Annotated in this window: 52 protein-coding genes, 2 tRNA genes and 1 pseudogene (1 of these 55 running past the window's edge); 29 read left to right on the forward strand and 26 right to left on the reverse strand. The window is 50.7% G+C overall.

All coding sequences use genetic code 11. From position 1 onward, the window contains the following. Positions 1-590 precede the first annotated feature (590 nt). Positions 591-1,091 carry a hypothetical protein gene (locus tag MRY86_RS11785; RefSeq protein WP_293571484.1) on the forward strand — a complete coding sequence of 167 codons (501 nt, stop codon included), beginning with the start codon at positions 591-593 and terminating at the stop codon, positions 1,089-1,091. Then, positions 1,088-1,909: a hypothetical protein gene (locus tag MRY86_RS11790; RefSeq protein ID WP_293571486.1), complete on the forward strand. Its 822-nt coding sequence runs from the start codon at positions 1,088-1,090 to the stop codon at positions 1,907-1,909. The genes MRY86_RS11785 and MRY86_RS11790 overlap by 4 nt, the downstream gene beginning before the upstream one ends. Before the next feature lie 115 nt (positions 1,910-2,024). Here the strand turns inward: MRY86_RS11790 and MRY86_RS11795 are convergent, their stop codons facing one another. Further along, positions 2,025-2,831, reverse strand: a complete 807-nt coding sequence (locus MRY86_RS11795) for a hypothetical protein (protein WP_293571487.1) — start codon at positions 2,829-2,831, stop codon at positions 2,025-2,027. Positions 2,832-2,909: 78 nt separating this feature from the next. Here MRY86_RS11795 and MRY86_RS11800 point away from each other — a divergent pair, with 78 nt between their 5' ends. Then, positions 2,910-3,536, forward strand: a complete 627-nt coding sequence (locus MRY86_RS11800; RefSeq protein WP_293571489.1) for a TetR/AcrR family transcriptional regulator — start codon at positions 2,910-2,912, stop codon at positions 3,534-3,536. Positions 3,537-3,588: 52 nt separating this feature from the next. On the opposite strand, the gene MRY86_RS11805 is transcribed toward MRY86_RS11800, so the two are convergent. Further along, complete coding sequence (locus MRY86_RS11805) at positions 3,589-4,920, reverse strand: phosphatase PAP2 family protein (RefSeq protein ID WP_293571491.1); 1,332 nt, start codon at positions 4,918-4,920, stop codon at positions 3,589-3,591. Positions 4,921-5,247: 327 nt separating this feature from the next. On the opposite strand from MRY86_RS11805, the gene MRY86_RS11810 reads away from it, so the two are divergent. Continuing rightward, the gene (locus tag MRY86_RS11810; RefSeq protein WP_293571493.1) at positions 5,248-5,634 is read left to right on the forward strand and encodes a GxxExxY protein; all 387 of its coding nucleotides are present in this window, start codon (positions 5,248-5,250) and stop codon (positions 5,632-5,634) included. A gap of 492 nt (positions 5,635-6,126) precedes the next feature. On the opposite strand, the pseudogene MRY86_RS11815 reads toward MRY86_RS11810, so the two are convergent. After that, positions 6,127-6,459: pseudogene (locus tag MRY86_RS11815) on the reverse strand (sulfatase-like hydrolase/transferase); the annotation flags it as partial. A gap of 260 nt (positions 6,460-6,719) precedes the next feature. Here MRY86_RS11815 and MRY86_RS11820 point away from each other — a divergent pair. From MRY86_RS11820 to MRY86_RS11860, 9 genes are all read left to right on the forward strand, one after another. Beyond that, positions 6,720-8,048, forward strand: a complete 1,329-nt coding sequence (locus MRY86_RS11820; RefSeq protein ID WP_293569263.1) for a pitrilysin family protein — start codon at positions 6,720-6,722, stop codon at positions 8,046-8,048. Positions 8,049-8,093: 45 nt separating this feature from the next. Beyond that, the gene (locus MRY86_RS11825) at positions 8,094-10,184 is read left to right on the forward strand and encodes an insulinase family protein (protein ID WP_293571495.1); all 2,091 of its coding nucleotides are present in this window, start codon (positions 8,094-8,096) and stop codon (positions 10,182-10,184) included. A gap of 180 nt (positions 10,185-10,364) precedes the next feature. After that, the gene (locus MRY86_RS11830; RefSeq protein WP_293563668.1) at positions 10,365-10,859 is read left to right on the forward strand and encodes an asparaginase domain-containing protein; all 495 of its coding nucleotides are present in this window, start codon (positions 10,365-10,367) and stop codon (positions 10,857-10,859) included. Between the two features lie 3 nt (positions 10,860-10,862). Next, positions 10,863-11,087, forward strand: a complete 225-nt coding sequence (locus MRY86_RS11835) for a hypothetical protein (protein WP_293563666.1) — start codon at positions 10,863-10,865, stop codon at positions 11,085-11,087. Positions 11,088-11,252: 165 nt separating this feature from the next. Next, positions 11,253-12,875: a CotH kinase family protein gene (locus MRY86_RS11840; RefSeq protein ID WP_293563664.1), complete on the forward strand. Its 1,623-nt coding sequence runs from the start codon at positions 11,253-11,255 to the stop codon at positions 12,873-12,875. 120 nt (positions 12,876-12,995) lie between these two features. Then, on the forward strand, positions 12,996-14,630 hold the full coding sequence (locus MRY86_RS11845; protein ID WP_293571497.1) for a CotH kinase family protein: 1,635 nt from the start codon (positions 12,996-12,998) through the stop codon (positions 14,628-14,630). Then, complete coding sequence (locus MRY86_RS11850) at positions 14,617-15,585, forward strand: alpha/beta fold hydrolase (protein ID WP_293565663.1); 969 nt, start codon at positions 14,617-14,619, stop codon at positions 15,583-15,585. The genes MRY86_RS11845 and MRY86_RS11850 overlap by 14 nt, the downstream gene beginning before the upstream one ends. Before the next feature lie 72 nt (positions 15,586-15,657). Beyond that, on the forward strand, positions 15,658-16,815 hold the full coding sequence (gene galK, locus MRY86_RS11855) for a galactokinase (protein WP_293565665.1): 1,158 nt from the start codon (positions 15,658-15,660) through the stop codon (positions 16,813-16,815). 5 nt (positions 16,816-16,820) lie between these two features. Next, complete coding sequence (locus tag MRY86_RS11860; RefSeq protein WP_293565667.1) at positions 16,821-18,254, forward strand: pyridoxal-dependent decarboxylase; 1,434 nt, start codon at positions 16,821-16,823, stop codon at positions 18,252-18,254. 38 nt (positions 18,255-18,292) lie between these two features. Here the strand turns inward: MRY86_RS11860 and MRY86_RS11865 are convergent, their stop codons facing one another. The 5 genes from MRY86_RS11865 to panB all read right to left on the reverse strand — a co-directional run bounded on the left by MRY86_RS11865 (position 18,293) and on the right by panB (position 23,903). Next, entirely contained in the window at positions 18,293-19,276 is a 984-nt protein-coding gene (locus MRY86_RS11865) for an aldo/keto reductase (protein WP_363325391.1), read from the reverse strand. Positions 19,277-19,352: 76 nt separating this feature from the next. Next, the gene (locus tag MRY86_RS11870) at positions 19,353-20,051 is read right to left on the reverse strand and encodes an outer membrane beta-barrel protein (RefSeq protein ID WP_293565671.1); all 699 of its coding nucleotides are present in this window, start codon (positions 20,049-20,051) and stop codon (positions 19,353-19,355) included. A 36-nt stretch (positions 20,052-20,087) separates the two neighbouring features. Next, on the reverse strand, positions 20,088-21,938 hold the full coding sequence (locus tag MRY86_RS11875; RefSeq protein WP_293571499.1) for a patatin-like phospholipase family protein: 1,851 nt from the start codon (positions 21,936-21,938) through the stop codon (positions 20,088-20,090). A gap of 80 nt (positions 21,939-22,018) precedes the next feature. Next, positions 22,019-23,053: an endolytic transglycosylase MltG gene (gene mltG / locus MRY86_RS11880; RefSeq protein ID WP_293571501.1), complete on the reverse strand. Its 1,035-nt coding sequence runs from the start codon at positions 23,051-23,053 to the stop codon at positions 22,019-22,021. A 34-nt stretch (positions 23,054-23,087) separates the two neighbouring features. Continuing rightward, positions 23,088-23,903, reverse strand: coding sequence for a 3-methyl-2-oxobutanoate hydroxymethyltransferase (panB, locus tag MRY86_RS11885; RefSeq protein ID WP_293566003.1), 816 nt, complete (start codon positions 23,901-23,903; stop codon positions 23,088-23,090). A gap of 206 nt (positions 23,904-24,109) precedes the next feature. Here panB and MRY86_RS11890 point away from each other — a divergent pair, with 206 nt between their 5' ends. From MRY86_RS11890 to MRY86_RS11905, 4 genes are all read left to right on the forward strand, one after another. Then, the gene (locus MRY86_RS11890) at positions 24,110-25,120 is read left to right on the forward strand and encodes a hypothetical protein (protein ID WP_293566001.1); all 1,011 of its coding nucleotides are present in this window, start codon (positions 24,110-24,112) and stop codon (positions 25,118-25,120) included. Between the two features lie 158 nt (positions 25,121-25,278). Then, positions 25,279-27,444 (forward strand): hypothetical protein, encoded by a 2,166-nt coding sequence (locus MRY86_RS11895; protein WP_293571503.1) that lies wholly within the window; start codon positions 25,279-25,281, stop codon positions 27,442-27,444. 112 nt (positions 27,445-27,556) lie between these two features. Further along, on the forward strand, positions 27,557-28,123 hold the full coding sequence (locus tag MRY86_RS11900) for a hypothetical protein (RefSeq protein WP_293571505.1): 567 nt from the start codon (positions 27,557-27,559) through the stop codon (positions 28,121-28,123). A 22-nt stretch (positions 28,124-28,145) separates the two neighbouring features. Further along, complete coding sequence (locus MRY86_RS11905; protein WP_293571507.1) at positions 28,146-28,316, forward strand: YqaE/Pmp3 family membrane protein; 171 nt, start codon at positions 28,146-28,148, stop codon at positions 28,314-28,316. 64 nt (positions 28,317-28,380) lie between these two features. Here MRY86_RS11905 and pgm read toward each other — a convergent pair whose 3' ends face one another. The 4 genes from pgm to rseP form a co-directional block, all read right to left on the reverse strand. Continuing rightward, on the reverse strand, positions 28,381-30,021 hold the full coding sequence (pgm, locus tag MRY86_RS11910) for a phosphoglucomutase (alpha-D-glucose-1,6-bisphosphate-dependent) (RefSeq protein ID WP_293563292.1): 1,641 nt from the start codon (positions 30,019-30,021) through the stop codon (positions 28,381-28,383). A 104-nt stretch (positions 30,022-30,125) separates the two neighbouring features. Continuing rightward, positions 30,126-30,207: transfer RNA gene (locus tag MRY86_RS11915), tRNA-Leu, on the reverse strand. Positions 30,208-30,355: 148 nt separating this feature from the next. Beyond that, positions 30,356-30,439, reverse strand: a tRNA-Leu gene (locus MRY86_RS11920). 145 nt (positions 30,440-30,584) lie between these two features. Further along, on the reverse strand, positions 30,585-31,925 hold the full coding sequence (rseP, locus tag MRY86_RS11925) for an RIP metalloprotease RseP (protein ID WP_293563291.1): 1,341 nt from the start codon (positions 31,923-31,925) through the stop codon (positions 30,585-30,587). A 153-nt stretch (positions 31,926-32,078) separates the two neighbouring features. Between rseP and MRY86_RS11930 the strand changes: the two genes are divergently transcribed. Next, positions 32,079-32,783, forward strand: coding sequence for a 16S rRNA (uracil(1498)-N(3))-methyltransferase (locus tag MRY86_RS11930; RefSeq protein ID WP_293563290.1), 705 nt, complete (start codon positions 32,079-32,081; stop codon positions 32,781-32,783). 18 nt (positions 32,784-32,801) lie between these two features. Next, the gene (locus MRY86_RS11935; protein WP_363325364.1) at positions 32,802-33,452 is read left to right on the forward strand and encodes a DUF4159 domain-containing protein; all 651 of its coding nucleotides are present in this window, start codon (positions 32,802-32,804) and stop codon (positions 33,450-33,452) included. Between the two features lie 3 nt (positions 33,453-33,455). On the opposite strand, the gene MRY86_RS11940 is transcribed toward MRY86_RS11935, so the two are convergent. The 9 genes from MRY86_RS11940 to MRY86_RS11980 all read right to left on the reverse strand — a co-directional run bounded on the left by MRY86_RS11940 (position 33,456) and on the right by MRY86_RS11980 (position 41,603). Beyond that, entirely contained in the window at positions 33,456-33,671 is a 216-nt protein-coding gene (locus MRY86_RS11940) for a PspC family transcriptional regulator (protein ID WP_293563288.1), read from the reverse strand. A gap of 229 nt (positions 33,672-33,900) precedes the next feature. Next, positions 33,901-34,092 (reverse strand): hypothetical protein, encoded by a 192-nt coding sequence (locus MRY86_RS11945; RefSeq protein ID WP_293563287.1) that lies wholly within the window; start codon positions 34,090-34,092, stop codon positions 33,901-33,903. 731 nt (positions 34,093-34,823) lie between these two features. After that, positions 34,824-36,017: a murein transglycosylase A gene (gene mltA, locus MRY86_RS11950; RefSeq protein WP_293571509.1), complete on the reverse strand. Its 1,194-nt coding sequence runs from the start codon at positions 36,015-36,017 to the stop codon at positions 34,824-34,826. A gap of 41 nt (positions 36,018-36,058) precedes the next feature. Continuing rightward, positions 36,059-36,937 (reverse strand): methyltransferase domain-containing protein, encoded by an 879-nt coding sequence (locus MRY86_RS11955; RefSeq protein WP_293568347.1) that lies wholly within the window; start codon positions 36,935-36,937, stop codon positions 36,059-36,061. 121 nt (positions 36,938-37,058) lie between these two features. Beyond that, the gene (locus MRY86_RS11960) at positions 37,059-38,321 is read right to left on the reverse strand and encodes an FAD/NAD(P)-binding oxidoreductase (protein ID WP_293568349.1); all 1,263 of its coding nucleotides are present in this window, start codon (positions 38,319-38,321) and stop codon (positions 37,059-37,061) included. Between the two features lie 270 nt (positions 38,322-38,591). Beyond that, positions 38,592-39,599 (reverse strand): hypothetical protein, encoded by a 1,008-nt coding sequence (locus MRY86_RS11965; RefSeq protein ID WP_293571510.1) that lies wholly within the window; start codon positions 39,597-39,599, stop codon positions 38,592-38,594. 33 nt (positions 39,600-39,632) lie between these two features. Next, positions 39,633-40,340, reverse strand: coding sequence for a hypothetical protein (locus MRY86_RS11970; RefSeq protein ID WP_293570470.1), 708 nt, complete (start codon positions 40,338-40,340; stop codon positions 39,633-39,635). 3 nt (positions 40,341-40,343) lie between these two features. Continuing rightward, the gene (locus MRY86_RS11975) at positions 40,344-40,859 is read right to left on the reverse strand and encodes an RNA polymerase sigma factor (RefSeq protein ID WP_293570471.1); all 516 of its coding nucleotides are present in this window, start codon (positions 40,857-40,859) and stop codon (positions 40,344-40,346) included. Positions 40,860-40,958: 99 nt separating this feature from the next. Next, positions 40,959-41,603: a porin family protein gene (locus MRY86_RS11980; RefSeq protein ID WP_293570472.1), complete on the reverse strand. Its 645-nt coding sequence runs from the start codon at positions 41,601-41,603 to the stop codon at positions 40,959-40,961. 293 nt (positions 41,604-41,896) lie between these two features. On the opposite strand from MRY86_RS11980, the gene yihA reads away from it, so the two are divergent. Genes yihA through MRY86_RS12000 form a run of 4 tightly spaced genes read left to right on the forward strand, consistent with a single transcriptional unit; the run spans position 41,897 to position 45,615 of the window. Then, positions 41,897-42,514, forward strand: a complete 618-nt coding sequence (gene yihA, locus MRY86_RS11985; RefSeq protein WP_293571512.1) for a ribosome biogenesis GTP-binding protein YihA/YsxC — start codon at positions 41,897-41,899, stop codon at positions 42,512-42,514. Between the two features lie 28 nt (positions 42,515-42,542). Next, positions 42,543-44,249, forward strand: coding sequence for a 1-acyl-sn-glycerol-3-phosphate acyltransferase (locus MRY86_RS11990; protein WP_293570474.1), 1,707 nt, complete (start codon positions 42,543-42,545; stop codon positions 44,247-44,249). A gap of 5 nt (positions 44,250-44,254) precedes the next feature. Then, positions 44,255-45,076, forward strand: coding sequence for an ion transporter (locus tag MRY86_RS11995; protein ID WP_293570475.1), 822 nt, complete (start codon positions 44,255-44,257; stop codon positions 45,074-45,076). Then, positions 45,073-45,615 (forward strand): 3'-5' exonuclease, encoded by a 543-nt coding sequence (locus MRY86_RS12000; protein WP_044226084.1) that lies wholly within the window; start codon positions 45,073-45,075, stop codon positions 45,613-45,615. Before MRY86_RS11995 ends, MRY86_RS12000 begins: the two co-directional genes overlap by 4 nt. A 56-nt stretch (positions 45,616-45,671) precedes the next feature. Here the strand turns inward: MRY86_RS12000 and MRY86_RS12005 are convergent, their stop codons facing one another. The 4 genes from MRY86_RS12005 to MRY86_RS12020 all read right to left on the reverse strand — a co-directional run bounded on the left by MRY86_RS12005 (position 45,672) and on the right by MRY86_RS12020 (position 49,623). Further along, positions 45,672-46,388 (reverse strand): DUF6733 family protein, encoded by a 717-nt coding sequence (locus MRY86_RS12005; RefSeq protein WP_293570476.1) that lies wholly within the window; start codon positions 46,386-46,388, stop codon positions 45,672-45,674. A gap of 497 nt (positions 46,389-46,885) precedes the next feature. After that, positions 46,886-47,473: a DUF1080 domain-containing protein gene (locus tag MRY86_RS12010; protein WP_293570477.1), complete on the reverse strand. Its 588-nt coding sequence runs from the start codon at positions 47,471-47,473 to the stop codon at positions 46,886-46,888. Next, entirely contained in the window at positions 47,470-48,219 is a 750-nt protein-coding gene (locus MRY86_RS12015) for a DUF1080 domain-containing protein (protein ID WP_293571514.1), read from the reverse strand. Before MRY86_RS12015 ends, MRY86_RS12010 begins: the two co-directional genes overlap by 4 nt. Positions 48,220-48,276: 57 nt before the next feature. Continuing rightward, positions 48,277-49,623 carry a Gfo/Idh/MocA family oxidoreductase gene (locus MRY86_RS12020; RefSeq protein WP_293563094.1) on the reverse strand — a complete coding sequence of 449 codons (1,347 nt, stop codon included), beginning with the start codon at positions 49,621-49,623 and terminating at the stop codon, positions 48,277-48,279. Positions 49,624-49,787: 164 nt separating this feature from the next. Between MRY86_RS12020 and MRY86_RS12025 the strand changes: the two genes are divergently transcribed. Further along, positions 49,788-50,450 carry a Uma2 family endonuclease gene (locus tag MRY86_RS12025; protein ID WP_293563093.1) on the forward strand — a complete coding sequence of 221 codons (663 nt, stop codon included), beginning with the start codon at positions 49,788-49,790 and terminating at the stop codon, positions 50,448-50,450. Here the strand turns inward: MRY86_RS12025 and MRY86_RS12030 are convergent. Then, entirely contained in the window at positions 50,435-50,953 is a 519-nt protein-coding gene (locus tag MRY86_RS12030; RefSeq protein ID WP_293571515.1) for a hypothetical protein, read from the reverse strand. The genes MRY86_RS12025 and MRY86_RS12030 overlap by 16 nt on opposite strands. Positions 50,954-51,169: 216 nt before the next feature. Between MRY86_RS12030 and MRY86_RS12035 the strand changes: the two genes are divergently transcribed. The 5 genes from MRY86_RS12035 to trpD all read left to right on the forward strand — a co-directional run. Further along, positions 51,170-52,927 (forward strand): family 16 glycoside hydrolase, encoded by a 1,758-nt coding sequence (locus MRY86_RS12035; protein ID WP_293563091.1) that lies wholly within the window; start codon positions 51,170-51,172, stop codon positions 52,925-52,927. 2 nt (positions 52,928-52,929) lie between these two features. Continuing rightward, entirely contained in the window at positions 52,930-54,891 is a 1,962-nt protein-coding gene (locus MRY86_RS12040) for a hypothetical protein (protein WP_293563090.1), read from the forward strand. 255 nt (positions 54,892-55,146) lie between these two features. After that, positions 55,147-56,565, forward strand: a complete 1,419-nt coding sequence (locus MRY86_RS12045; protein WP_293563089.1) for an anthranilate synthase component I family protein — start codon at positions 55,147-55,149, stop codon at positions 56,563-56,565. Positions 56,566-56,568: 3 nt separating this feature from the next. Beyond that, the gene (locus MRY86_RS12050) at positions 56,569-57,165 is read left to right on the forward strand and encodes an aminodeoxychorismate/anthranilate synthase component II (protein ID WP_293563088.1); all 597 of its coding nucleotides are present in this window, start codon (positions 56,569-56,571) and stop codon (positions 57,163-57,165) included. A gap of 2 nt (positions 57,166-57,167) precedes the next feature. Continuing rightward, positions 57,168-57,671 carry the 5' portion of an anthranilate phosphoribosyltransferase gene (trpD, locus tag MRY86_RS12055; RefSeq protein WP_293563087.1) on the forward strand. Its footprint extends 489 nt past the window's final position, so the window shows 504 of its 993 coding nt (coding positions 1-504); its start codon is at positions 57,168-57,170; its stop codon lies beyond the right edge, outside the window.

The following is a 57,671-nucleotide window of genomic DNA, read 5'->3' on the forward strand; positions in this document are numbered from 1 at the left end:
AAAATACTTATTTGACCCGCCAAACGCGCATTTTTCCATTTAGTCATAACCACAACTCTTTGATTATCAACTCTCGTTTGCTCCAAACATACACTTAGAGAAAATGCCAGATGCCAGGTCACCAGTAAAGGAGTCAATAAAGCCTGATAAGCCAATTACCTTGAGACAGATATTGGCTAAGAAAGTATACCGGATAATTTATCGGGTCGAAGAAAAAGCAAAGGACGTAGTTGTAATTAGAGTAATTCATATTAAGCGAGGAGCTAAGTTCGTCAAAACAGCAATCGGCGAGATAGAATAGTCAAATTGTATAAAACATTAGGTTCACCACCAGATTTTCGATTTTCAGGGTTTTGGTAACATTTAAGGTCATTGATTGAAAACTTTGACGTAATGAAATTTAAGCCAGCGTACTTTTAGTTCGCCATTTTCGCGCTTTGTTCTATCGCATTTCAAGAGGTCATACCCTAAGAATGACAAGTAGTAGAATTGAACCAGAGCCTAAATCGAGGTTATCATAAGATACTTGATCAACCGAACGCTTAATTTCATGAGCAAATAAAAAACGCTGGTGATGAACCTACAGTAAAATGAAAAGAATAGCCATCATTGCAATCGTACTTCTGGCGGGGTGTACTCAATACGACCAGGATTCTAAATACTTAAGATGGGTCGGCGACGCTGAGTTCGACCCTGAAATGGATGCCAGCGATTTCCAGTTGTGTGGCAGTGAAAAATTGGTCCAACAGTACTTCCATTTCGGGCAGGGGCTTCAGTATGAAGGGGAGAAGACAGCGCTGCGCAAACGATTTAAAGAAGCGTACCGGCCAGTAGAAACAGCTCAAAGTGGTTGGATAAGAATCCGTTTTATTGTCAACTGCCAGGGACAGGCCGGAAGATATAGAATGATAGGCTCCGATTTAGATTACCAGGAACAAATTTTTGATGAACGGATCACCGACCAGTTATTAAAGATTGCCAAATCATTGGATGGTTGGGCCGTGCTTTCCAAAGATGGCAAGCGCCGGGATTATTACCAATATTTAATCTTTAAGATCAACAACGGAGACCTAACTGATATTTTGCCATGAGAATCCTTCTGATTTTTGTTTTAGCCGTCATGTCCTCTCTTTTAGCTGCTCAGCCAAACTGTAATGCCTATAAGTATAGCGGAGACGAATTAAAGTATACGGCTTGTAAGGCTGCTGAAAAAAGAGGGGGGCACTATCAGTTCAGCAGAGCTTACCAGGAAGCACTCGATGAGGCGCTTGCGATCGATTCTACTTTCGCTTACGCATACAGAGTTAAATCTACTGCATATCTGAAAAGCGGTGATTTTATCACCTGGAAAAAGCTAATGGACAAAGCCGTGAAATACGATCCGGAAGGGGAACTATTCTATCGGGCTTCATGCCGCTATCAGTTTTTTAGAGATTATGCGGGAGCTATAAAAGATATTGAACTGTTAGATAGCCTGATCGACTATGACATTGGGTATTCCCAAAATGGCGATTATCACCTCAATATTATCAAAGCGTTGTCTTACAAGGCCATCGGGAAACCGGATGAGTCCTTACAGATATTTGAACGACAATTGAGTGACAGCACGCATAACGTTGGTATATATGATTATTTGCATTTGGGTGTTCTTTACCTGGAAATGGGGAAATTTACATTGGCTCTGCGTGCTTTAAAGCAGCAGGCATTAGAAAATGATATCGCGGAAAACAGGTACTATACGGCTTTGGTATATAAGGCACTGGGGGACGAGAAGCGTTACCTGGAAAACATAAAACTTGCAAAAGAAAAATATGAAAATGGAGTAAAAATGTTTGACCCTTACGTCGAAAAAATGGATCAAATATTTCTAATCGACATCATAGATGCTATGAAAACCGAGGGCTTTTGAAAAGGTCTGTGGTATCCTCCAACGTGCTGTAATCTTTCGGCCCTGCGTACCCTGTAGTATTGCTGAAAAAAACATTACCCTACCTAACTTTCTAAAAAAAATCCTTAGCGATTACTCAAATTCTTTTCGGATACCCCAGTATATAGTACCCTGAATGCTTCCCATTCCGCTTCTTTCCAGGGCCAACTTCCCAGCAATAGTCGCTATCTGGTATGTCTTCTAGCATGGTATGCACATCATTGTACGAATAGGTTCTTGGATAAGAAGCCTGACCATCCCATGCATAGCATAGCGGGACGATAGGGATGAGGTAAGTGAATATGATTTGCTGCCAGGTAAGAGGCCTGACAAAGAGAGTCATGAATAAACTCATTATTACGAGAACACATAAAGAAACAGGAAGCAACATCCACCATATTACAAGCGGCATTTTGTTCTCAGCAAGTTCGAAAATCAAAAGCGGCTGCTTGCTTTCTGAAGCTGAATGAAGAATTTTTTTGGCTTTATCGGGAGGCATGTGATGAAAGCTGTTGATCATCGTTTTTAAACCCTTGGGCGACTGAGCTAGCGAAACTGCATCAACGGGAATTTCGCAATACGAAACTCTATCTTTTTTTTCATTGAATCGGCGCGCTATCGTCGGATTGGGGTACAAATCTGTGAGTAAAAGATCAAGAGGTTTTTCTGTATATGCTGCATTCAAAAATTTGACGGTCTCCGGCATAGCTCCTCCTGAGCCAGAGCCAAGATCCACAATCCTATTAAAGCTGTGTTTATTCCGGGCCTGTAAAATGAGCTCGCCAAGCACTTCCCTGGTATTCATCATTTTCATCAAAATCATAATCAAGTTAGTCACGCTATTACGAATGGAACTCGGGAGCCACTCAAAATCCTCTATTTCAAATAACTGTATCCTCTTCATCCTATTTTGTTTCGGTACTAAAAGTCAAATTAGTTAACTTAGACCAAATGTACTACTTTTTTAGACCAACTGGACTAAATGAACAAAACAAAACAAAAAATTCTCAACGTAGCACTTGACCTATACAACAGGGATGGGGTAAGTAACGTATCTATCCGGCAACTTGCAAAAGAGGTGGGGATTAGCCATAGCAATCTGATCTATCATTATCCAGCACAGGAGGATATCATTTTGGGGCTTCATGACCAATTGCTCCGGAAGGCGGTAGAACATAATAAGAAGATCAAACTTGACACATCACCCCTGACAACACTATACCGCTCCACCAAAACGGGATTCTCTGTTGTCTACGATTTCCGGTTTCTTTTTAAAGACTTGCAGTACATCTGCTCTTCATTTCCAAAGATGAGTGCAACCATTAAATCTGTTGAACGAGTGCGTTCGGAGATGTATAGAAGTGTCATAAACCAAATGGTTACCCTCAAATTGATCAGGCCTGAAGCGCACGAAAAGGAATTTGACCATTTAATTACCCTAATTAAAATATTTAGTGATCATTGGCTGGTGTCTTCTTCGATTTATGACGACTTGTCGAAAGAAGAAAGACTGGAAAAATATTCCTATCTGCTCATGTGTCATTTCCGCCCCTATTTGACTAAAAAAGGAGTGAAGGAGTTCAACTCAATGCCAATAATGGTACCCTAGTTAGTCAATATGAAAAGAGTAGGGACTACAACAAGAAACTAGACTTTTATAATTAATCCCCCTTTGCAGTAAATGCTTTGAGCACCTGCCGCCCAACCCGATCGCCGACTTCCAGCCCCACCTCATTATCCGTACGGAAATGCACGCCTCCTTCAAATCGGGACTCTGAGCACTCCCTTGCGAGCGCTGTAAACAAAGTTTCATCTCCGGGGAACAGGAACGAGAGCACTCTGGCTATGGACCCGGCAACGGTCGTATGCCCGGCAGGATAGCCCGGGAAGTTCGGCGTATCAATCAGAATAGGTTTAAAGGAAGGGTCGTACTGAAACGGGCGGATGCCCCAGTAGTGGTATTTCCCATCCCATGCCGCAATGATGGCATCGAATCGGGCGGTGTGGAAAACGGCATTCGCAAAAGCAGCTTCCAGAGGATTCAGGTTGTATTCTAAAATTTTGCGTTCGACCAACAAGTCCCATACCGGTTCGCTTTTCCACTTCCAGGCTATGGTGCTGCTTTGGTGGGCAGCGTTGAATTGCCGGAGCTCCTCCATGTCAGCAGTCCAGTCGGTGGGCGGTGGTCCGGGCCGGAACTGATCCGCTTGTTCCAAGGTGAGCGGCTTCCATTGTTTCTTCATCGGGTCCCAGGGGCTGGGGTTGCCTGACCACAGGCTATCCGCCTGAGGCACCTGCCCTTCCCAGCGGCGGTCTGTACGGTCGGTTTTGGCATACTCGATGTACTGTTGAGCTATCTTCCGGCCAATTTCCAATCCTTGTTCAATATCAAAGGGGAATACCAGCCCTGTAGCCAGTCGGGCTGATTTGAAAGCCACCAGATGGCTGTCTAACATCGCCTGTTGCTCCGGAAAGTAATATCCGATGACCTGATGCGCTGCGCCGGCTGCCGCACTCCATTCGCAAAGGGAGGAGGAATACTCCGGTTCTGCCCCAAGCTTTTTCACCCTTTGATCGTAATGGTAGGCTGCTTTACGTAAATATGCCTGTTTGTGCTTCCAAACTTCCACGGTAGCATCATAGACCGCAAGATGTAGAATGGCCACCCGGCCTCCATTTTTATGCCCTTTATGGTTCCGGCTGGCTTGCATAAGTAATTGGTGCCAGCGGTAAGCGGGATAGGCGTTGTTCCAGTACCGTACCGCCCATAAACCCTCCGCTTTCATCTGCTGCTGAGCTGCTGTGATATCTGGGATTTCCCTCTGCAGCGCTTCCTCGTGGACTGTAGGAATTGATTCCTGTAGTTCAAACTTGAAGGGCGAATATCCGGAAGCTCCCATTTGACCGTGCCCTGGGGATGGAGCAATCAGTATGGCGATTAGGCAAAATATGGGTGCGAAGAGTAGGGTAGAGCAATGAGTAGAGATGTACATGAATCGTTTTTTTTTGAGAAAGGGGATACTTCATATTAACCAATACTGGGTGGAATGGCTTAAAAGTCTTTTGGGAATTTTGGATATTTAGGATTGGAAATGGGGGGGGGTAACCACGGAACACGCGGAAAACACGGAAGTGGGGTTGGTAACCACGGAATACGGGGAAAACACGGAAATGGGGGATGGGTAACCACGGAATACGGGGAAAACACGGAAATGGGGATGGGTAACCACGGAATATGGGGAAAACACGGAAGTGGGGGATGGGTAACCACGGGATACGCAGAAAATACTGAAATTAGGGAGGTTTAAAAAATATAGAATATGGACAATCAGGAAGGATTATTGTACAAGGAAGAGAGTTACCGGATACGGGGGGCTGTGTTTGAGGTCTATAGGGAAATGGGTGCTGGTTTTTTGGAAGCGGTTTATCAAGAGTGTTTGGAAAGGGAGTTGCGTAGTCAGCAAATCCCCTTTGTTTCACAGCCTGCACTCGACCTTTTTTACAAACAGGAAAAGCTGAATACTATGTACAGGCCAGACTTGATTTGTTACGGCAAGATTATCATAGAGCTGAAAGCGGTAAAAGAAATCGCGGATGAGCATCGGGCCCAGTTGCACAACTATTTGAAGGCTACTGGTTTTCGGCTAGGGTTTTTGGTAAATTTTGGGCACTACCCCAAGGCGAGAATAGAAAGAATTATAAAATAGCATACAGCCCGAATAGCCCAGTCCTTCCATGTCCTCCGTGTATTCTTTGGTAGAAAGAAAACTCCATATCTTCCGTGTATTCCGCGTCTTCCGTGGTAAAAAAGAAACTCACCAACCTACAGTATCCCCATCACCTCCACCGCCGCCAGCAGAAAAGCACCCAGCCCAAAAGGCTTTGTATGATCAGGATCAATTTGTTTGGGGACGTGCCTGTGTACCGGAAATGTCCCACTTGGCCTGTGCGCTCAGTGCGCCTGTAAAAAGCAAAATGCTGCCCATTACCAGCAGCAGCTTCCAATCCTTGATCATAGCTTGGTTTTTGGGTAAATGAGGCTTTGCTTGTTTAGTTGTAACGGTGAAAAGGATCAGGAAGAAGACAAAATTCACGGTTGGTCTACGGGCTATTGTAAGTCTTTACTCGATCCAGCTGCAGCAGCCGGAAATCAAAGCCCTGAGTACCGGGAATATCCTTCGCGGAAAGGGCGAGCCGGTGTTGGGGTGATAGGGCGGTTGCATGCCGTTGTGCCATTTGCCGAAAGCACCGGTGGCATAGCCGGCAGCTTTGAAATACTCTGGCAGGGTCTTTTCATCAAGGTCGAGCCGCTCGCCACCGGCAGAAGTCGCGTAAACACCGCCCCGTACTGCATACCGCCCGGTAAGCATTGCCGCCCGGGTGGGCGAACAGACCGGATCAACATAAATCCGGTCGAACTGAACCCCATTTACCGCTAAGCTGTCAATAGTTGGAGTGCTGAGATTGGCATTCCCGTGCAGGCTTAAGTCACCCCAACCCTGATCACCTGCCATAATGATGATGAGATTGGGCCTCCAACATCGGGGCTAAGCAGCATGACCAGGCCATCAAAAAGAGAAAACCAGTGATTGTTCGGGACATCTTTAAAGGGTCTTTGCAAAGATTTAATATAGAAGAAAAGCCATAAAATTGAGCATTGTTCTTCCTGTATGTAATCAAAAGCAGGGGTTTAGTCGTTGGATATCTAAGACTTCTCTATAGCACTTCGTGAAGTGCAATACGTTTTGCAAATTGCACCTTATTGAAAAAATATATCAAACCAAATATCAATATGACGCTCAGAAAACTGTTTTTTCTACTTAGCGGCGTACTTCTCGGGACCGGACTGCTGGCCCAGGACCGCGCCATTGAATTCGAACAGCTCACACTGGATAACGGGTTGGATGTTATCCTGCACCAGGACAAGACTACGCCCATTGTCGCCATTGCGGTGATGTACCACGTTGGGAGCAAAAACGAAAACCCTGACCGCACCGGATTTGCCCACTTCTTTGAGCATCTTTTGTTTGAGGGCTCGGAGAACATCGAGCGCGGCCAGTTTGACAAGTACATTCAGGACGCGGGCGGTACGCTAAATGCTTACACGACCTCGGATGTCACCTGTTACTTCGAAATCCTGCCTTCCAATCAGTTGGAGCTGGGCATGTGGCTGGAATCCGAGCGCATGCTGCACGCCAAAGTAGAGGATAAGGGTATTGAAACCCAGCGGGAGGTGGTCAAGGAAGAGATGCGGCAGCGCTACGATAACCGCCCCTACGGTACGTTCCGGATGGAAGCACTGAAGCGGGCGTTCAAAAAACACCCCTATCAGTGGCCGACGATCGGCTCTATGGACCACCTGAATGCAGCAACGGAATCGGACTACGTCAACTTTTACAAAGATTTCTACGTGCCCAACAACGCTGTGCTGGTCATCGCCGGAGACTTTGAGACCAAGCAGGCCAAAAAGTGGGTAAACCAGTATTTTGGCACCATACCTGCTAAAAAAGGCAGCTTTTACCGCCCGGAAATTAAGGAGCCGGCTCTAAATGGCGAAGTGCGGGACACGGTCTACGACCAAATCCAGTTGCCGGCCGTTATCCATGCTTACCGCATTCCATCCATAACTGAAGATGATGCCTACGCCATTCAGATGCTCAACCGGCTGTTATCACAGGGGGAGAGCTCCCGTATGCGCCGTGCGCTGGTGGACGAGCAGGAAAAAGCCCTGGCGGTTTACAACTTTGCAGATGGCACAGAAGACCCAGGCTTGTCCATGACCTTTGCGATAGCGAGCGCCGGCACAGATGCCAAAGACCTGGAAGCAGCCATGGATGCTGAAACAGCGAAGGTCCGGGAGGAACTGATTTCAGAGCAGGAATACCAAAAGCTGCAGAATCAAATCGAAGCCAGCTTCTTTACTGATAATGCCTCCATGTTTGGCATCGCTAATAGCCTGGCTACCTATCATACCATTTATGATGATGCCAACCTGATCAACACCGAGCTGGAGAAATACAAGGCCGTTACCCGGGAAGACCTGCAGCGGGTCGCACAACAGTACCTGGTGCCTGATAACCGGGTGGCGCTGTACTACTTGCCTAAGCCTGCTCAGCCGTAAGCAGACTCCAAAACCTAATTTTTAAGCAAAAACCTGAATCAAGATATGAATTTCAAATCCCTATTATACCTCGTTGTCGCGCTATTGGCCACGACCGCTCTGCAGGCGCAAGACGAAGATTTTCGTAAGAAAGCACCGGAAGGCGGCCCACCGCCCCGCATTGAGTTTGGCGAATACCAGCAATTTAAGCTCGACAACGGCTTGGAAGTTATTGTAGTGGAAAACCATAAATTGCCCAAGGTGACTTTCCAACTCCTGGTCGACGTGCCCCCAAAAGCTGAGGGTGATAAGGTGGGCATGGCAGGCATGGCCGGCGAAATGCTGAGCCGCGGCACAGAAAACCGTACCAAAAATGAAATCGATGAAGCCGTTGACTTCATGGGCGCAAGCCTCTCCACAAGCAGCGGCGGTGCCTATGCCACAGCGCTGAGCAAACATAAGGAAACCCTCATTGAGCTGATGGCTGATGCCGTGCTCAACCCAAGTTTCCCGGAAGAAGAATTTGAAAAACTGCTGCAGCAGCAGCTTTCCGCTCTGGCGCTTCAGGCTTCAGACCCCAGCTATATTTCTTCCACCGTCTCTGATGTGCTGACCTACGGCGAAGACCATCCCTACGGCGAAATAGAAACGAAGGAATCACTGGAGAATATTAAGCTGGAGGACCTGAAGGAATACTATAACAAAAACTTCAAGCCGAACGTCAGCTACCTGGCTTTCATTGGTGACATCGAAGTAGACGAAGCCCGCAGCTTGGCAGAAAAGTACTTTGGGGACTGGGAAAAAGGGAACGTGGCCCGCGAGTTTTACCCCCGCCCGAAGGCGCCCGAAGCTGCACAGGTGGCTTTGGTGAACAAAGACGGCGCAACCCAGTCCATCCTCAATATCACTTACCCGGTCAACCTGAAGCCCGGCTCGGATGATGCGATTGTAGCCAACGTATTGAACACCATCCTCGGCGGTGGGCTCTTGTCCAGCCGCTTGAACCAAAATATTCGTGAAGACAAAGGCTATTCTTACGGCGTCCGGTCTACCCTTCAGTACGACAAAGTCATTGGTTACTTCGCCGCAGGTGGCAATGTCAGAAATGAGGTGACCGACAGCGCAGTAGTGGAAATGCTGGGCGAGCTGAAGCGCCTTCGCACCGAGCCTGTTTCGGAAAAAGAACTGAACAGTGTAAAGAGCTTTATCTTCGGTAGTTTCGCCCGGAGTACAGAGCGCCCGGAAACAGTTGCCCGCTTTGCCCTGAATATTGCCCGGTACAAATTGCCGAAGGACTATTATGCGACCTACCTGGAACAGGTTGAAGCCGTAACGCCGGAGCGCATTCAGGAAGCTGCACAGAAGTACTTGCTGCCAGACCAGGCCTATATCGTTGTGGTGGGCAATGCCGGTGAAGTGGCAGAACCCCTGGAGCGCGTAGCTCCCGTGATGATGTACGACAAGCAGGGGCGCCCACTTGACAAAGCTGGCCTGACCGTTCCGGAAGGGCTGACCGCTATGGATGTGATTGAAAACTATATTGAAGCGATCGGTGGCCGTGAAAAGCTCGAAAGTGTGGAAGATATGAGCATGACCATGGGGGCTACCATCCAAGGCATGGCATTGACCATGAAAATGAAGCAGAAAGCAACTGGCAAAATGGCCATGACCGTGGAGATGAATGGCTCTGTGGTGAACGAAACCCGCTACGATGGCGAAAAAGCTATGGTGAGCGCCATGGGTCAGAAGCAAGTCCTGGAAGGCGAAGACGCTGATGCTTTCAAATCGCAGGCGATGATCCACCCGGAACTGTCTTATGACAAAAAAGACTATGAGCTTAAGCTTACCGGTGCTGAAAAAGTGAACGGCGAGCCAGCTTATAAAATTGAAATCACCAGCCCTGATGGAAGCAAGAGTACCGAGTATTTCGGCATCGAAAGCGGACTGAAGCTGAAAGCTGTGACCGTACAGGATGGCCCTCAGGGCTCGGTTACCGTCACCAACAGCTTTAGTGATTATCAGGAAGTGGATGGGATGATGGTCCCGTTCCAGACCGAAACAGAAGGTATGGCACCGGTACCCCTGACGATGAAAGTGGAGGAGGTGCAAATCAATACCGGTCTTGAAGACGCAATCTTCGTGGTAGAAAAAGAATAGCTTGCTTCTTTTTGAGACGGCATAACCCTGGTTGCCCGCTCTGTGGCAGTCAGGGTTATTTTTATTGTAACCAACCACAAAACCTGCATTCTGATAAAGAAGCGGTATTAATCCCAGGCTGGTACTTTGTGGCAGTAGCCAATTGTCGTATTATTGCCGCAAAGTGCAAAAACAGCAATAATGATTCAGGTCTACGTCACCGGCGGTACTTTCGACAAGGAGTACAACTACATATCAGGGAGCCTTTTTTTTCGGGATACCCATCTGCCAAGCATGTTTGAGCGAGGCCGGTGCACGCTGGAAGTCAATGTTAAAACCCTGATGATGGTGGATAGCATGGATATGATGGAAGAGGACCGGGAAATTATTGCGTACAATTGTCAGCGGTGCCCTTACGATAAAATCCTCATCACACACGGTACCGATAAGCTCGTTGAAACAGCACAATTCCTGGCCAGGCGAAATATTGAGGATAAGACCATCGTACTTACCGGGGCAATGATTCCCTATGCTTTCGGGACCTCTTCGGATGGCTTTTTCAACCTGGGCAGTGCGCTGGCGTTCGTGCAAACGCTGCAGCCAGGCGTTTATGTCTCCATGAACGGGCGTTATTTCCACTGGGATAATGTGGTGAAGAACAAAAAGACTGGTTTTTTTGAGGAACTAAACAACTAGCGAATGGAATATTTGGGCTTGCTGATGGAACTGATTTTCCTGGTCTTTGGGGTCTACCTGTACCTGTTTAGCATAGGCCGGGTACAAGCCGGTGACCCGGAATCCAGAAAAAAGGCAGAGGCCTTCCGGCAGCGTAATGCCGGGTGGATGCGCATAGGTGCACTTGCCATCATCGCTATTATGGTGGTTAATCTATACCTGCATTTTGTGCAGCTGAGTGGCAAATGAGTGAAAAATTAGGTTTGTTGCGGGATGGGTTTGCCCGTATATAGCCTTCTATCGTCAGCATAATTTCTTAATATTGCAATGAAAAAAGTATAATTTGTCAGCGCTCAGGAGCCGTTGGTGATTATACCCAAAACAAAATCCTGAAAATCACATCACACCTTCAATATGAAAAAAACAACGCTGATCCTACTAAGCCTTTTTTGCTTCGGGGCTTACTCAACACTATGGGCTCAAGATGATACTTCTGATTTTTACGATACTGGTACGATTCAGGAAATCAAAATCAGGTTTGAGCAGGAAAACTGGCGCTATGTACTGGACTCCCTGCGCTTTAACGGTGATGGGCTGCTTTTCGGCACCGTGGAAATCAACGGCCAGAAGTTTGATGATATTGGGGTGCGTTACCGCGAAAGCCGCTCCTTTCAGCCGGGCAATAAGCGCAATAGCCTGTATTTGAAGCTCAACTACATCGATAAGGAACAAAACTACCAGGGGCGCGGCACGGTCAAACTCTCCAGTGCGCTGCGTGATCCGAGTATGGTACGCGAGGTGTTTGGGTACGAAATTGCCCGCCGCTATATGCCTGCCCCCCTTGCCAACTATGCGCGTGTGATGGTCAATGGCGAATACTATGGCTTATTTGTGAATGTGGAGCCCATCGACGATGCCTTCCTGAAGCGCAACTACGGTACGGATGAGGGGACGTTCATCCGCTGTGCGCCTAACCTTGTGGAAAATGAGCCCAGCGGTTGCAAGGCAGACGTGTTCGGCAGCCTGCAGTTTGACGAAAGCGCCAAGTGCTACCTCCACAACTTCCAGCTGCTTTCTGAAAGTGGCTGGGACGACCTCATTGAGCTGACCTACCTGCTCAACAAAAAGCCGGATGAAGTGCACCGCGTCCTCAATGTGGATCAGGCCCTGTGGATGCTGGCGTACAACAACGTACTGGCCAATCTCAGCAGCTACACCGGGCGCTACAGCGAAAATTATTACCTCTACCGGGACAATCAGGGGAAGTTCAACCCCATCGTGTTTGATCTCAACCTTTGCTTTGGCAGCTACAAGAATACGGGCGTAGGCTCTGACCTTAAGCTCAAGGATTTACAGGAAATGGACCCGCTGCTGCATGTCAACAACGCAGAAAAGCCACTCATCAGCCAGCTGCTTAAGGATGAGCACTACAAGAAAATGTACCTGGACCACATCCGCACCATCGTGAATGAGGTCTTCCGTAAGGATCAGTACCTGGAGCGGGTGAAGGAGCTACAGGCCCTCATCCGTGAGGATTTTCAGGCAGATGAGAACCGCTATTACGCCATGGAGGACTTCGACAACAGCCTTACCGAGACCATTGGTAAGCGCAGCCGTATCCCCGGGCTGCAGGAGCTCATGACACCGCGTACGGACTTCCTAAAGCAGGATGTAGTGCTGGCGGTTATACCACCCAATATCGGTGACGTAACGGTGAGTTCACGAGAGCAATTCTCCGCCGAGCGGGTCAGGGAGTTCAAGATTCAGGCTAAAGTTGAGAAGTTCCCTACTGAAGTAGCCTTATTTTATCGGCACGACAATACCAAGCCCTTTAAGCGGGTAGAAATGGCCGATGATGGCCGGCATAACGATGGTGAAGCGGAAGATGGCGTCTTCGGTGCAATTGTCAAACCGGAGGGGGGCGCGACGCAGATTGAGTACTACATCTACGCTGAGAACGCCCGCGCTGCCAGTTTCAGCCCGTCGCGTTATATGTTCGAACAGCATACGGCTACTCTGGAAGAACTGAATAACTAGGAAAACAAATAATTTGGTGCATGCCTGTAGGTTTTGCCGCCAGAATTCCTGAATTTGCGAAGCAAGCAGCTAATGTTTGCTTCGCAATTTTCTTTTGATAGGGTTCAATTGACCAAACCTATGCAACGACTTTTCTTGTTCTTTTTGTTGGCTTCGGTATTGTCCCTCCCGGCTATCGGGCAGGATACCGAAATTGATATTTACAACCCCGACTCCATCCGGGAAGTCCGTATCTACTTCGAGGAAGAAAACTGGGACGATATTCTGGACTCCCTAAAGCAAGCCGGCCTTGATCAGCGGCTGATCGCAACGGTGAAGTTTGCAGGAGAAACCTACGAAGGAGCGGGGGTCCGATACAAAGGCAACAGCTCTTACTTTAACGTCCGGAAAAACGACTACGCCAAGTTGCCATTCAACATCGACGTGAATGAGACGCATAAAGACCACAAGATGCCAGGCGGCTACGATAAGCTCAAACTGAGCAACGTTTTCAGGGACCCTTCTTTCCTCCGGGAAGCGCTTTCCTATAAAATAGCCAACCGTTACATGGTCTCTCCGAGGGCCAATTTCGTCCGCGTCTTTATAAACGATGAGTACTTCGGGCTATACAATAATACAGAGTCCATCGATGAAGAGTTGCTGGAACGCTTCTTTGGCGGTGATTACGAAGACGAGACTGGTGTGCTCTTCAAGTGCGACCCGGTTTGGAGCTATGAAGCGCCCGAAGGCTGTGCAAAAGGGGAGAAGTCTTCCCTGGAATACCTTGGCCCCGATCCGGATTGCTACAAAGGCAACTATGAAATGAAGTCGGATTCCGGATGGGCGCAACTGGTAGCACTGACAGATATACTGAATAACCACCCTGATAAAATCGACTCCGTACTCGCCGTGGATGAAGCACTCTGGATGCTGGCGTTCAATATCACGCTGGTTAACCTGGACAGCTATACCGGGCGTTTTTGCCACAACTATTATTTGTATCAGGATGAAGACGGTGTCTTTCATCCCATTATCTGGGACCTCAACCTGTCGTTTGGCGGCTTCCGCTACGACGGGCTGGGTAAGCCATTGGGACTGGAGGATATGCAGACCCTAAGTCCGTTTATCCATTACAAGCAAAAGAACAAGAAGCGGCCTCTGATTACGGAGTTACTGGGCAACGACCTGTACCGCAAAATGTATGCTGCCCATATCCGGACCATCGTTCAGGATTTCTTCGCTGACAGCACTTACCTGTACGAAGGCATGCGCATGCAGGAACGGATCCGCCCCTTCGTGGAAGCAGACTCCAATAAGCTCTACGATGCCAAAGCTTTCGAGAAAAACCTTTACGAATCAGCTCGGGCCAATAAAGTCAATATTGTGGGGATCACAGAGCTCATGGAGCCCCGGGCTGAGTATTTGCAAAACCACCCTTTGGTTGGTCATGAGCCCCCAAAAATTGATACCATTGAATATATCGATGTAGGCGGAGAGGCGATTTTTGCCGCTCGTTTGGAAGGGGCAACTCGAGCCTGGCTGTTTTATAGAAACGGTACCCGGGGCAACTTCAGGGCGGTTGAAATGTTAGACGATGGTGCGAGCGGGGATGAAATGGCAGAGGACCAGGTTTTCGGCGTCATTGTCCCGCATAAGGACAAGGAGCAACCCATTCAGTACTTTGTGGTGGCCGAAAACGACCGGACGGCTGCCCTTTCGCCTGAGCGCGCTTCATTCGAATACCATACAACGGCTACCACAGATGCCTCTGATTAAAGAATCGACCTATAAGCGAGCACCCCGTTATCAGTTCAACGGGCACCTTCAGACCGTACTCCCTGCCATTTTACGCAAGGTGCAGACCACCTATGAGCGGGAGCGCCTGACCCTGTCAGATGGCGATTTTGTAGACCTGGACTGGGTAGACAACCGCAGCCGCAATTTAGTGCTCCTGTCCCACGGGCTGGAAGGCAACAGCGAACGCCACTACATGATGGGCATGGCCAATCGCTTTTCGGAGGCAGGCTGGGATGTGCTGGCCTGGAACTGCCGCTCCTGCTCCGGAGAGATGAACCGGCGCTTCCGGCTTTACAACCACGGTGAGATTGGGGATATTGGCGAAGTAATCGGACATGCGCTCCAAACCAAAGACTACGAAAAAGTACTGCTCATTGGCTTCAGCATGGGAGGGAGCATTCTTATGAAATACCTTGGCGTTCAGGGGAAAGCAGTTCCGGAAGCCGTAATTGGCGGGATTGCCTTTTCTTCCCCCTGTGACCTTAAAGCCAGCGTAGATGCTTTGGAATTGCCCGGGAACGGCTTTTACAAGCGCCGCTTCTTCAAAAGCCTGAGTAAAAAAGTGGCCGATAAAGCAGCAGATTTCCCCGGTCGCCTGGATTTGTCAAAACTAGGCGAAGTCGGGCATTGGCGCGACTTTGACGAGCACTATTCCGCACCCCTAGGCGGCTACAAAGACGCAGCAGATTTCTACCGGCAGGCTTCCGCCAAAAACTTCATGGGCGGTACCGACCGTCCCATCTTGCTGGTCAATGCCGATAATGATCCGATTTTGCCACCTGCCTGCTCACCGGTAGAGCTTTGCAAAGACCACCCCAAGCTCTTCCTGGAGCGACCGAGTAGTGGCGGCCATGTTGGGTTTACGCTGCCCCGGAAACCTTATGCCTGGTCTGAGTACCGGGCGATACAGTTCCTGGAAGATTACTTAAACTAACGGGGAGCTAAATTTCAGTTATTTCTTTCAGGTCAATGACCGGGAGTTCTCTATCTTGCGCAAAAAATTGGGATGAACACCCTCGAAAATATAGCTTCTGCATTTCGTGATAAATTCTCTTCACAGCCTCTCCTGGTGCAGGGCTGCGGGCGCATCAATATCATTGGTGAGCATACCGACTACAACGAAGGCTTCGTGCTGCCCGCTTCAATCAATAAATACATTTACTTTGCCATTGCCGAGAACGGAACCAACGAGTGCCATTTTCATGCCCTCGATATCAACGATTCCTATCAGTTTTCGCTAGACAACATTAAAAAATCCGACAAAGGCTGGGCAAATTACCTCATGGGCATCTTGGATCAGCTTCAGCAGGAAGACATCTTGCTGGAAGGCGTGGACGTCGTCTTTGGCGGCGATCTCCCCATTGGCTCCGGCATGAGCTCCTCCGCAGCGCTTGAAGCCGGTTTCGCATTAGGCATTTGCAGCCTTTTCAATCTTCAGAAAAGCCGTCAGGAACTGGCACAGCTGGCCCACCGGTCTTCGAACAATTTCCTTGGCATTCCTTCCGGCATTATGGATCAGTTTGCCAGCTTGCTGGGGCAACGCGGGCAGGCCATTAAGCTGGATTGCCGCTCCCTGCAGTATGAGTATGTACAACTGGACCTCAAGGATTATGAATTGCTGCTCATTAATACGGGCGTATCACATGCGCTGGCCAATTCTGCTTACAAAGACCGGGTACGCGAGTGCCGCGAAGGGGCGGAAGCCGTAGCCCAAAAGTTTGAAGGCATTCAATCCCTGCGCGATGTGTCTCTCGAACAGCTGGAGGCCTGCCGGGAAGACCTTACGGCAGTCGTTTACCAGCGCTGCCGTTACGTCATCGAGGAAAACGAACGCTTGCATCAGGCGCTGCACCTGCTGACCAACGGTGAAATGGAAGCCCTTGGCGAGCTGTTGCTCCGCACCCACGAAGGATTGAGTAAAGCGTATGAGGTCAGTTGCCGCGAGCTCGACTTTCTGGTGGAACTTGCCAAAGGCCACGAAGGCGTTGCCGGAGCCCGCATGATGGGCGGAGGCTTTGGTGGCTGTACCTTAAACCTGGTGAAAAAATCAGCCAAAGAGGACTTCCTGAAGTATGTCAAAAAGGAATACTACCGGGCCTTTTCCATACAGGCGGAGCACTACGAGCTTGAAATTGTGGATGGCACCGATATCGTCAGAGGTTAAAAGCTATGAGCTCAAAAACAGACATTTTACAGTCGGCCTACGACCCGGAGAATTTTAGGGCCATGGGGCATGAGCTGATTGATATGCTCGCCGATCACTTGAAATCCGTTCAGGGCCGGGAGAAGCAAGCCATTGCTTATTTGCCTCCTGGAGAACAAGCCACTTACTGGCAGGATGATCTGATCAACGGTTCGGGCAGCCCCATTTCTTTTTTTCAGGAAATTTTATCACGCAGCGTGCAGGTACAGCACCCTCGGTATATGGGGCATCAGGTTTGCCCGCCGGCTCCGCTTGCTGCCCTGAGCAGCTTATTGGATGGCCTGCTCAACAATGGGATGGCCGTTTACGAAATGGGTATGTCTGCTACCGCTGTTGAGCAACAGGTGATAGCCGCTGTGTCCGAAAGAATGGGCTTTGGCCCAAATGCCGGTGGCGTGCTGACTTCAGGGGGCACTTTGGCTAACCTAACTGCACTGCTTGCTGCCAGAGCAGTGAAAAGCAAACGGGCAATATGGACGGAGGGTGGTCATAAAACGCGTCTTGCCCTCATGGTGTCAGAAGAAGCGCATTATTGCGTAGACCGGGCTGTTCGGATAATGGGCTGGGGCGAAGCGGGCATCATCAAAATCCCTGTGGACGGCCACTACCGGATGCGGTACGAATGCCTGCCTGAGTACCTGGCGCAGGCCAAAGAAGAGGGGCTGGAAGTTATCGCCGTTGTAGGCAGCGCCTGTTCCACTTCCACTGGTTCTTTCGACAACCTGAATGCACTGGCTGATTTTTGCGAGGCGGAAGGGCTGTGGCTGCATGTCGATGGGGCACACGGTGCGGCACTATCGCTTTCGCCCCGGTACAGGCCTGTTGTGGACGGATTGGAACGCGCCGATTCCGTGGCCATGGACTTTCACAAAATGCTGCTTACGCCAGTCCTTGCTACAGCTTTGATTTTTAGAAACGGGTCGGACAGCTACCGGACATTTAGTCAGCGGGCACAATACCTCTGGTCCGGACAAACCAAACAGGAATGGTACAATTTGGCCAAGCGCACCTTCGAGTGCACCAAGCTGATGATGGGCATGAAGGTGTATGCTTTGCTGCGGACCTACGGTTTTGAATTGTGGGAAGCTTACCTGGACAAAGTCATGCAAAATGGCGCCCTGTTTGCGAGCCTGGTCCGCGCCCATCCTGACTTCGAACTGGCGGTTGACCCGGCTTGCAATATTGTTTGTTTTCGCTACGTGAAGCCTGGCGTAGACCTTGATGGCTTAAACGCTCGTATCCGGCAGTTCCTGCTGGAAGATGGCCGCTTTTACATTGTGCAGACCCAGCTCAAAACCGGGCTTTTTCTTCGGGTCACCCTTACCAATCCACACACGGGCAGGGAAGATATAGAAGCCTTGCTGACGCTGATTGCCAGCAAGGCTTCGGAATTAGGGTGACCAACCGTTGCTTGCGGGGCTAGCTCCTTTAGGCCTGTTTAGAAAGTCGGATGAGCAGGCTTATTGCCCAGGACTTCTTCAATGCTGTTTAGAATCTCCTCATTGAGTTGAGGGACAAGCTCCAGCGCATCAATATTCTCTTCCAGGTGGTTGACTTTTGAGCCACCGAGGATTACAGTGCTTACATTAGGGTTGGTCAGGCACCAGGCAATAGCGAGTTTAGGCATAGAGGTGCCCAGGTCATTAGCAATTTTGCTAAGATTCCGGACTTTTTCGAGACGCTCTTCCGTAAGGCTAAGATCTTTGAGCCACTCAAGGCCTTCCATGCCCAATCGGGTGCCTTCTGGAAATTTATCCAGATACTTGCCAGTCAAGACACCGGAAGCCAGTGGTGACCAGATAGTGGTGCCCAGCCCAACGGTTTTATAAATTTGACTGAACTCCACTTCTACTTTTTCCCGGTGAAACATATTGTACTGCGGCTGCTCCATCGTAGGGCCTATAAGGTTGAGGCGCTGCGCTGCCATGTGGGCTTCCATGATTTCCTGAGCAGACCACTCGGAGGTACCCCAGTACAGTATTTTTCCCTGCTGGATGAGGTGGTTCATAGCCCATACAGTTTCCTCAATGGGTGTGTTTTTATCCGGGCGGTGGCAGAAAAACAGGTCGAGGTAGTCGACTTGTAACCGCTTCAGGGCGGCATGGCAGGCTTCGAAGATGTGCTTGCGGCTGAGCCCGGTCTGATTGGGCTTTTGGCCACCGTCTCCGAAGAATACTTTGCTGGAGACCACGTAGGAGCTGCGGTCCCAGTTCTGCTTAGCGAGGATGTTGCCCATCACAATTTCGGACTTGCCCCGGGCGTAAGCCTCTGCATTATCGAAGAAGTTAACGCCCCTTTCGTAAGCCGCTACCATGAGCGATTCTGCTGTCTCATCACTGATTTGTTTGCCAAATGTCAGCCAGGAGCCCAGCGAAAGTGCGCTCACCTGTAGTCCGGACCGGCCGAGCCGGCGGTATTGCATTTCCATAGATTGAATTTGGTTGGTTATTCTTCCAAAGCAACCCGTGCCGGAAAGAGATTGTTTAGAGCAGTGCTGCTTAAAACTTCACAGCGGTTCTCACCCCAACGGAGTAGAGATTGCGGTTGTACTGTTCAAGTGGATCGTTGAGCAGCCCGCTGAGCCAAAACTGGAAGGTTGGCTGTATCATAGTGGTGAAACCGTTGAAATGGTGCTCCCAGCCCAGCCCGGAAATGAAGCTATAGCCCAACCCGGAGAAGTTATCGCCCTCGGGCTCTTGCGTTATCCGTTCTGAAATGTCATCAGTGTAGTATGTGATGCGCTCCCGGTTCGCAATATTGACAGCCATGGAAATTCCCATGGAAAATAGAAAGTCGTTTTTGTCATTAAGCGTTTGGTAGAAGAGGAGTTCAGCCGGGATCTCTATAAAGTAGTGGACGTAGTTGGTGCGTTGATCTTCGGCACCGTCAGGTATATCATCGCGCAGGTCGACTTCCGTACGCCGGGTTTGGTAGCCGCTTTCCACAAAATAGGCGCCGGTTTTGAAGGCAATGCGTTCGTTGCGCCACTGTGCCATTAAGCCCGCAGAATAGGAAAACCGGGATACTTCGAGGTTCTCCAGGCGTTGGGTTTCAGCCGGATCTACGTCATTGAGTTGGGCAACCAGCCTGCGGTGGCTGATATTTGGGAACAGCTCGACACCGACTTTAAGTTCTGACTGTGCAATAAGGCTGCCGGCCAGGCAGCATGCGGCAAGAAGCAATCCGGTTTTCTGCATAAACAACTTTTATGGAAAAACTCAATTCTCCCGGGATTATTGCCCGTCACGGTCCAGAAGGTTGCGTTTTTGAAAATCGGTTAGGATGGCCTTCAGCACTGCGTTGGTGGCCCGGTTGGCAGCGATGCCCGCTCCCCATTGTTTCCAAACTCCCTTCAGCACCCAGGTAATGAAGCTACCGAATAGGCTGGGCTTTACCGATTTGTGATTGTGGTGTTGCAGGATTTGGTGTACCTCTGCCTTTAGTTTTTCCTGCTCAGGTACTGGCTCCGGCTTTTCGTACTTATCGGCATTCAGGAAGACCTCCCGCAAGCGGTGGCGGATATTGCCCTCAATGCTGATGAGCTCTGAAGGCTTGAGGCGCTGACGCTCCGGAAGAGGAATTTCCGGGTTATCTTTTTTTCGTTGGTCAAAGTTCATATCCGGTACAATAGGGTACCCATCTACGGATTCGCTGTAGAACCGCTTGTGGCGCTCGTCGCTTGCATCCCAGTCCCGGAAGACACTATCTTGCTCCGCTGCCTTAGAGGTCGGAATGCAGAAGTAATTGCGTAGGAAACTCTGGCAATTCCGGCGGCCCAGCTCAAAATCATGTTCCCGGAAGCCCCGGCTAAAAAAACCACCGAAACCATCAAGCGAACCGCAGGAAATAGGGTAGGGGTCCTTCTGATCGCCTTCCCGGCGGGAGGGGAATATCATGCGCAGGGTATGGTCAGAAGACAAGCCGCCGACCAAGTCGCTTTCTTTCATCATGGCCTGCCCCCGGATTGCGCCCAGGACTTTGGGGACCAGCTCAATCAACTTTGGAGTTTCCTCCCGGTCCTGCTGCGTTTCCCCTTCAAAGTTGGGGAAAGGGTCAATCATGAGTACCGCGTAATTCTGACCGGGGTCGTTCTGGCTTTTTTCCTCCAGTGCCCGGATCACTTCCCCAAAAGGTTCATTATTCACGGTGCCGCCGTCAACAGCGTAAAAGTCAAACGTATCTTCCTCTATTTGGATGCGCAGCCCCTGTGTAGGCAGCTCCCCTTCCTCGTGCCGCTTGGGCGAAAACATGCGGTCTACCATCGCCCGGATATAGGGGGTCTGCGTATTGGTCAGATGTCTTGGAGCAAGCCCCAGGGGAAAGGCGCCTGTGGCCTTGGCACATTGCAATAGCGTAGCCCGGTCTATCTCCTGTTCCGGATTGAAAGGCAGGGTGTGACTGTGGTGTTCGGCTCCGGTCGTATTCACTTTAAAATGCGCAATACCTTTGTGAAGGTACATGCGGTGGGCCGGCTTTGGGGGTTCGCTGAATGCCCGCTGCTTTTTGACTTCGTCGAAAAAGTTTACAGCCAGGGGAATGCCTCTCAGGCTTGTAATGGTGAGAATGACCTCCAAATCCGGAGCGATATAATCTGGTAACTTCGTGATCCTTTTGAGCTCAGCAGCCCGGTCGGCGATCTGGTCTATGGGCTTGGAATTGAGCAGAGAAATAACCCCACCGTGCTCTTCAATGTCTTCAGTTTGAAGCATCTGTAGCAGGGTAGACATTTTGCCGTCTCCCTTATCGTTAAGGTTGACCCAAGCTTCGTACAGTTTGTTTTGTTCCTTATTCGGGTTGTCATCGTTGATGGGGCGCAACCCTTCAAATAAGCCAAGCGCAGTAATTGCCGCTGTCATCCCACCGGCAGAAGAGCCCCCCATCACCTCAATGACTACATCGTGCATAGGCACGCTGTGGTCGTACTCCGGGTGGTCTTTTCCCAATTGTTTGTTGCGCTCTTTAGCGCCTTCCCATTTAGACAGGGTCTCCAATAAGTAGTCAATGACACCAGCTGTGTAAGCACCTGCGGAGACAGCCCCCGCCATTGCAATTCCAATTTTAAAGACTTTCTGTTGTTCAGCCATGATTGTATTTGAGGTTTAGGAGGCAGATCACCAACCCGCCTCATCAAAGCTAGGGCTTTTTTGGAAATGCAACAACTGAATTATCGCAGCCCCCGCTTCCGCAGGTTTTCCCGGTAAATTGCGGCATTACGGTTGTGAGCTGACAGGGTCCTGGCAAACGAGTGCAAGCCAGAGCCATCGCCCTTGGCGCAGAAGTAAAGGTATTCGTGGTCCTCAGCATTAAGCACCGCATCAATACTTGAAATGGACGCCATGGAGATAGGGCCCGGAGGCAGCCCTGCGTAAAGGTAGGTGTTGTAGGGCGAGTCGAATTTCGTGTGATAGTCGGTTACCCTGGGCGTACTAAAATCGCGCCGGGCAAAAACGGCGGTGGGGTCGGCCTGAAGGGGCATTCCAATACGAAGACGGTTGAGGTAGACGCCAGCCATTCGGGGTTTTTCGGTGCTGACCAGGGTCTCGCGCTCCACGATGGAAGCCAGGGTGTAGACCTCGGCGGGCGTCATTTCCTTCTTGGCGGCTTTCGCCCGGCGGTCCTTTTGTTTCCAAAACCGGTCATGTTCTTTGATCATGCGGTCCATAAAGGCTTCCGGAACGGTATTCCAATAGAATTCATAGGTGTTAGGGATGAACAGGCTCATCAGGGTTTCCGGAGTATAGCCGATGGAGTCGAGGTAAGCCTCATTTTGCATCAGGTTTAGGAAAGCCATGGAATCCTGTTCTAAAAAACCAGCGACTTTCCCTGCTACTTCTTCAATGAGCCGCTCATTGTGCAGTACGACATTCAAAGGGGCTTGCGGACCATTGCGCAAATGCCGGATAAGCTCAATGTGGTTCCAGCCAGGCTGCAGTTCAAACCGGCCGGGGCGCATGAGCGCGCGCTCGTAGGCCATGCGGTCTGCCAGTACCCGGAATACCTGCTCATCCTGAATAAAATCCTGTGCCTTCAGCAAATCAACAACTTCTTCAAAAGTAGATTGGGTGGGTATTTTTACAATATAACTGTCCAGCCCTTCTGGCACTGCTACTTTCGCCAGAAAGGCATTATAAAGATACAGCCCCGTTCCTATGATGGCTACTGTCAGGAGCAGCAGCGTGGTCTTCACAGCTCTTTTCATAGTGTTCGTCTTTTAATATTGGCCCGTTCTTCTTCTAATACTGCTCTTTTTCATTAGGGAAATCCCCGGAGCGTACATCATCGCCGTACTGCTCAGCTGCACGTTTGATCTCATCGAAAAGGTCGAGGTAACGCCGCAGGAAACGTGGTTTGAAATCTTTAGTGATGCCTAGAAGATCATGGGAGACCAGGACTTGACCGCTGACATCAGGGCCGGCGCCGATGCCGATGGTGGGGATGTCGATGCTGTCTGTCACCCGCTTAGCGAGGGAGGCTGGGATTTTTTCCAGTACGATGGCAAAGCAGCCCAGTTCCTGCAACAACTTTGCATCCTCGATAAGCTTATTGGCTTCGGCTTCTTCCTTGGCCCGCACGGTATAAGTGCCGAATTTATAGATGGACTGCGGGGTAAGACCAAGGTGCCCCATTACCGGCACGCCTGCCGACAGGATACGCTTGATGGACTCCTGAATTTCGGCACCGCCCTCCAGCTTGACGGCGTGGGCCCCGGATTCCTTCATAATGCGGATGGTGGATTCCAGCGCGATGCGGGAGTTGCCCTGATAGGAACCAAAGGGCAGGTCGACGACTACCAGCGCCCGTTTGACCGCCCGGACCACCGAGGAAGCGTGGTAGATCATTTGATCAAGCGTAATAGGCAGCGTGGTTTCGTGGCCAGCCATAACATTTGATGCAGAATCGCCTACCAGCAGTACATCAATATTGGCAGCATCGAGGATGCGCGCCATTGAAAAGTCATAAGCTGTGAGCATGGTGATTTTCTCATCCCGCTCTTTCATTTCCTGAATGACGTGAGTGGTCATTCGTTTGATATCTTTGTTGACGGACATGCGTTCCAGTTTTTTTTGGAGCCACAATATAGGCTCAATTCCGTTTGACAAACAAATATTGGGCGGCCTTTGGTTGAATCAGGTTAGCGGCAGCAAAAAACAATTCCGTCTTTTAAACGTCAATGCCTGTTTATGTCGTTTGTGTTATTGAAGGTAATTAGATTACCTTTGCGTTTGCTTTAACGATTACTGCATAATTTTTTAGAATGAAATTACTCAAGCCTACTATTTTACTGCTGGTTCTGGTGATGGGCTGGAGCGCATGCTCTACTGAAGTGAACCTGGAAGCAGAGTGGAAAGATATTCCCATTGTATACGGTTTTCTCAATATTCAGGACACGGCACATTATGTCCGGGTCCAGAAAGCCTTCCTTGAACCCGGAGGAGATGCATTGGAAATTGCCCAAAATAGTGACTCCATTTACTATGATGAGGTTACCGTAGTATTGGAAAACCTTACACAGGGGACCTCCTTTGTGCTGGAACGGGTCAATGGAGAAAACGAAGGCTACGCCAAGGAGGACGGCTTATTTGCCAATTCTCCAAACGTCCTTTATAAAATAAGCGCTGAAGAGGCTAATCTGGAGGGTGGTGATGAGGTTTCCATCCGTGTAGAGCGGGGCGATGAGGTTTCTCCTGCAACAGCAGAGACAATTGTGTTGAACGAGATCGATTCCGTAGGCTCGTCTCCCTCTCCCAATATCAACAGATGGCGCTATAATCAGTTGCTGTCGGTAGCTTGGAGGCCAGGCCCGGAAGCAAGGATTTTTGATGTACGGTTTATCATCCACTACCGGGAAGTTACGCCTGGGGAAATGATGGAACCGGTCCCGAAAACGGTGGAGTGGGTAGTGAATAAATCCGTTCTACGGGAAGATGCTGACAGTGAAAGGGAAAAAGTAGATATCTCAGGTCAGAGTTTTTATTCCTTCCTGGGTAGTGCCATCCCGCCAAGCCAGGGCGAGATCCGGTTGTTTGACTACATAGATATCGTAATTACCGGGGCCGGTGAAGAGTTTAGGGACTATGTTTTGGTAGAACAGGCCAATACAGGAATTACTTCGGCACAGAACATTCCCGTATACACCAATATTGAGGGCGGTTTGGGGGTTTTTACCTCTCGCTACCAGTTGAGGCGCCGTGGTTTGCGCTTAGGTGGAGAAGCACGAGATTCCCTGGAGAATGGTATATTCACAAGAGATATTAATTTTAACTAAAAGGATTATTTCTTTTCCGCTACAAGAGGCTTGTCACCGAAACAGGGGGCAAGCCTCTTGTAATTGAATTAAAAAGTGGTGCCTGCTGTAACATTTGGGTTTTCGGATTGATCAATGGGTGAAAATCCCATTAATCAATTTCCCAAAAAACCAGAATCATGGCAAAGCACCTTGAAAAACAACCGGAAGACAGGCAGCCATTGGTGGCGTTGGCTTTCCGAAAGGATGGCCGCCTGCTCTGCAAAGGAGCTTTTAAAGACGGCAACACCGTATATTTTGATGTAGAAACCAGGGCGCTTCGGCAATCTCGTATTTTTATTCTTCCCGAGCCCGAAGCAGGTGTCGAGCTGACGTCCCTCAGTGTAGAACAGTTGGAACGGCGGCTGGCTTTTGAGCCCCGGCTACGCTTTAATGAGGAGGGAGGGCTGATTTTTGAGCGCATTCCCGACCGAATCCGCGAAATTTGGTGGTGGCGCCGTTGCTGTATTCGGGGCCGTATCACCAACCGGGCATCTGTAGAAGGGCAGCTGGAAACCTACCCGGTCTGTAATGCCATCGTGCACATTTGCGAAGTAGACCGTATCCGATGGTGGATTGACCGGATCGACTCTGATTTACTGGAACAGCTGCGGGGCGATTTGCTCGAGCGCATTCCTATCCCCATTCCGGAGCCGCCCCGGCCACTGCCTGACCCACCGCCATTCCGGCCTGAAATCGGGCTGGAGCTGTTGCAAAATGCCAGTTCAAACATTTCTGTGAACCGGGAGCCACAAGCAACCCTGGAAAGCACCGCTCAGCTTCAGCTACTGCATCAGCAAATTCAGCGGGTGGACGGAGTGCAGTTCCGGAATATCCTGGCAGATCATTTTACCCGATTTTTTCCATACTTCTGCAATTTTCCCTACCTCTGGCCCTGGCTGTACCGCTGCGATGAAGTAGCGGTTGTGGAAACCGATCAGAACGGGCGGTTTGAAGCCTGCATCTGGCATCAGAGCGATCAGCCGGATGTCTATGTGTGGGTGGAATATCCTTTGGATGGTGGAAACGCCACGGTGCACCGCCCTCGCGTACCCTGTGCTACGTACTGGGACTACGAGTGCGGAGAAGACATTAATATTCAGCTTGCAGATAGCCGCATTCCGCCGGTATGTGGAGGGATTCTGGAAGGGACCTCAGTGGCCATTCGGAGTATTGGTACGCATGTTTCTCCTTTGCACATTGACCAAAGATTTACTAATACCATTGCTTTGCCCGGGGACAGTAATTTCCGGACCGTTGGGCTTACCAATTATGCGACAAAGGAGCTGAAGCATTACAGCCCTAGCCTGGAGCATCAGTACGTGCGCCCGTTCACTGGCGATTTTGGTCTCTATGCACAGTTTGGTGACGGGCTTCCGGCCAGCAATATTCATTACTTCCAGGTGCAGTACCGCCGGACACATGACGCTATCCTTGGCTCCAATAGTTCAGACTGGAAAGTTCTGGACAGTGGTTCGCTCAAACGCCGCTACGTTTTGCAGGATGGGCTGGATTTCAGATATGAGGATTACGACCTTGGCCCTATGACGGTCAACGGGAAAGCAGCCTATCGCATTCCACCACTTGATCCGCAGTTGCCTGGAATTGACGGGCAGCCGGCTTCTTCAGACCCAACTGCCCGGTGGACCCGCTACGACCGGGTGGCTATTGGCCGGGTCAATACCGAACTCCTGGCGGAAGGGCTCTACGAATTCCGGGTCCGCTTCCTGGATCAAAATGGCAATTTGGCTAATGTCAACGCTGACTTTTTCCGGGTGCCCGACCCTGAGAATCCAAACTCCACTATGGCTGCACCGGAAGCCTACATTCGGCAGGTCGGAGGCAATGCTGTTTTCCAGTTCAGAATGCGAGTGGACAATCAGGGGCCAAGCCTGGGCATTATGGGCGTGTCACTTGATGGTGACGCTGATGCGATGACCAATTGTGGCTTTTTAGCTTATGATTCTTTGAGCCAGCAGGTAGGGCTTTCCTTTAGGGCCCGCCATCCTCAGGGTTTCGGGCTCTTTAACTTCAATTTAGAACGTGGGCGGCGAAACAGCCTGGTCAACCACTTCAATCTGGGAGATGCCAGAGGAGTCGTCACAGGCAGCAAAGCGCCTTATACCCTGGGGTCAGATGGCATTTACCGGGCTTCCTTTTCGGTTGCGGCATTACTGGCTGGTTGTGGAGACAAAGCTGCTTTTTCGGAAAGCTTAACTGTAGTGGGACTGCATACCGATGGCACCCACGCCGGCAATTTCTTTTGGCGCTCCGTGAACAATGCTTTTGCCATAGCGCCCCAATAGCACAAAATTGAGAATGGTTGGCTTCATCCGATGCCTGCTTTCGAACATGTAGAGATTCAGCAGGTTGAAAGGATGAAGCCATTTTTGGCAATGACCGAAAACAAAAACCATTATGAAAACGACAATTAAAATTCTTTTTAGCCTGGCACTGATCAGTCTCATCAGTTGCGATGTGGACCAAACTCAGGAAGGCGAAATGCCTGAGGTAGATGTAGACGTTGAGGAAGGTGAAATGCCTGAATACGACGTAGACTGGGCAGATGTTGATGTGAATACCACTACTCGCACGATCGAAGTGCCTAAGGTGGTGGTGGTTATGGAAGAAGAGCAGGTCGAAGTCCCCGTAGTGGATGTCGATATGCCAAATGAGGAAAAAGAAGAACGGACCATTATGGTAGAAGCCCAGGTAGCGGAAACCAGTCATGAAATTGAAATCGAGGGCGTCTATGCCTCCAAGAACCGGTTGTTCGTTGTTTCTGAGCTGGAAAATACCGGACAAGACCTGCAGCAGCAAACCATGCGTGTTTCCGACCAGATTGTGCTGAATGCGCCAGACCTTGATGTGAAGCACTACATCATTGGTGAGAAACCAAGGGGTGACTTTAACAATCAGTATACCTATATCTCCAGTAAGTCTGAAATTTCTGATAAGCTAAGCAAGGCTACAGAAATATTGTAAACCCCTAAAAACTACAACCATTATGTCTACTGTCTCTGGCAATAAACTACTTCTGGTCATTTTGGCCATTATTTTTCCCCCACTTGGCGTAGGGCTCCATACCGGGCTGACTTCAGAATTTTGGATTAGCCTGGTCCTGACGCTCTTGTTTTACCTTCCGGGGCTCATTTACGCGCTGTGGGTCATTCTTTGAGAAGAAATAGTCCATGAACATATTGTACTACCGCCAGCTTTGGAAACAAGGCTGGCGGTTTTTTTTAGCTAATGACGCCATTTACCACGCTTTGTGCTTCCTCCTGCAGCTGCTTCAGGTGGCCCTCGCCTTTGAAGCTTTCCGCATAAATCTTGTAGATATTTTCAGTGCCGGAAGGGCGGGCGGCAAACCAGCCGTTCTCAGTAGCTACTTTTAGCCCGCCGATGGCAGCCCCATTGCCTGGTGCTTCCGTCAGAATGGCCTCAATAGGCTCACCGGCCAAAGTGGAAGAAGTGATCTGATCGGCAGATAGCTTTTTTAGCTTGTCTTTTTGATCAGGCGTTGCGGGCGCATCAATACGGGCGTACACCGGCGAACCGAAGGCCGCTGTGAATTCGTTGTAAATTTCACCCGGATCCCTGCCAGTCGTAGCTGTGATCTCACCAGCCAGCAGCGCAGCAATGATGCCATCTTTGTCGGTGGACCATACCTTGCCGTTTCGGTCCAGGAAGGAGGCACCGGCGCTTTCCTCTCCACCAAAGCCCAGGCTGCCTTCAAACAATCCGTCTACAAACCATTTGAAGCCTACCGGGACCTCCACCAGCTTACGGCCGAGTTTCTTCGCCACCCGGTCTATCATTTGGCTGCTCACCAGCGTTTTGCCAATACCTGTATCTGCTGACCAGCCCGGTCGGTTTTGAAAGAGAAAATCTATGGCCACAGCAAGGTAGTGATTCGGCTGCATCAACCCCTGGCTGCGGGTCACAATTCCATGCCGGTCGTAATCGGTATCACAGGCTACAGCTACTGCAAAGCGGTCTTTGAGCGCGAGCAGCCGCTGCATGGCGTAAGCGGAGGAAGGGTCCATGCGCACCTTCCCATCCCAGTCCAGCGACATAAACCGGAACGTCTGGTCCACCTGTGTATCTACAATATTCAGATTGATATTGTAACGGTCAGCAATGCGTTCCCAATAGCGTACACCAGCGCCGCCCAAAGGGTCCACGCCGATTTCCAGGCCTGCACTCCGTATGGCCTCCAGATCGATCACCTGATCCAGGTCGCCGGTGTAGGCATCAAGGTAGTCGTAAGTTTTCGTGGTATTGGCTTTCAGGGCTTTCTGCAGGGGCATTCGCCTGACCTCCCTGAGCCCGTTTTCGAGGATTTCATTGGCTTTAGCCTCAATCCAGGAGGTGACGCTGCCTTCTGCCGGCCCCCCATTGGTCATGTTGTATTTGAACCCTCCATCCTGAGGCGGGTTGTGCGAAGGCGTAATGATGATCCCATCTGCCAGCCCGCTTGTCCGTCCGGCGTTGTAGGTCAGAATGGCGTGGCTGACCGCAGGGGTTGGGGCATATTCATTATTAGCGGCAATCATCGTTGGCACCTCGTTGCCGGCCAGGACCTCCAGCGCGGTAGCCTGTGCGGGCTCCGAGAGGGCATGCGTATCCATGCCCATAAATACCGGTCCGGTGATGCCCTCCTTTTGCCGGTAAAGGCAGATGGCTTGTGTGGTAGCCAGGATGTGGTCTTCGTTGAAGGAAGCTGTAAGGGAAGAGCCCCGGTGGCCGGAAGTGCCAAAAGAAACCCGCTGCGTACGTTCTGCCGGGTCCGGCTTATCCGTAAAGTATGCGGTGATCAGGCGGGGGAGATTAACGAGTTCGCCAGTAGTGGCCGGCTTACCGGCATTAGGGTGAAGTGCCATGAGCTGGGTTGGGTTTGGTTGGGCTTAAAAATAGGGGACAGGGGGCGGGTGTGCAAGTAGTTTATAAAAAAAGCCCAGCTGCAACTGCAACCGGGCTTTCGGGGTGCCCACGAGAGGACTCGAACCTCCACGTCGTTAGACACATGAACCTGAATCATGCGCGTCTACCAATTCCGCCACGTGGGCTTGTTTTTTGCGGGTAAATTGCTCTTCCCGCCTTCTATACTTCGTACCGACGGCGGTCATTCCCGTTAGTGCATCTGTATGTAAGGTCACTGCGCTTCCAACAGCTGCAACATCGGGATAAACTTCTCTTCCCGCCTTCTATACTTCGTACCGACGGCGGGAATCGAACCCGCACTCTGTTGCCAGAACTGGATTTTGAATCCAGCGCGTCTACCAATTCCGCCACGTCGGCATAAGGTTGCCGATCAATCGGTGCTGCAATACTTCAATTGCGGATGCAAATATAGAGTGGTATTTTCAATTTGTAAAGCAAATGGAGCGAAAAAAGTTCCAATAATAACGCCCCATTTGCTTTACGGCTGATAGTCAGTGGATTCCTAACTAAAAAAACTGCGGATAATATCCAACCCGTTGGCATACAGCACCAGCCCGATGACGATGATGAAACCGACGATTGTAGCCCGCTCCAAAAACTTATCGCTCGGCTTGCGGCCCGTGACCATTTCGTAAAGCAGGAACATCACGTGCCCGCCATCCAGTGCCGGGATAGGCAGGAGGTTCATAAATGCCAGGATGAGGGACAGCACCGCCGTCATCGTCCAAAAACGCTCCCAAAGCCATTCGTTGCCAAACATAGAGCCAATGGTGCCGAATCCGCCAAGGCTTTCGGAGGCTTTGATGCGCCCGCGGAACATCTGACCAAAGGCTTTTACCTGATCGCCCAGGAAGGTCCAGCCCTTTTGCACACCGGCTGGCATAGCCTGCGCAAAACTGTATTCCTTGCGCTTAGTGCCGAATAGCTCACCTGCCGTTATCCTTTCCACGCCGATCATACCGTTTTTGGTGGTCTTCAGAGCCATCTGAAGGGTGTCCGATCCGTTGCGAAGCACCGTAAGGTCTACCTCCACGCCATCTTTGCCGCGGATACCTCTCGCGAAGTCGATAAACCAGGGCGTAGGCTGCCCGTCCAGCCCAATAATCTGGTCTTCGGGTTTGATACCTGCTTTTTCAGCGGGCCCATCTTCCATTATATCCTTAATTTTGAAGGGCATACGGGGGTAGAAGAGCGCCTTGTTCTTGTATTCGTAGCTGGAGAGGAGCGTAACGTACTTGGGGTCAATGGGAACTTCCACTTCCCGGCCTTCCCGTTCCACCGTGATCTGGTCTGCATTATTGATAATGATTTCCCGGACCACCAGACGGTCGTTGAATTGTTCGTAGGGCTTACCAGCTATACTGAGAATGTGGTCTCCATCGCGCAGCCCCATTTCCTGCCCCAGGGAATCCACCTGAATGCCGTATTCGAGGTTCTCGTTGGGCAGGTATTCCTGACCGTATACCCAAAGCACAAAACCATAGAGCAGGAAGCCGAGAATAAAGTTGACCGTCACACCACCCAGCATAATAATGAGCCGTTGCCAGGCCGGCTTGGAGCGGAACTCCCAGGGCTGAGGCTCCTGGCTCATTTGTTCGGTATCAAAGCTCTCATCAATCATGCCGGAAATCTTGACATAACCGCCCAGGGGCAGCCAGCCGATCCCGTACTCGGTTTCTCCAATTTTTTTCTTGTACAATTCGAACCAGGGGTCAAAAAAGAGGTAGAATTTCTCCACACGGGTTCCAAACAGTCGAGCAGGTAAAAAGTGACCCAGCTCATGCAGTACAATCAAAATAGAAAGGCTAAGCATCAACTGCCCGCCCATGATCAGATAATCCATATATTATTTTCTTCCTTGCAGGATGGTTAGTTTATCGAACAAAAGAACAGCTTCGTTCCGGTTATGTTGTTTAGGAGCGGGCAAAGGTAGTTAAATATTATATTAGCGCCGCGGATTTCAGGACGAAACGAACCGGAACAGCAAAGTTAGGAAATGAATATTTTTTTTACAGATCAGGTGAGAGGGGAGGTAGCGGCACTTCCTGAAAGTGAAGCCCGGCATTGTATTCAGGTGCTTCGCCATAAAGTCGGTGACCGTATCCACTTCATAGATGGGCGCGGTGGGCTGTACGAGGGGGAGATTACTGAGGCGGGCAAAAAGACTTGCCTGCTGAAGGTCATATCTCACAAGGAAAACCATGGCAAACGCCCTTACCGGGTACATCTTGCAGTTGCCCCGACCAAAAACATCAGCCGGATGGAGTGGCTGCTCGAAAAAGCCACTGAAATCGGATTGGATACCTTCACGCCCTTGCTTTGCAGTCATTCCGAGCGCCGGGTGCTGAAGCTGGAACGGCTGGAAAAAATTGTCCTCTCCGCTGCAAAGCAGTCCGTTAAGGCCTATTTGCCGCAGCTCAACCCACTGATTGGTTTTGAAGATTTTCTGGAAAGCACAGACCGCGAACCCGGGCGCTTCATCGCCTATTTAGGAGAAGGCGTTAAGGGGGCCTTAAAACAAAACTACAAGGCCGGGCAAGACGTTTGTTTGTTAATTGGTCCGGAAGGCGGGTTTAGCCCTCAGGAAGCTGAAGCAGCCGTTAGAACGGGATTTACGCCTGTCACTTTAGGCGAAAGCCGGCTGCGGACGGAAACAGCAGCCCTCGTGGCTTGCCATACTATTCATCTTTTAAACGCATAACTCATGTTGAAAACCGGAATGGCGCTTTTTGCAGTTTTTTTACTGGCTTTTACCTCACCTTTTGACCCAGGGGCAGGAACTTTGAAGATGGGGCTGCTCAAATACAATGGCGGGGGCGACTGGTATGCCAACCCGACTGCACTGCCTAATCTAGCTGCTTTTTGTAATGCACAGTTGGGCACTGATTTCGATACGGAATATGAGGAAGTCGAAGTGGGAAGCGTGGAGCTGTACAACTTTGCTTTTGTGCACATGACCGGGCATGGAAATGTGGTTTTCTCAGATGCAGAAGCAGAAAACCTGCGCAATTATCTGTTGGGCGGAGGCTTTCTCCATATCGATGACAACTATGGTATGGACCCTTACGTTCGGGTGGCGATGAAAAAGGTATTCCCGGAGCAGGAATTCGTGGAGCTGCCCTTCGAGCACGAGGTTTTCCGCCAGAAGTTTGAGTTTGAGAATGGGCTGCCCAAAGTGCATAAGCACGATGATAAGCCAGCTCAAGCCTTTGGATTGTTCCACGAAGGCCGGATGGTTTGCCTGTACTCTTTCGAATCAGACCTGGGTGATGGCTGGGAAGACGAGGACGTACATAATGACCCTGAGCCCATCCGCCGCCGGGCTCTTCAGATGGGGGCTAATATCATACAATTCGCCTTTCAGCAGTGAACCTTACTGCCAGATCATTGACCGTTTGCGCCGAATGTAGTTCCGAACATTCAGCCAGAAGGCCACGAAAATGTACATAATGACCGGCGACCCCAGGGCCACAAACGAAATGTAGATAAAATTGATGCGCACGCGGGCAGAAGCAATCCCCATTTTGTCACCGAGATAGCTGCATACGCCAAACGCCGATCTTTCCAGTAAATCTTTTACGTATCGCATAAGCCAATTTTTGGTCAGGCACTTCAATTCCATGCAATGCCGGACAGGCTACCGCAACCTGTCATCCGGTATAACGTCTGATCAGGTCGAGTCGTTGCCGGCAGGCGGGATTCTGGTCAAAAAGCATAGCCATACCCGCTATTGTTGTGGAACAAGTCCCTAACAATAAAATAGGCAAATGGATTACAGGACCGGCAAAAAAATCAGTTTTGCCGGATGTAGCCCTTACTTATTCGGCGATAGCCGTCACCGCATCATTCATAGATACCTGCTCATAAACAGCAGCGCCATTTTCCAGCGAGTGGCCAGGCTCTTGGATGTTGCCTTCCGAGCCGGAAAAAAGAAAGAACGCACCGGCGGTGCCAAAAACGAGAAGCAATGCGATGATAATGGTTTCGATGTTTGATTTGTTACGTGCCATGATGTTTGGTTGTTTGTTGCAGCGGCAGCACTGGCGGGGCTGAAAGCTGCGGTTTAGGAATACGGGGGGCTTTCCCGGCGGGGCGGCTGAGCGCTCCGACGCGGCATAGGGAGCCCGGGGCAAGTGCGGGGCACTTTACCGGGCAAAAGGTTTCGACAAGGCACAGCAAGGGCTTTCAGCTTCCGTAGCACCGGAGGCTGTTCTTATGGAGCGGGCATAGCTCACCCCCTTAGCGCCGTGCGGTCAGGCACGAGCTATTCAGGCATAGGAGTAGCAGGGCAAGCGGATACACTTGCCGAAAATACAGGCATACATCGGCCACAATGATAACCGGGTGTTGATCAGGCTATCAGCCAAAAAATGTACGGGGCCTGCAGGGTACGCTACGGTACCTGGCCAATACTGTGTTTGAAATCGGTGGTTGTAGATGGCCTGCGAATTGCAAGCGTAGGAGTGTTGTTTACGGAGGAGATGGTACGGTGCAGCCTTTTGGGCAGTAGTTGCCCAGGCAGTCTGCACCCGGTTTGTAAGGGTTCTGCATAGGTTGTCTTGGTTTACTGAATGATTATGATTGTTGGCATACAGTTTTCCAACTGTGCCTATGCAAATATTATAAAAATTATCTATATAAGTATAATCCGCCTGTATTTTATTAAAAAAAATCTTCATTTGTTTCTCTGTATTGTGTTCATCTACAGAGCTACAAAATATATGCCAAAAATATTATGTGTTTATTTTAAACTTGTACTTACTGCCTTGGGCGTGCTTTGGGGGGGCAGCAAAAGCCACAGTCTGCCGTAGGATTTAAGGTTGCTGGCTTCCCGTTCAGCCGCATCTCCAATACCAGTGTAGAAGTCGACGTGCCCGGGCCCACGGATAGCGCCGCCGACATCCTGCGCAATAAGGAGGCGATAGTCGTGGCCGACCACCCGCTGTTTGCGGTTGTCAAAGATGGGGAAGGCGGCGAGCAGGCAACTGCCTAATGGAATATACCTGCGGTCTACCGCGATAGAATATCCTGGAGTCAAAGGCACATTGCCTGCTCCAGAGGGTTCGGACTGCTGGCGTATAAAGAAGGTGTAGGAAGGGTTCTGGAAAAGAATGGTATCAGTCAGGGAAGGATTCTTGAGCAGAAATTTGCGGATACCCCGAATGGAGAGGTCGGCAATATCCAGGTCAGCCCGGCCCTGTATGTATTTCTCAATACTGAGATAAGGATGACGGTTGCTGCCGTTGTAGGAAAAGAGTTCCCGGGAGCCATCTGGATATTCCACATAACCGGAGCCTTGTACCTGCATGTAATACAAGTCCACTTTATTCGAGGCGTAGGCCAGCTCAAGGCCCATGCTGTCAAGTACCCCGTCCCCTTCGATCTGCGCACGCGTAGGCAATGGTCCTTCCCAATCGAGTGGGCGGCTGTAAATCGGATATTTGAAAGCTCCTGATGGTTCCCGGGATACTTTGATAACAGGGGTAAAGTACCCTGTGAACTGCACATTCCCACGCTGGTCCCGTCCCCAAATCTGATGTGCATCGAGGTATTTGGCCATACCAAAGGGCTGTGCGTGCTGCCAGGCGGCAAGCATTTCGGTCACTTCGCGGAGCGCTTCGTGGCGTATCCTTAGATTGCCTACCTGGTAATTGCTCCGGCTTCGGGCAAGGTCCAGCAGTTTAAGGTTGTGCTGCAACGCTTCGACCGCTTTACCATCAATAATTGGCAACGTAAGCGAATCCAGAGGGGTAGGAGTGTAAATATCCTGCTGCTTAGGTTGGCCCTGTACCCTTCCATATCTGTCAAGTTTCAATTTTTTGGGCTTGTGGCGTGCATCAGGCATGTCAACCGGTAGTTGCCCCGACTCCGGAGTGGGCCCGCAGCCATTGAGAGCAGTGAGCGCCAGGCAAATGACAGCCGTGCGTATTTTCATGAGGAGATAGGTTGATGCCACCAACAATTATACTATAAAATTTAGTGACTTCCAAAGGGCTTTTGGGCAGTGATCAGCCCGTAGTACCAAAGCCCCCGCCGAAGCGCTTGAAACTGCCGTACACTGCCCACGATATTGTTGTGCTGCGCGCGGGTCCGGACCCCAAGCGGATAGAGCAAGTAATTGGCCCAAAGCCAGCGGCGCGAAATCAGGTAGAGGTTTTTGAGCGAGATGAATGCATAGCGGGTGAAATCTTCTATTTGGATATTTTCGAAGGAGGTATTTTCCAAATGGACGCGGTGTTCCTCAGCAGTATCCAGGTCTGGGATGGCCCAGCGGTTGACCCAATCGAGCAGCAGTGTTTCCTGTGCACTAGGGAGTGGCCTTAGGTATCGGATGTACTCAGCAATAACAATTCGGCCTCCGGGTTTTAGCAGGCGTGCGGCTTCCCGGTAGAAGGCGGCTTTGTCCTCGGCGTGGCAAAGGCTTTCGCAGGCCCAGATGACATCCAGGCTGCTGTCTTCCAGAGGCACCTGACAGTAGTTGCCTTCAAAAAATCGGCAAAGGTGGGTGAGCTTGCGTTCGGAAGCCTGTTTTTCAGCGGTGGCCACCTGGGTTGCAACAGGCGTAATACCGGTTACACGGACAGATTTTTGAGCAGCCAGCCACAAACTGCTGCCGCCATTCCCGCAACCGGCGTCAAGCACGTGCTCACCAGGCTCAACCCTGCTTCGTGCCGCCATGATTTGGTTGGTATTCAGCAGCGCCTGATCGTGTGTACGGTGGTTGCGGTCATAAAACCCGAAATGGACGGCCTGATTGTCTTCGTTGAGCCACGCCACCTGATAGTCAAACCGAGTTTCATCATAATAACGAATGATATCTCGAAAATGAGAAGTCTGTAGGGGAGAGGTGGGCATAAGCTCCTTGTTCTGTTTCTGCAGGCAAAATAGGGAAATTTTGAGGACTGCAATGAAAAGAGCGCAGCCCCACCAACCAATCGGCTGATGGGGCTGCTATAAGTAGAACAATGAGTTTGTATTATGCCCTGCCCTTTAGCATCATGTTCCAGTACATGAATGGCAGGCCGTACTTCTTGAGCACCCACATTGGGTAGAGCTCCTTTGAGGTATCGAAGAACTTGGACAGCATCGGGTCACTGTCCCGTTCTCCATCGTAATTGAACTCTGCGAGTACCATTTTGCCGTAGCCGGTCACGAGCGGACAGGAGGAGTAGCCTTGATAGTCGTTGTTGAGCTTGCCGTCATTAGCGATAGCGTGGAAGAGGTTCTCCACTACAACCGGAGCTTGCTTGCGCACAGCGGCACCGGTTTTGGCTGTAGGCAGGGCAGCGGCATCTCCCAGGGCAAAAACATTTGGGTAGCGCTTGTGCTTGAGGGTGTTGATGTCTACTTCAATCCAGCCTTTGGTGGGGCCTTCCTGAACAGCTAGTTTTGACTCCTGAATAAAATCAGGTGCAGCTTGTGGCGGGGCAAGGTGGAGCATATCAAATTCCATCATAGCGGTGCCTTCCACGATCTCTTCCTTTTCGGTATCGCGATAGTTGTAGCAGACTGCAGAAATCTTGTCGTATTCCTTTACGATATCAAAGTACACCCGTTTGTTCTCCCCGTCAATCTTCTTAATCCGGTGGAAGAAACGCAGTTGCAACCCCTTGCGGTCTACGACTTTCATCAACGTCGACTTGAAAGGTTCCACACCGAAGATCACGCTGCCGGGTGTGATAAACAGGATATCTGACTTTTCACGTACGCCCTGCTTGCGCCAATAGTCATCAGCGAGATACATAATCTTCTGAGGGGCGCCACCGCATTTGATAGGCGTTGCGGGTTGTGTGAAAATAGCGTTGCCGCCTTTGAATTCCTGCAGTACTTCCCAGGTATAATCTGGATCCACATAATTGCTGCAGACCTGATTTTTATTCATGGTTTCTTCCAGGCCTTCAATCTGCGAATAGTCGTACTTAACTCCTGGGCAGGCCACCAGGTAATCGTAGAAGACCTTGGTGCCGTCTCTGAGTACGACCTCGTTGCTGTCCGGATTAACGGAAGCCACATATTCCTGAATCCACTGCGCGCCTTTGGGTATAAGGTCACCCATGTTGCGTTCTGTATCTTTGTAATTAAAGGTACCCGCCCCTACCAGCGTCCATGCGGGCTGATAATAGTGCTTTGATGCCGGGTCAATGATGGCAATATCCAGGTTTTTGTCTTTGAGCAGAAGTTGAGCAGCAACTGTAATGCCAGCTGTGCCTGCTCCAATAATCACTATCTGATGTTTCATGTGAATTGGCTTTAATAATGTTTGGTAAAGTAACGGCCAATCCTTTTTTTCTTTTGTGTTCAAAGTCACAGAGCAAGGTGATAATTGTCATCCTGATAATTGTATTATATCAATCCAACGACTTGATATTAGGAAGTCTGCCAGGAACTCTGGCTAAAGCTTCTTACTGGGATGGCAGCTTGCCCCGGTGCAAGTTGTATAAATATTAAACATTCAGCCACGAATAAAAACCGAGTTCTATTACTACTCCAGCTTAATAGCCTAACGTTTTCATTGTCGCTGATCCGGATTTTCCTTTTCGAGGTAAATGTCCCCGAAGGTAACAGAGATTGTGACATTCGGATAATACTCCGCCCGGGGCTGAAATTCTACCTTCTTAATCTCATCGGTATTCTTCAGGAATTCCATTTTTAGATTGCTGGGAAAGTAAATACTTCCGTGCTGAGCCGTAAGAGTATAGCCGTAGTCCAGCAGTCTGGGATCGAAAAGGAAAATATCGCTTTTTGTGCCAGTAATGTTGAGGTCCAACAACCCGGCTGAGGCCGAAAGGATGCGCACGTCTCCATAGTTGGCTTCAATGCTGTACCTGCCTTTTATTTCCTCCAGTGTTACATTCGAGCGCCGGGCGTTGATGGTCACATTGCCATCCAGCCGTTTGCCGGAAACATCGCCAAAGCGGGAGGAGAGGTCAATGCTGCCTTGTACATTTTCCAGGCCTACCGGACTGAACTCGCCCTGATAGCGGAACCGTTTGGCGAGGTTAATGACATTGGCGGTTCCAAAATAGTTTTTCAGGTAGACCGGGCAGTTTTCCGGCACTTTTACGACATAGCGGGCCGAAAGGTTTGATGCAGGCTTGGGGGCGCCTTCGGGCACGGAAATATAGTTGCGCACGTAGATTTTGTTCCGTACGCGCTCTGCGATGTACTTGATCGCTTCGATATCGGACTGCGCAGTAGCTTTGTCTGGGTGTTTGGCAATAAACTCCACCGTCAGGGAAATTTCGTCCTTATTCCAGGTTTCAATGGAGACATCAGCTTTTTCGCCTTCGATGTTTACCTCATAGGTCTCCCTGTATTTAAAGGTTTTTTCCAGCCGTTTAGTAATGACATGCAGATTGGTGGTTTGCGCCATTAGCCCGTTATCGGAAAAGCCCAGTCCGTAAACGGTGAGCACGATCCAAAGCAGCTTTGGGAAAAGCCAGCTTAGGCTTTGTTTGCCAGCCTGCAGCGCCCGAAAAGTCCGGCTTGCGCTAAATAAAGGGTTCCAATTTTTCATGATTGGTCCAGCTATTTTGATTGGCAGTGGTGATTAAATTTGAGCAATCATTTCCCGGATTAGACTGGAGCGTTCCTTTTCGATCTCGCTCATTTGCCGGATGAGCTGAGTGTCTTTTCCATAGCGCTCCATCATTTTGGCTACTTCCTCTTGTGCACCCTTCAGGTCTGCCCATTCTGAAAGTAGCAGCTCATAGGCGGGCAGTTGTTTAGCCACAGGGTCTTCGCGGAACTCATCCACTGCTTTTTGCATCAAAGCATCCGCTTGCCCCCAGTCTTCAATACTGGCAAACTGCGCATTCGTAGTTTGCTGATCGTAAGAATAGGTGGCTCGCAACGGAGCTGCCTCTTGCTGTGGCCAGGCCCACCAGAGCCCAACCAGCAATGCAATGGCAGCCGCAGCTCTGGCCACTACCATCAGTTTGATCCTACGGGCGGGCGGCCTGATCTCTTGTTCGATAGCCGTCCAGGTTTCAGCCGGAGGCGCATACTGTGGGAGCTTTGAAAGGGCGTCCTTCAGCCGTTGTTCAGCGGCATCCGCTTCAAGCGTTTCTGCAATGCGTGCCCAGTTCTGAGATGGCGGTGCATAATCAGGCAGCTCATTAAGGGCTGCATGAAGTGTGTCTTCGCGGGCATCTTTATCTAATTCCCGGCCGATCTCCTGCCAACATTTCGCCGGGGGAGCGTAAACCGGCATGCGGGAAAGTGCATCCTTAAGAGTCGTGCGGTTTTGCTCAGTCATCGTTTAGGAATTGTAATGTTCTAATGTTTCGCGCAGCCTTTTTTTAGCATGGAAAAGCTGCGATTTGGAGGTCCCAACCGAAACGCCCAGCATTTCTGCCACCTCTTTGTGCGGGTAGCCTTCAATTTCTACCAGGACGAATACCGCCCGGTAGCCCTCGGGCAGGGCCTGAATAGCCCGTTCAAGGTATTCAACATCGAGTTGGTGCCCCCAGTCTATGGCTTCTTCTCTTGTGTTATGCTCCAGAGGTTCGAACTTGATCTGCCGCTTAATATGGCTCAGTGCTGTGCGTACGACAATCGTCTTGATCCAGGCCCCAAGCGTGGATTCCCGCCTGAACTTAGGCAGTGCCCGAAAGACCTTGATAAAGGCATCCTGTAAAACATCATTGGCGGAATCAAAGTCGTTGGTAATCCGGTAGGCTGCTGTGTACATGGCTTTACAGTACCGCTCGTACAGCTCGCGCTGCGCGAGGGGGTCGTGGGCCAGGCAGCCTTCAATAAGTTCTGATTCCGTCATACTTTTTGTCGCATAAACCATGAGCCTGGAGTTCTCCTTTAGTATTCGGTTACAAGGAGCATTCCGGGCAGGGGGTGGGTTGTATAAGAAGAAAAAAAATTACTTGCCGAGCAGCAAGCCAAGTGAGAAAATCAGCCGCTCGGGGCGCTGATCAAAATCATAACGCTGCTCATTGAAATACATATGGTCGCCAAACCTGGTGAAGTTGCCCTGGTAGCGCACATCGAGCATGATGTTCCAAATATCCAGCCCCGCCCCAATCTGATAACCGTAGGTCAGGTCTTCAAAACGCTGCTCATAGTTTTCATAGGCCAGTAAATCAGAGGTGCTGTTGATGTAGACGTGCCCCAATGGCCCGCCACAGAGCCGCAGTGCACCAATTCGGTAGTGGAGCAGGAGTGGGATGTCCAGGTATTGATATTTTTCGGAGAGGACTTTACTGACCGCTCCGGAACTCCTGAGTTCTTCCACTTCATAATCTACCCGGTTGGAATTGAAAATGACTTCGGGTTGGACGATCCATTTCTCACCAAGTGGGATTTGCAGTACGAACCCTCCCTGAATGCCAAATTGCGCCTCGTCTACATCGAGGTTCAGCTCCGGGGAGCTACCTCCTCCGGGGATATTGTTGGGGCTCGAAGGGACATTCAGGTTGACCAGCCCGGCGCGGATGCCCAGGCGGACCTGAGCAGATAAGGTTAGGCTGCACAGCAACAGCAGGGTGATTAGAGTCGGGAGTTTCATATGCATGTGTTTTAATAGGTTTTCAACTTTTTTCTAAGCTAAATATCCGGGATTTTAGCCCCTTGCCCGGCCCTGAAAAGGGATTTTCGTGAAGGCTGCAGAGCCAATTAAGCCTTTTTTGATCACCGGGCATTTTTTTCGATCAAAGGTACGCCATCGGTGGTCAAAGCAGGCGAATGGGGCCATTTGTCCCCAAAAGTAAACGGAGCGGGCGCTTTGGGGTTGCGATCGTATTTTTATTAACCACAAATTTAGGCTATAATTGCCATCTTAGACGAAATCAGATCTTGCCTATGGAAATCAAACAAACCGCATTTGCCGGAAGCTATGCGAAAGAATCACAATGCCCTCGCGATGGTAAGCCGGAGTACGCTTTTATCGGCCGCTCAAATGTAGGCAAATCCTCCCTGGTCAATATGCTATGCAAACGCAAGAGTATTGCCCGTATTTCCCGTACACCCGGAAAAACCCAGCTCCTCAATTACTTTCTAATCAACGGGGAATGGTACCTGGTGGATTTGCCGGGATACGGCTACGCCAAGATTTCCAAAAAAAAGCGGCAGGAATGGCAGCGGATGATCCGGACGTACCTCAAAACCCGGTATACCCTGCAATCGGCCTTCGTGCTCATTGACAGCAATGTGCCCCCTCAGGAAATCGATCTTGATTTTCTGAACGAGCTGGGGGAGGAGCAGATACCTTTTGCCATCGTTTACACTAAAGCTGACCGCCTTAAACCACAGGAACTGGAGGACAACCTGGCGCAAATCAGAAAGGCCATCCTGCAGCACTGGGAAACCCTGCCTCCTGAATTTATCACCTCTTCCAATACCGGCCTTGGCCGGGAGGAACTGCTGGCCTATATTGATCAGGTCAATCAGCAGTATTTTGAACACCATGAGGACCTGTAGAAACCGGGGCGCCCGAACGTAGAAGCCAATGAAGAAGAAAGAACAACAAGCCGGTTATGAGCATGTGATCCCTGAGATCGAAGACTGGCCGATCTATAAACTGAGCCAGGACCGTCGTAATTTTATTGCGGACATCGATCAGTTTATCACTGACCGCTTTATGCAGCAGCCTACTCCGCAGCTTACAGATATCCTGTCCAAGACCATTTACCTGGAGCGTATCCGTATGAAGGAGGAGCCCTGGAAAGTGGACCCGCCGAACGAACGTCAATTTTGGCGTAAAATTCGTAAGCAGCTGATGGGGCAGTCGCTGGACCGCAGCGAGGAAGAAGCGCGCCGGACCAATGAAGAGCTGCTCCGGAAAATCGTTCATCGGTATTCCGAAGAAATCGTGGGTACTTTCCAAAAAGGCACTTTCCTCTTTGCCCGCCGCTTTTTGACCTTGTTTTTCACTCGTTTGCTCAACACTGCCGCGAGCCGTAACTGGCGGCGGTTTTGGGGCAGCAAGCACCGGCTTCAGGACCGGCTTTTGGTCAGAGGGCATGTAGAGACCATACGGGCGCTGATGAAAAAAGGTACGGTAGTGATCGTCCCCACTCATTTCAGCAACCTGGATTCTATACTGATTGGGTATGCACTGGACTCCTTTGTAGGGCTGCCCTCCTTTTCCTATGGAGCAGGACTCAACCTTTATAATACTGGTTATACGGCTTACTTTATGAACCGCCTCGGTGCTTACCGTGTGGACCGGCGTAAGAAAAACCCGATCTATCTGGAAGTACTCAAAGGCATGTCCAAACTTTCCATTCAGCGCGGGGTCAACAGTCTTTTCTTCCCGGGAGGCACACGCTCACGTTCCGGTGCCCTGGAGACTAAACTGAAGCTGGGCCTGATGAGCACTGCGGTGGAAGCTCAACGGGCCATCTACGAGGAAGGCCGGGAGGAGAAGGTTTTTATCTGTCCGCTTATTCTGGGCTATCACTTTGTGTTGGAGGGGCAGTTCCTGATTGATCAGCACCTTAAGCGGATGGGCAAAGAGCGCTACATGCAAAGCCGGGACGAGTTTTACAGCTTCCGAAAACTGACCAAATTCATTTGGCAGTTCTTTTCCCAGGAAAATGATATAACCCTGTCCTTCGGGCAGCCTATGGACGTGCTGGGCAACTACGTGGATGCCGATGGCCGCAGCTTCGATCAGTACGGTAATGCAATCAACCTGGAGGAATACTTTTATACTGCCGGGAAGGTCACTAAGAACCTGCAGCGGGAATCAGAGTACACCAAGCGGCTGGGGGAGCGCATTGTGGAGCGCTACTTCAAGGACAATATTGTGTTGACGAGCCACCTGGTGGCCTTTGCTGCTTTCCAGATTGTGAAAAACAAAAACAGCCGCCTCGATCTCTACGGCATTTTGCGCTTACCGGCAGATGATTATGTCTTTCCGAGGGCGACCATGCGGGAAGTGGTCGGGCAGCTGCGGCAACGCCTCATTGATATGGCAGGGGCCGGGGAGGTGAAATTGTCAGAACAGGTGATGTATGACGTTGATCAGCTCATAGAAGATGGGATCAGCCGACTGGGGACCTACCACATAGCCAAACCATTGCGCTTTAATAAAAAGCGGCAAATCATTAGTGAAAGCTTCAAGGTATTGTATTTTTATCACAACCGCCTCACCGGCTACGGGCTGGAAGAAAAGGTGCAGTGGAAGCAATTTGACCTTGAAATGGTTTAACCTCTATGATCAAACGGTTTTTTCTTTCGGAACGCAATATGATGGCTGCAATCCTAGTCAATGCAGTGCTCATCTTTATGCTGTACTTTCCGGGCTGGCGGCACAATGAGTGGCTGGAGCTCATAGACCATGTCTTTATTTTGTTTTTTCTGCTGGAGGCCGCTGTTAAACTGTACACGCTTAAGCCTCGCCGTTATTTTGCTGATCCATGGAACCGTTTTGACCTGATCATCGTGCTGGGCAGCCTGCCATCTCTGCTGGTACAGGTCATACCTGTGCCCGATACTTCCCTGTTGATCATCCTACGGTTATTTCGCCTGATCCGCCTGATCCGGTTCATCCGTTTTGTGCCACATTTGAGCAAAGTAATCACTGGTCTGGGGCGGGCGCTGCAGGCTTCTCTATTTGTGCTTTTGGCGTTATTTTTCCTGAATTTGCTACTGGCCATATTTACCTGCCACTTCTTTGCAGATATTGCTCCGCAGTACTTTGGCGACCCCCTGATTGCATCTTATTCTATTTTCCAGATGTTTACCGTGGAAGGGTGGAACGAGATTCCCGCCACGATTGCCCAAAGTTTAACCGAGCAGCAAGCGCAGGCTGGGATTTTTAATACAAGCGTCCTCATTGGTCTAACCCGGCTTTACTTCGTGCTGGTGGTATTGCTGGGCGGCGTTTTTGGTATGTCGCTGGCCAATGCCGTGTTTGTCGACGAAATGACCATGGATAATAATGATGCCCTGGAGCGTAAGGTCGATGATCTGCATAACGAAATCAGGGAACTTAAAGCCCTGCTGCTGCGTAACGAACAAAAAGAAAACCCATGAACTTCATCGTTTACGATCTGGAAGCTACCTGCTGGGAAGGGCGGCCGCCCAATAAAACTCAGGAAATCATTGAGATTGGTGCGATTTCAATCAATGGTTACGGAGAGGTTACGGGCTCTTTCAATAAGTTCATCCGTCCGGTACTCAACCCCAATTTGTCTCTTTTTTGCCGCGACCTGACCTCTATTGAGCAGGAATACGTAGACCGGTCTAACGAATTCCCCGAAGTTATTGAACACTTTCAGGATTGGGCGGAGATTTTTGATGAGGATTATCTGCTTTGTTCGTGGGGTGCCTTTGACCGCAAAATGCTGATTCAGGATTGCGAGCTGCACGGAATGGAGTGGGAGTGGGCAGAGCACCACCTGAATGTGAAAAAGGAATATGCCAGAATGCGTGGGCTGCGCCGGCCGCGTGGTCTGCGCGCTGCCGTGGAAAAAGAAGGGTTTGAATTCACCGGCACTCACCATCGCGCGATTGATGATGCCGAAAACCTGGCCAAGTTGTTCATCAAGTATCTTGATGAATGGCAGTATTAAAAGAACCGGCAATGCGCAGTTGCATTGCCGGTAATTCTTTCGTTAGTTCGTTCCGTTTAGAAACCCATACCTACCGTGAGCTTGTAGAAAGAGTCATTTCCTTCCAGCACATCGCTACCGAAAGCAAAGCGTGCCCAGGTGCTGCCGTTAGGGTTGGAGAATTGCAGATAGGGCCCTACCCACTGATAAACATCGGACGATTCGTCCACATCAGATCCACCAGATAGGATGAGGTGCTCCCAGTGCGCACCAAAAGATAGGAAATCCAGTGCTTTGTAGCCTGCGTTCAGCCAGTAGTGGGTGTAGGCCAGTGTGGAACCTTCCTCTCTTAACGGTGCGTAGTAACCCAGGTAGAACTCGCCCTCCAGGCGCTCCGTGCTTAGCCCAACGGTAAGGTTAGGCACGATGCCATCACCCATAATTCCGGGTCCGGCCGTAGCGCTGGAGAGCAGATTGCCTCCCAGAAAGCCGATCTGAGGGGTTATGCTGATTGACTCAGACGCCTCAAAGCTTACCCCCATGCCAAACTCTGTCCAGTTGCCCCAGCCTCCACCGGTGCCGCCAGACCAAAGGATTCCATAAAAGGTGAAGTCTAATTTGTCGCTAACGCTGTACCCCCCGGAGAAGAAGGGGTAAAATCCAAAGAACTGATCGGAATTCAGGGTGACGTTCATACTGAACTTGTCTTCTTCCTGAGCCTGAGCTGAGAAGACCAGTGCCAGGCAGCAAATTGTGGCAAGTGCCAAACGCTTGAGTCGGTTAACATGCTTCATTTTAGTGAGATTTGTTGGTTGTAAAATAAGTATTCAGGCCACTGCCTGCGCAGCAACCGATGCTAAGTGCCTTCTGTGAGCCAGCACAATACAATGGCTGACCTTACGTCGGGCGCAAAGCGTTATAAATTAGGAGTAAAAGTGTCTTGATATCCCCGGTACATGGATTTTATGCCAGAGGATAGTCTGGTTAGGCTTGGTCTATCTGGAAAGAGGCATCCGTTTGCATTTGGATGGTGTCAAAAGTAGGGGCAGAAAGGGATTAATACTACTCTGATTTTTTATGCTGTGTTATGCCAAAAAAATGAATTTGAGTTTAAAAATCTGTAAATCAATTAATAAAAGTATTTTTGATGTTATGTCTAAAGTGATTTTATTGCTTTTGGAAGTAATTGTATTGCTATCAGGTTTAACTCTGGCATGCTCAAAAATGAATAGCCTTGCCCGATCAGAGGCAAGGCTATTAGAGTTATATGCTATCAGAATTGGAGCTGGAATTACAATGGTTTAAGCTCCAGGTTTTTCCATTTGACCCGGATGCCGCCACCATCGTGGATTTGAAGGCAAATGCCGCCTTGGCCTGCTCCGATTTTTTCGTCTTTTATCTTGACCATACGCTTACCGTTGAGCCAGGTGGTTATCCGGTCTCCCTTGGCTTTGATTTTCATAGTATTCCAGGCATCAGCCTTTAGTGCCGCTTCTCTCTGGGCATCAGGCTTGATCAGCCAGCCTCTGCCGTAGGACTCATAAATGCCACCGGTATGCTTATTGGGCGGGGCGACTTCCACCTGCCAGCCCTGCACTTTGGTGCCATCTACCGTAGAGCGGAAAAAAACGCCGCTGTTGCCATTCGCCTCCTGCAGGAATTCTAGGGTGAGCACAAAGTCGTCATAGAATTCAGTAGTGCAAAGGTAGCCGTATTGTTCATCCGGGCCACTTTCTGAAATCAGGAGGCCCTCCTCGACGTACCATTTTTCGGTACCGTAGGCTTCCCAGCCGGTAAGGTCTTTTCCGTTAAAAAGCTGTTGCTGTGCGCTAAGGCTGAGCGAGAGCCCCATCAGGATCAATCCAAGGAATCGTTTCATAAAGGACGGATTTTGATGTTCTTAAACCAGATTTTGCTGCCGTGGTCCTGCAGGCCGATCAGACCGGATTTGGCAATGCCATAGTCAGGGTAGTCTTTCCACTTGCCGACCTCCTTGCGCATTTGCCAGTCAGCTGACCAGGGCTCAAAACTGAGCATTTCCGATCCGTTGAGCCAGTAGGTTACTTTTTTCGGGGTAAACTGTATGCGGCTGCTGTTCCACTCCCCGGCTGCTTTGACGGGCCGGTCCTCCGCTGGTACGTACATACCGTAGTCAGCGCCGGTATATTGGTTGGGCAATAGCTCAGCCGGGAAGCCAATATCATCCAAAAGTTGGTATTCCGGAGCATTCTCGTAAAGGGCGTGGTATTGTTCGCCTTCCAGTACATGGTAAAATATACCACTATTGCCTGCCTCTTCAATCTTCCATTCCAGGTATAAGTCAAAATTTTCGAAGGGCTGTTTGGCATATACGATATCGCCGCCGTGGCCCGAAGTGAGCAGTGTCCCCTCACTGACAGACCAGGTGCCCGGAAGGCTGTCCTGATTGTAGCCCCGCCAGCCCTCCGTGGATTGGCCATCAAAAAGGAGCATCCAGCCTTCTGTTTTTTCAGCTTCGGTCAGGGTGTTGTCGGTGGCGGGCGCTTTGGGCTCCGGAGTTGCAGCTGAGGCTTGTTCCTGCTCTGCAGCAGCGCCTCCGCATCCCACAATGAGCAGCGCTAAGGCGAAGAATAATAGGTTTTTCATGCAGTTGATTTTAGTTGATGAGTCGTTTTGATAGGGACTGGCTCGGAGGTTTTGACCTTAAACCACTTTCATATTCACCGGGTCCCAGTCAATAAACCGGTTTTCAAAGTAGCTATCGTTGCACAAAAGTGCCGGTGCGCAGGCCCGGAAGCCGAAGATGGGGTCTTCCACTACCTGCCCCCCTTCGCGTATGGCGCGGAATAGGTTGCCAAAGTGGTCATAGTGGGCGCCTTTATAGCCTTTTTCCACCTCGTAGACCATCTTTTGGGGGGGCAGGATTTGTTTGCGGTCGCTGCGGGTACCTGTTTCTTTCTCTTTGGCATCCAGGAAGGGGTCGTCACTGTGAACAGCACGGTTGCGCTCTACGGTGACATCGTTCCAGCCGATATTCATGGAGCCTTTGCTGCCATTGATTTTGAGATAGGTGGAGCCGCTTGTGCCATCCACGAAATTACAGCGCAGGGACAGGTTGAAGCCCGGGTGCGTTTCGCTGTCAGGATAATTGAACATGCCCAGCAGGACATCCGGCACTTCCCGGCCGTCCTTCCAGTAACGCAGTCCACCCATGGCCGCGATGCGCTCCGGGCCAAGGGAGCTGGTAATGAAATGGAGGCTGGAAAACAGGTGTACAAACAGGTCGCCCGACATGCCCGTGCCATAATCCCGGTAGTTGCGCCAGCGGAAAAAGCGCAGCGGGTCAAAGTCACGCTTCGTGGTATTGGAAATGTACGTGGCCCAGTCCACCGTTTTTTCGCTGGCATCCCCAGGCACCGGGTATTGCCAGGCACCGGCAGGGGAGTGGCGGGCCCAGAAACCTTCGGCGTAGTTGATATCTCCGATTACCCCGGCTTCCAGCAGCGCTTTGGCTTTTTCATTGCCCAGAGAGGACAGGCCCTGACTGCCCACCATAAAGACGGTGCCAGAGGCTTTCCAGGCATCGATCAGCTCCTGGCCTTCCCCAACGCTGTGCACCATCGGTTTTTCACAGTAGACGTGCTTGCCCGCTTTCATCGCATCAATGCTAATGGCTTTATGCCAGTGGTCGGGCGTGCCGATGATGACCATGTCCACATCCTTTCTTTTCAGAATGTCCTTGTAGTTTTTGGTCAGGAAAAGATCTTTTCCCCATTTTTCTTTAGCCGCTTCAAGCCGCCCGTCGTATAGGTCACAGGCGGCAACGATGCGTATGCCCTCGTGCTCCAGTGCGGTATTGACATCCACAGTGCCCATACCCCCGGCCCCGATCACAGCGATATTCAGCGTCTGTCCTGGTGCAGGGCGTGGTTTGGGGTTTAAAATTTCATAAGGTACAGGGGCTTCCTGTGCCACCGACCTGGCGGCACCAGCCAGCGCAGCGCCTGCTAAGCCTGCTTTTTTGATGAATGATCTGCGGTTTTGGCCCATAAGATGGAAGTTTCGTTTTGTGGTTTGATGAATTTAGCGCTTTAAATTAGGAAAAGGCGAAAGGAACTCCTACAATGAAGCCGTGTTTATGCTGTTAGGATTGGAAAAAGGTGCGCATTTCTTCACAAATTGTATTATCTTGTTGTGATACCAACTGTTAGTTTATGTCAACTGTAATTGCTGCTATGCCACTGACCAATGAAGAGCTTTCTAAAACCGATGAACCGTTGCCGCTCCGCTATCCGGCATCGGAAGCAGAGTATTGGTCAGTCGCACAGGAAGCAGAGTACCGGGCAGACTACTACCGTGGAGAAATCATCGCGTCTATGAGTTATGAATCTGAAGATCACGCTGCGATTGCATCGCGGCTTAATTTCTATTTGCAGCAAATATTCTTTGACTTTAAAGCATATAGGATTGGCAATAGCAACCGCCCGGTCTGTATCCCAACCTGCGGCAATGCCATTTTCAATCCGGATGGCTCCGTCATTCAGCTGCCGGCCCGCTTTTATGAATATCAAAAAGGCATGCGGGCAGATTTGACGCCCATCGTAGTTTTTGAAGTACTCTCGCCTTCCACCCGGGTGCGCGACCTGGGAGAGAAGCTGCCTTGTTACAAGCAGATTGAAGGCATTGAGCACATTCTTTACGTTGACGGGGCTACCGTTAAAGTACACCACATGCAGCGGCAGGGGGATAATCAGTGGCTGGAAACGGTCTACACGGAAAGAGAAGAGCATTTCGAAATCAATGGGAAGCCCATTAAAATCGGAGATTTGTATGCCGGCGTTGACTTTGAAAAACCAGAAGATCAGTCTGGCAAGTAACGCTCGGGTATCGGCTGCTCCTTTGTTTCTCCCATCCAGTATACACTAACAATCCACCAGCGCTCCTCATCGTAAAGCAATTGAATACTGTTAATGCCACGGGCAAAGGGTTCCTTGTCCGCTTTTGAACGGTAAGACTCATAGGTGCTGAATACATGTGTGACCGTGCCATAGGTTTCGGTGACCCGATGTATTTCTTTTTCGTGGAATCCGTTTTCCTCCAGCCATTTTCCTGAAGTATTGACGTAGTCCTCCGGTGTCATTACCCGGTAACCCGTTTTGCCGGACTTGTCCTTTCCGCTGGGTATAAGCTGTGCTTCCGGAATGAAAAGATAGCGGAATAAGTCCCAGTCTCTTTCTACCCCGGCGTCCCCAGAAATGACATCGTAAAGCGTAGCAATCGCCTGATCCAGGGTTTGCACCCTTGATTTATTATCCGGAGCATCCTGTGCCAATAGGGGATAGCCGCTGAAGAGTGCCAGAACAACAATGAAATGCCTCATTTTTGCTCCATTATAAAAAATTCCCCCAAGCAGAAGGGTGCATTTGTTGCCGGATTGAGTAAACATCAAATGAAATATTCCTTAAGCCAGTTCCAGCCTTTGATAACAAGTCCGTACATTAGAGATCTATTCCTCGAACGATCCAATCTGATTATGCCAAGAATCCTATTGCTTCTGTTGTTGTTTAGCCATACCCTTCTGGGTCAACGGCAGCCTATGAAATTATTACCGCTTAACGACTTGACCGCCTTTCAGCCACAGGTCGGCAACTGGTCCGTAGCGGGCCAGGTGCACATGCACCCGTTTATCGACATCCATGATGATCTGAAAAGCGCCGTACGCGTTAAGCCTGGCACCGGTGTACTGATTAACCAAAACGACGACTCCCTGCGCGATCAGCTGTTGACCCGGCTGGAGCACGGTGATATCATCCTCGATCTGGAAGTGATGTTGCCCAAAGGCTCTAATTCCGGCATCTATCTCCAAGGGCGGTATGAGGTGCAACTCTTAGATAGCTGGGGCGTCCAACAACCCACTTACGGCGATATTGGCGGTATCTATCGCAATTGGCCCAATGATGTTTACCCGGACTATCTGGGCAAAGCACCTTTGTCAAATGCCGCCAAAGCGCCCGGCTTGTGGCAGCATATGCGGATCGCTTTTCAGGCCCCCCGCTTTGATTCGGATGGACGAAAGGTTCAAAACGCCAAAATGGTCTACGTTGACCTGAATGGCGTACGCATTCACAATAATGTGGAAATCCCGGCACCAACGGGCGGCCCCGTTGAGCTGAATGAAGTGCCGAAGGGGCCTTTGATGATACAGGGCGATCATGGCCCGGTTGCTTTCCGAAACATCCGCTATCAGTTGATGGAGGCTCAACCGGTGCATTTCTCCAACCTGCGTTACGAAATCTACGAAGGTGCATTTGACAGGCCCTCCGCAGTAGGAGGCGATAGCGTGTCGGCTTCGGGCACAATGGAACAGTTTACGGTGGCACCGGCTATGGATTTTTCCACCTTTGGCATGAGAATTCAGGGGCAGTTGACGGTAGCGGCCTCCGGTCAATATGATTTTCAATTGGAAGGAGGAGGTGGCATACGCTTGCAGGTCGGCGGGCAATCCCTGGAAGTCGCTCATTCGCGCAGATTCAGCGAGCCCCTTGAACTGAAGCTGGACGAGGGCACTCATGATTTTGAACTGGTTTACTATAAAAGAGAAGGCTGGTTTCCCACCCGGCTGGCCTGGTACAATTTGACGGCTCACCCTGCACCGATGCATGGCTTAAGTTCTTTTCCACCGCCTTCAGGTAGCGGTGCCATTGTCGAAAGAGTAGGGCAGCGCCCCCGGTTGCTGCGGGCTTTTCTCGATTATGAGAACAACCGGGAAGACCGCCTGACGCATACCATTGGTGTAGGCACTCCTCAGGGCGCACACTATGTTTACGATTTGAAAGCCGGAACACCGGTTTGTATCTGGAGGGGCGGTTTCGTGGATGCCACGCCGATGTGGAACGGCCGCGGTGATGGCTCCTTCCGCCCACTGGGCAGTCCGGTTTATTTAGCGAAAGGGCATTCTGTTGCCCCGCTGTCAACCCCTACGGCCTCTTTCCCCGAAGGCCTGTCTGAAGCCGCTGGTTTCCGTAATGTGGGCTATGAGGTGGATCCGAAAACCGGGCACCCTGTCTTCCTGTACGAAATGGAAGGTGCCAGCATCCGGGATGAAGTCCTGCCCGGCAGCACCGGCAAAGGGCTAGTCCGGCACTTGCATTTAGAGGGTTCAACTGCGCCCTTTTTCGTCCGTTTGGCAGCAGGCGAAAACATCCGGCAGTTGCAGGGGGGCTTGTACGAAGTCGATCAGAAATACTACATCGAACTGCCTCAGGGCATCAATGCCACCTTGCGCGAAATAGGCGGCAAATCGGAGCTGCTGCTGCCCTTGCACAATCAAATTGAATACACGATCAACTGGTAACCATGACCATTTCAAGATATACGTTTTTACTGGCGGGGCTGCTCTTGCTGACACCCGCCCTGGTCGCGCAGGAAACTTTACAGGACCGCGAAAACCAATACTATCAAATCCTTACGCTGCCGGTGCCCGAAGATATCCTGCTCGAGGTCGGCGGTTTGGCCACCTTGCCGGACGGCCGCATCGCTCTTTGCACCCGCCGGGGCGATGTATGGATGGTGGAAAACCCGGATATGTACGCTGGGGGTACCCCGCAGTACACCCTGTTTGCACAAGGGCTGCACGAGCCGCTTGGTCTGGCATACCGGGATAACGCCCTTTATGCCGTACAACGGGGCGAGCTCACCCGCTTACGCGATACCAATGGCGATGGCGTAGCGGACCGGTACGAAACCGTCTATGACTGGCCTCTTTCCGGGCATTACCACGAGTACTCCTACGGGCCTAAGTTTATGCCGGATGGCAGCATGATGGTCACCACCAACGTCGCATTTGGTGACGAAGAATGGTGGCGGGGCGAAAGCCGTGTGCCCTGGCGCGGCTGGACGATGCGCATCACCGGCGAGGGGGAGATGGAGCCCTGGGCTACGGGCATGCGTTCCCCCTGCGGGCTTGGCGTTTACGATGGCGAATTCTTTTATGATGACAATCAGGGCGATTGGATGGGCAGCGGGGCGATTTGGCACGTGGAAAAGGGCAGTTTCACCGGGCATCCTGCCGGGCTGAGATGGTCAGAAGAAGACAACTCACCGGTATCTTTGACGCAGGAAGCCTTTTTTGCTAAAATAGACCGGCGTCGGGAAATGGAAAACGGGCGCTACCTCAAACCCTCCAATATCCCGGATGAAGCAGATCCGGATATGCTTTTTGAAGTGGAAAAGGACTTCACTCAGGTGCAGGTGCCTGCGGTTTGGCTGCCACATGGCATCCTGGGTATTTCCAATTCCGAAATACTCGAAGATCAGACAAGCGGACAGTTTGGCCCTTTTGCCGGGCAGCTGTTTGTAGGTGATCAGGGGCAAAGCAAGATCATGCGGGTGGTACTGGAAAAGGTAAAGGGGCAGTATCAGGGCGTGGCTTTTGACTTTCGCTCCGGTTTTCAGTCGGGCGTACTGCGTATGGATTGGGGCAGTGACGGCTCTCTGTACGTTGGTGAGACCAACCGGGGCTGGGGTTCCGCCGGCACTAAAACCTCCGGGCTGGAGCGCCTGGTGTGGACTGGTTTGATCCCATTCGAGATGAAAACGGTCCGTGCTATGCCCGATGGTTTCGAGATTGAATTCACAAAAGCCGTAGATCCGAAGAGCGCCAAAGACCTGGATGCATACTCCGGGCAAAGCTTCATTTATAAGTACCATCCGGTCTACGGCAGCCCAACGATCAAAAAAGAACCGCTTAATATAGCAGGCGTAGTGGTGTCTGATAACGGGAAAACTGTGCGCCTGCAGGTCACTAATATGCGGGAACATTTCATACATCAGCTAAATGTGCCGGGCATCCGTGCAGCTCAGGATACGAGCCTGCGGATTTTGCACCCCACCGCGTACTACACCCTCAACGCCATCCCTGATGGTACTGCCTTGGCGAATGATGCCTGGATTCGCTACAGCTCTGCCGCTGAGCGGGCAAAGGAAGAAGCTAAAGCTCTGGCTGCGCTTAAAGCCCGCCGTGCCAAAGCCGCGCAAAAAGCAACGGCTAAAAAAAGGGATGCAGTGCCGATGTATGCTGAGATCGAGCCCCTGTTGATCCGTAACACCTGTACCGCCTGCCACAACCCCAATACCCGGCAGGTGGGACCAGCGTTTAAGGAAATCGCAAAACGGGGCTACACGCCGGAGCGTATCGTGGAGCTGATTTACAATCCGGAGCCTGAAAACTGGCCTGATTATACCCCAATGGCGCCTATGCCACAGGTGCCCCGGGAGGAAGCACTGAAGATTGCCCGGTGGATCAACTCCCTGAAGTAAATCGTCATACTTTTGCAAGGGATTGAAATATTTTGCAGGCACATTTGTTTTTCTAAATCAAATGCCGTTATCTTTGGCGCAAACACAATTGAAATGAATTCTTTTACAAGCAACAACTGGTGGTGGTGGCACAATCGTTCGGGAGACCGCGTGAAGTGACACGGCTATGCTTGTAAAATTAAATCAAGATAAAAAGCGGCTTGTCGATTCACTCGGCAAGCCGCTTTTCTGTTTCACCGCATAACGAAATCATTCATGCCAACGCTTACGGACACAACATTCAGAATCAAAACCACGGTCAGACGATACCTGGCGGACACGGTCACGCCGGTGACGCTTTATCTCAAGGCGCGTGACCATTTCTCAGAACCGGTGCTGCTTGAGAACAACGACTTCCGTAATAAGGAGGATTGTTACTCTTTCATGGGGCTGGGCGTACTGGGCAGTTTTCAGGTGCAGAACTTCCAGGTTACGGAGCGCTGGCCGGACGGCACAACGGAGCAGCATCAGGTCACTGACACCCTCGCTGTCCCGGCAGCGATGCAGGGTTTTCTCAAGCGCTTCGAGGTGGAACAGGATGCGGCCTATGCCGGCTTTAACGGGCTGATTGGCTACACCGCATTCGATGCCGTACAGTATTTTGATACCCTGAAGTTTGATGCGGAAAAGCGGCGCTTCGATTTGCCTGACATCCGGTACAATCTCTACCAGATCATCATTGCGATCAACCACTTCAAGGATGAACTCTACGTGCTGGAGAACCTGCCGGAGGGCACACCCTCCCGTATGGATGAGGTGGACCGGCTGATCAAAAGCCAGAAGTTTGCCACCCATCATTTCCAGCGGGTGGGAGAAGAAGAAAGCAACCTCACCGATGAGGAATTTATGGAGCTGGTGCGCATTGGGAAGCACCACTGCCAGGTCGGGGATGTCTTTCAAATTGTCTTCTCCCGGCAGTTTTCCCAGAAGTATACCGGCGACGACTTCAGTGTGTACAGAGTCCTGCGCTCTATCAATCCTTCGCCCTATCTCTTCTACGCTGATTTTGGGAGTTACCGGATCTTTGGCTCCAGCCCGGAGACACAGATGTCTGTAAATAAAGGCAAGGCAGTGGTCAACCCCATCGCCGGCACCTACCGCCGGACCGGCGATCTGGAAGAAGACACCCGCAATGCCCTGGAACTGCGCGATGACCCTAAGGAAAATGCTGAGCACATCATGCTGGTCGACCTGGCCCGCAATGATCTGGGGCGCCACGCTACGAATGTCAAGGTGGAATCCCTCAAAGATATTCAGTACTTCAGCCATGTGATCCACCTGGTCTCCAAGGTGACTGGTGAACTGGGGCCGGATACGAACCCGGTACAAGTCTTTGGCGATACCTTCCCGGCAGGTACGCTTTCAGGTGCGCCCAAGTACAAAGCCCTTGAGCTAATCAATCAGTACGAAAATCAAAACCGCAGCTTCTACGGCGGTGCCCTGGGTTACATCAATTTCAATGGAGAGATGAACAACGCTATCGTCATCCGCTCTTTCCTGAGCAAGGACAATACCTTGTACTATCAGGCCGGCGCGGGCATAGTAGTGGCTAGTCAAGAAGCAAAAGAACTACAGGAAGTCAATAACAAACTGGGCGCGCTTACCAAAGCACTGCGCGAAGCCGAAAAACTCTAAATCATGAACATACTCGTTCTCGATAATTACGATTCCTTCACCTTCAATCTGGTGCAGTACATTCAGGAACTGTTGGAACAGGAGGTGACCGTGTGCCGCAATGATGCGATTTCCCTCGAAGAAGTGGACGATTTTGATGCCATCGTGCTTTCTCCGGGCCCGGGCCTGCCCGCCGAAGCCGGAATCATGCCAAAGCTGATTCAACGCTATGCCCCAACCAAGCCCATCCTTGGCGTTTGCCTCGGGCATCAGGCGATCGGTGAAGCCTTTGGCGCGGATTTGCTGAATCTTGAGGAAGTCTACCACGGCATTGAAACTCCGATTACCAGAGTGGTTGCCGATGCGCCCCTGTTCCTGGGGCTGCCGGATCAGTTTCAGGCCGGGCGCTACCACAGCTGGGTGGTGAAAAAGGATAGCCTTCCGCCGGAGCTCGAAATAACCGCGGTGGACGACCGGGGAGAAATTATGGCGATGCGCCACCGGGAATACAACGTCCGGGGCATGCAGTTCCACCCGGAGTCTATCATGACACCGGAGGGCAAACAAATGCTCGCCAACTTCTTCAAGTATTGCGTGAACCCAGAACCGGTAACTGTCTGATTATGAAAACAATTCTTAACCGTCTCTTTAACCATGAGCGGCTTAGCCGGGAGGAAGCCCGGCAGGTGCTGTTGGATATTTCCCATGCTCGCTACAATCATGTGCAGGTGGCCAGTTTCATGACGGTCTTCCAAATGCGCCCTGTGGCGATTGCGGAGCTGCAAGGGTTCCGTGATGCGCTGCTGGAACTCTGCGTACCTTTCGAAGTGGATGGCATGGAAACCATCGATATTGTCGGTACGGGAGGTGATGGGAAAAACACTTTCAATATCTCCACGACTTCGGCTGTGGTCGTAGCTGGTGCGGGTTATAAAGTCACCAAGCATGGCAGCTATGGCGTATCCTCTTCGGTAGGGTCTTCCAATGTATTGCAGGAGCTGGGGTATACCTTTACCAATGACACAGACACACTGCGCCGTCAGCTTGATCAGGCGAATATTTGCTTTTTGCACGCCCCATTGTTCCACCCGGCTATGAAGGAAGTGGTACCCGTGCGCAAGCAGTTG

This window comes from Phaeodactylibacter sp., from assembly GCF_022763345.1.
GTDB lineage: Bacteria > Bacteroidota > Bacteroidia > Chitinophagales > Saprospiraceae > Phaeodactylibacter.

Coding starts and splice junctions, on each gene's coding strand:
- MRY86_RS11860 (WP_293565667.1), top strand. CDS start 16,821: ATGAGCTCAAAAACAGACATTTTACAGTCGGCCTACGACCCGGAGAAT.
- MRY86_RS11945 (WP_293563287.1), bottom strand. CDS start 34,092: ATGGCACGTAACAAATCAAACATCGAAACCATTATCATCGCATTGCTT.
- MRY86_RS11895 (WP_293571503.1), top strand. CDS start 25,279: ATGGCAAAGCACCTTGAAAAACAACCGGAAGACAGGCAGCCATTGGTG.
- MRY86_RS12020 (WP_293563094.1), bottom strand. CDS start 49,623: ATGGGCCAAAACCGCAGATCATTCATCAAAAAAGCAGGCTTAGCAGGC.
- yihA (WP_293571512.1), top strand. CDS start 41,897: ATGGAAATCAAACAAACCGCATTTGCCGGAAGCTATGCGAAAGAATCA.
- MRY86_RS12045 (WP_293563089.1), top strand. CDS start 55,147: ATGCCAACGCTTACGGACACAACATTCAGAATCAAAACCACGGTCAGA.
- MRY86_RS11960 (WP_293568349.1), bottom strand. CDS start 38,321: ATGAAACATCAGATAGTGATTATTGGAGCAGGCACAGCTGGCATTACA.
- MRY86_RS11790 (WP_293571486.1), top strand. CDS start 1,088: ATGAGAATCCTTCTGATTTTTGTTTTAGCCGTCATGTCCTCTCTTTTA.
- MRY86_RS11810 (WP_293571493.1), top strand. CDS start 5,248: ATGGACAATCAGGAAGGATTATTGTACAAGGAAGAGAGTTACCGGATA.
- MRY86_RS11900 (WP_293571505.1), top strand. CDS start 27,557: ATGAAAACGACAATTAAAATTCTTTTTAGCCTGGCACTGATCAGTCTC.
- mltA (WP_293571509.1), bottom strand. CDS start 36,017: ATGAAAATACGCACGGCTGTCATTTGCCTGGCGCTCACTGCTCTCAAT.
- MRY86_RS11905 (WP_293571507.1), top strand. CDS start 28,146: ATGTCTACTGTCTCTGGCAATAAACTACTTCTGGTCATTTTGGCCATT.
- panB (WP_293566003.1), bottom strand. CDS start 23,903: ATGTCCGTCAACAAAGATATCAAACGAATGACCACTCACGTCATTCAG.
- MRY86_RS11975 (WP_293570471.1), bottom strand. CDS start 40,859: ATGACGGAATCAGAACTTATTGAAGGCTGCCTGGCCCACGACCCCCTC.
- MRY86_RS11845 (WP_293571497.1), top strand. CDS start 12,996: ATGCAACGACTTTTCTTGTTCTTTTTGTTGGCTTCGGTATTGTCCCTC.
- MRY86_RS12030 (WP_293571515.1), bottom strand. CDS start 50,953: ATGAGGCATTTCATTGTTGTTCTGGCACTCTTCAGCGGCTATCCCCTA.
- MRY86_RS11935 (WP_363325364.1), top strand. CDS start 32,802: ATGGCGCTTTTTGCAGTTTTTTTACTGGCTTTTACCTCACCTTTTGAC.
- MRY86_RS11990 (WP_293570474.1), top strand. CDS start 42,543: ATGAAGAAGAAAGAACAACAAGCCGGTTATGAGCATGTGATCCCTGAG.
- MRY86_RS12005 (WP_293570476.1), bottom strand. CDS start 46,388: ATGAAGCATGTTAACCGACTCAAGCGTTTGGCACTTGCCACAATTTGC.
- MRY86_RS11785 (WP_293571484.1), top strand. CDS start 591: ATGAAAAGAATAGCCATCATTGCAATCGTACTTCTGGCGGGGTGTACT.
- MRY86_RS11875 (WP_293571499.1), bottom strand. CDS start 21,938: ATGGCTGAACAACAGAAAGTCTTTAAAATTGGAATTGCAATGGCGGGG.
- MRY86_RS12025 (WP_293563093.1), top strand. CDS start 49,788: ATGTCAACTGTAATTGCTGCTATGCCACTGACCAATGAAGAGCTTTCT.
- mltG (WP_293571501.1), bottom strand. CDS start 23,053: ATGAAAAGAGCTGTGAAGACCACGCTGCTGCTCCTGACAGTAGCCATC.
- MRY86_RS11965 (WP_293571510.1), bottom strand. CDS start 39,599: ATGAAAAATTGGAACCCTTTATTTAGCGCAAGCCGGACTTTTCGGGCG.
- MRY86_RS11805 (WP_293571491.1), bottom strand. CDS start 4,920: ATGTACATCTCTACTCATTGCTCTACCCTACTCTTCGCACCCATATTT.
- MRY86_RS11970 (WP_293570470.1), bottom strand. CDS start 40,340: ATGACTGAGCAAAACCGCACGACTCTTAAGGATGCACTTTCCCGCATG.
- MRY86_RS12035 (WP_293563091.1), top strand. CDS start 51,170: ATGAAATTATTACCGCTTAACGACTTGACCGCCTTTCAGCCACAGGTC.
- MRY86_RS11870 (WP_293565671.1), bottom strand. CDS start 20,051: ATGCAGAAAACCGGATTGCTTCTTGCCGCATGCTGCCTGGCCGGCAGC.
- MRY86_RS11865 (WP_363325391.1), bottom strand. CDS start 19,276: ATGCAATACCGCCGGCTCGGCCGGTCCGGACTACAGGTGAGCGCACTT.
- MRY86_RS11930 (WP_293563290.1), top strand. CDS start 32,079: ATGAATATTTTTTTTACAGATCAGGTGAGAGGGGAGGTAGCGGCACTT.
- MRY86_RS11940 (WP_293563288.1), bottom strand. CDS start 33,671: ATGCGATACGTAAAAGATTTACTGGAAAGATCGGCGTTTGGCGTATGC.
- MRY86_RS11795 (WP_293571487.1), bottom strand. CDS start 2,831: ATGAAGAGGATACAGTTATTTGAAATAGAGGATTTTGAGTGGCTCCCG.
- MRY86_RS12000 (WP_044226084.1), top strand. CDS start 45,073: ATGAACTTCATCGTTTACGATCTGGAAGCTACCTGCTGGGAAGGGCGG.
- MRY86_RS11830 (WP_293563668.1), top strand. CDS start 10,365: ATGATTCAGGTCTACGTCACCGGCGGTACTTTCGACAAGGAGTACAAC.
- MRY86_RS11890 (WP_293566001.1), top strand. CDS start 24,110: ATGAAATTACTCAAGCCTACTATTTTACTGCTGGTTCTGGTGATGGGC.
- MRY86_RS11820 (WP_293569263.1), top strand. CDS start 6,720: ATGACGCTCAGAAAACTGTTTTTTCTACTTAGCGGCGTACTTCTCGGG.
- pgm (WP_293563292.1), bottom strand. CDS start 30,021: ATGGCACTTCACCCTAATGCCGGTAAGCCGGCCACTACTGGCGAACTC.
- MRY86_RS11955 (WP_293568347.1), bottom strand. CDS start 36,937: ATGCCCACCTCTCCCCTACAGACTTCTCATTTTCGAGATATCATTCGT.
- MRY86_RS12050 (WP_293563088.1), top strand. CDS start 56,569: ATGAACATACTCGTTCTCGATAATTACGATTCCTTCACCTTCAATCTG.
- MRY86_RS11995 (WP_293570475.1), top strand. CDS start 44,255: ATGATCAAACGGTTTTTTCTTTCGGAACGCAATATGATGGCTGCAATC.
- galK (WP_293565665.1), top strand. CDS start 15,658: ATGAACACCCTCGAAAATATAGCTTCTGCATTTCGTGATAAATTCTCT.
- MRY86_RS12015 (WP_293571514.1), bottom strand. CDS start 48,219: ATGAAAAACCTATTATTCTTCGCCTTAGCGCTGCTCATTGTGGGATGC.
- MRY86_RS11840 (WP_293563664.1), top strand. CDS start 11,253: ATGAAAAAAACAACGCTGATCCTACTAAGCCTTTTTTGCTTCGGGGCT.
- MRY86_RS11800 (WP_293571489.1), top strand. CDS start 2,910: ATGAACAAAACAAAACAAAAAATTCTCAACGTAGCACTTGACCTATAC.
- MRY86_RS11825 (WP_293571495.1), top strand. CDS start 8,094: ATGAATTTCAAATCCCTATTATACCTCGTTGTCGCGCTATTGGCCACG.
- MRY86_RS12040 (WP_293563090.1), top strand. CDS start 52,930: ATGACCATTTCAAGATATACGTTTTTACTGGCGGGGCTGCTCTTGCTG.
- MRY86_RS11980 (WP_293570472.1), bottom strand. CDS start 41,603: ATGAAACTCCCGACTCTAATCACCCTGCTGTTGCTGTGCAGCCTAACC.
- MRY86_RS12010 (WP_293570477.1), bottom strand. CDS start 47,473: ATGAAACGATTCCTTGGATTGATCCTGATGGGGCTCTCGCTCAGCCTT.
- rseP (WP_293563291.1), bottom strand. CDS start 31,925: ATGGATTATCTGATCATGGGCGGGCAGTTGATGCTTAGCCTTTCTATT.
- MRY86_RS11835 (WP_293563666.1), top strand. CDS start 10,863: ATGGAATATTTGGGCTTGCTGATGGAACTGATTTTCCTGGTCTTTGGG.
- MRY86_RS11850 (WP_293565663.1), top strand. CDS start 14,617: ATGCCTCTGATTAAAGAATCGACCTATAAGCGAGCACCCCGTTATCAG.